General features: G+C 62.1%; 35 protein-coding genes and 1 pseudogene. 28 read left to right on the top strand and 8 right to left on the bottom strand.

All coding sequences use genetic code 11. The features are described 5' to 3' along the window. Positions 1-493 precede the first annotated feature (493 nt). From Q0K62_RS04775 to Q0K62_RS04725, 11 genes are all read left to right on the top strand, one after another. A complete protein-coding gene (locus Q0K62_RS04775; RefSeq protein ID WP_297316838.1) occupies positions 494-1,171 on the top strand; it encodes a hypothetical protein in 678 nt (225 codons plus the stop codon). After that, the gene (locus tag Q0K62_RS04770; RefSeq protein ID WP_366515886.1) at positions 1,158-1,448 is read left to right on the top strand and encodes a helix-turn-helix transcriptional regulator; all 291 of its coding nucleotides are present in this window, start codon (positions 1,158-1,160) and stop codon (positions 1,446-1,448) included. Before Q0K62_RS04775 ends, Q0K62_RS04770 begins: the two co-directional genes overlap by 14 nt. Positions 1,449-1,565: 117 nt before the next feature. Beyond that, complete coding sequence (locus Q0K62_RS04765; protein ID WP_297316837.1) at positions 1,566-4,655, top strand: bifunctional [glutamine synthetase] adenylyltransferase/[glutamine synthetase]-adenylyl-L-tyrosine phosphorylase; 3,090 nt, start codon at positions 1,566-1,568, stop codon at positions 4,653-4,655. Between the two features lie 157 nt (positions 4,656-4,812). Continuing rightward, positions 4,813-5,769 (top strand): aspartate carbamoyltransferase, encoded by a 957-nt coding sequence (gene pyrB / locus Q0K62_RS04760; RefSeq protein WP_297316836.1) that lies wholly within the window; start codon positions 4,813-4,815, stop codon positions 5,767-5,769. Further along, the gene (locus tag Q0K62_RS04755; protein WP_297316835.1) at positions 5,766-6,179 is read left to right on the top strand and encodes an aspartate carbamoyltransferase regulatory subunit; all 414 of its coding nucleotides are present in this window, start codon (positions 5,766-5,768) and stop codon (positions 6,177-6,179) included. The genes pyrB and Q0K62_RS04755 overlap by 4 nt, the downstream gene beginning before the upstream one ends. Positions 6,180-6,198: 19 nt before the next feature. Further along, on the top strand, positions 6,199-7,647 hold the full coding sequence (locus tag Q0K62_RS04750) for a dihydroorotase (RefSeq protein ID WP_297316834.1): 1,449 nt from the start codon (positions 6,199-6,201) through the stop codon (positions 7,645-7,647). Then, the gene (pyrF, locus tag Q0K62_RS04745; RefSeq protein WP_297316833.1) at positions 7,635-8,717 is read left to right on the top strand and encodes an orotidine-5'-phosphate decarboxylase; all 1,083 of its coding nucleotides are present in this window, start codon (positions 7,635-7,637) and stop codon (positions 8,715-8,717) included. Before Q0K62_RS04750 ends, pyrF begins: the two co-directional genes overlap by 13 nt. After that, complete coding sequence (locus Q0K62_RS04740; RefSeq protein ID WP_297316832.1) at positions 8,714-9,544, top strand: dihydroorotate dehydrogenase electron transfer subunit; 831 nt, start codon at positions 8,714-8,716, stop codon at positions 9,542-9,544. Before pyrF ends, Q0K62_RS04740 begins: the two co-directional genes overlap by 4 nt. 80 nt (positions 9,545-9,624) lie before the next feature. Beyond that, positions 9,625-10,554: a dihydroorotate dehydrogenase gene (locus Q0K62_RS04735; protein ID WP_297316841.1), complete on the top strand. Its 930-nt coding sequence runs from the start codon at positions 9,625-9,627 to the stop codon at positions 10,552-10,554. Continuing rightward, positions 10,551-11,270, top strand: coding sequence for an orotate phosphoribosyltransferase (pyrE, locus tag Q0K62_RS04730; RefSeq protein WP_297316840.1), 720 nt, complete (start codon positions 10,551-10,553; stop codon positions 11,268-11,270). The genes Q0K62_RS04735 and pyrE overlap by 4 nt, the downstream gene beginning before the upstream one ends. 99 nt (positions 11,271-11,369) lie before the next feature. After that, positions 11,370-12,314, top strand: coding sequence for a thioredoxin domain-containing protein (locus Q0K62_RS04725; protein WP_297316831.1), 945 nt, complete (start codon positions 11,370-11,372; stop codon positions 12,312-12,314). Positions 12,315-12,444: 130 nt separating this feature from the next. Here the strand turns inward: Q0K62_RS04725 and Q0K62_RS04720 are convergent, their stop codons facing one another. From Q0K62_RS04720 to Q0K62_RS04710, 3 genes are all read right to left on the bottom strand, one after another. Further along, positions 12,445-13,368 carry a LysR family transcriptional regulator gene (locus Q0K62_RS04720; protein WP_297316830.1) on the bottom strand — a complete coding sequence of 308 codons (924 nt, stop codon included), beginning with the start codon at positions 13,366-13,368 and terminating at the stop codon, positions 12,445-12,447. A gap of 44 nt (positions 13,369-13,412) precedes the next feature. Continuing rightward, entirely contained in the window at positions 13,413-14,207 is a 795-nt protein-coding gene (locus Q0K62_RS04715; RefSeq protein ID WP_297316829.1) for a 2,3-bisphosphoglycerate-dependent phosphoglycerate mutase, read from the bottom strand. Positions 14,208-14,268: 61 nt separating this feature from the next. Beyond that, positions 14,269-16,182, bottom strand: coding sequence for a bifunctional ADP-dependent NAD(P)H-hydrate dehydratase/NAD(P)H-hydrate epimerase (locus Q0K62_RS04710; RefSeq protein WP_297316828.1), 1,914 nt, complete (start codon positions 16,180-16,182; stop codon positions 14,269-14,271). A 205-nt stretch (positions 16,183-16,387) separates the two neighbouring features. Between Q0K62_RS04710 and Q0K62_RS04705 the strand changes: the two genes are divergently transcribed. After that, a complete protein-coding gene (locus Q0K62_RS04705) occupies positions 16,388-17,077 on the top strand; it encodes an MgtC/SapB family protein (RefSeq protein WP_297316827.1) in 690 nt (229 codons plus the stop codon). Between the two features lie 43 nt (positions 17,078-17,120). Here Q0K62_RS04705 and Q0K62_RS04700 read toward each other — a convergent pair whose 3' ends face one another. Together Q0K62_RS04700 and Q0K62_RS04695 are read right to left on the bottom strand one after the other, a co-directional pair. After that, positions 17,121-18,722, bottom strand: coding sequence for an ABC-F family ATP-binding cassette domain-containing protein (locus Q0K62_RS04700; protein WP_297316826.1), 1,602 nt, complete (start codon positions 18,720-18,722; stop codon positions 17,121-17,123). Positions 18,723-18,843: 121 nt separating this feature from the next. Continuing rightward, positions 18,844-20,031, bottom strand: coding sequence for a TspO/MBR family protein (locus tag Q0K62_RS04695; RefSeq protein WP_297316825.1), 1,188 nt, complete (start codon positions 20,029-20,031; stop codon positions 18,844-18,846). Positions 20,032-20,187: 156 nt separating this feature from the next. Here Q0K62_RS04695 and Q0K62_RS04690 point away from each other — a divergent pair, with 156 nt between their 5' ends. The 12 genes and pseudogenes from Q0K62_RS04690 to Q0K62_RS04640 all read left to right on the top strand — a co-directional run bounded on the left by Q0K62_RS04690 (position 20,188) and on the right by Q0K62_RS04640 (position 33,839). Continuing rightward, positions 20,188-20,793, top strand: coding sequence for a DNA-3-methyladenine glycosylase I (locus Q0K62_RS04690; RefSeq protein ID WP_297316824.1), 606 nt, complete (start codon positions 20,188-20,190; stop codon positions 20,791-20,793). Positions 20,794-20,952: 159 nt separating this feature from the next. Continuing rightward, positions 20,953-23,895 (top strand): excinuclease ABC subunit UvrA, encoded by a 2,943-nt coding sequence (gene uvrA / locus Q0K62_RS04685; RefSeq protein WP_297316839.1) that lies wholly within the window; start codon positions 20,953-20,955, stop codon positions 23,893-23,895. A 14-nt stretch (positions 23,896-23,909) separates the two neighbouring features. Next, the gene (gene uvrC / locus Q0K62_RS04680) at positions 23,910-26,309 is read left to right on the top strand and encodes an excinuclease ABC subunit UvrC (RefSeq protein ID WP_297316823.1); all 2,400 of its coding nucleotides are present in this window, start codon (positions 23,910-23,912) and stop codon (positions 26,307-26,309) included. Positions 26,310-26,367: 58 nt separating this feature from the next. Next, positions 26,368-27,369: a shikimate dehydrogenase gene (locus Q0K62_RS04675; protein ID WP_297316822.1), complete on the top strand. Its 1,002-nt coding sequence runs from the start codon at positions 26,368-26,370 to the stop codon at positions 27,367-27,369. 53 nt (positions 27,370-27,422) lie between these two features. Beyond that, positions 27,423-28,286 (top strand): annotated as a pseudogene (gene rapZ, locus Q0K62_RS04670) (RNase adapter RapZ); the annotation flags it as partial. A gap of 137 nt (positions 28,287-28,423) precedes the next feature. Continuing rightward, a complete protein-coding gene (gene whiA / locus Q0K62_RS04665) occupies positions 28,424-29,395 on the top strand; it encodes a DNA-binding protein WhiA (protein ID WP_297316820.1) in 972 nt (323 codons plus the stop codon). A gap of 113 nt (positions 29,396-29,508) precedes the next feature. Then, entirely contained in the window at positions 29,509-30,705 is a 1,197-nt protein-coding gene (locus tag Q0K62_RS04660; protein ID WP_297316819.1) for a phosphoglycerate kinase, read from the top strand. Between the two features lie 106 nt (positions 30,706-30,811). Continuing rightward, the gene (gene tpiA, locus Q0K62_RS04655; RefSeq protein ID WP_297316818.1) at positions 30,812-31,594 is read left to right on the top strand and encodes a triose-phosphate isomerase; all 783 of its coding nucleotides are present in this window, start codon (positions 30,812-30,814) and stop codon (positions 31,592-31,594) included. Positions 31,595-31,654: 60 nt separating this feature from the next. Continuing rightward, complete coding sequence (gene secG / locus Q0K62_RS04650; protein ID WP_297316817.1) at positions 31,655-31,903, top strand: preprotein translocase subunit SecG; 249 nt, start codon at positions 31,655-31,657, stop codon at positions 31,901-31,903. 742 nt (positions 31,904-32,645) lie between these two features. Beyond that, positions 32,646-33,203, top strand: a complete 558-nt coding sequence (locus Q0K62_RS08000; protein ID WP_366515885.1) for a chlorite dismutase family protein — start codon at positions 32,646-32,648, stop codon at positions 33,201-33,203. Continuing rightward, positions 33,130-33,360 carry a chlorite dismutase family protein gene (locus Q0K62_RS04645; protein ID WP_297316816.1) on the top strand — a complete coding sequence of 77 codons (231 nt, stop codon included), beginning with the start codon at positions 33,130-33,132 and terminating at the stop codon, positions 33,358-33,360. The genes Q0K62_RS08000 and Q0K62_RS04645 overlap by 74 nt, the downstream gene beginning before the upstream one ends. A gap of 152 nt (positions 33,361-33,512) precedes the next feature. Next, positions 33,513-33,839: a ferrochelatase gene (locus Q0K62_RS04640; protein ID WP_297316815.1), complete on the top strand. Its 327-nt coding sequence runs from the start codon at positions 33,513-33,515 to the stop codon at positions 33,837-33,839. A gap of 239 nt (positions 33,840-34,078) precedes the next feature. On the opposite strand, the gene tal is transcribed toward Q0K62_RS04640, so the two are convergent. Then, entirely contained in the window at positions 34,079-35,188 is a 1,110-nt protein-coding gene (gene tal / locus Q0K62_RS04635) for a transaldolase (RefSeq protein WP_297316814.1), read from the bottom strand. Positions 35,189-35,350: 162 nt separating this feature from the next. Then, entirely contained in the window at positions 35,351-37,453 is a 2,103-nt protein-coding gene (gene tkt / locus Q0K62_RS04630) for a transketolase (RefSeq protein ID WP_297316813.1), read from the bottom strand. A gap of 185 nt (positions 37,454-37,638) precedes the next feature. Between tkt and hrcA the strand changes: the two genes are divergently transcribed. Both hrcA and dnaJ read left to right on the top strand, forming a co-directional pair. Continuing rightward, on the top strand, positions 37,639-38,721 hold the full coding sequence (gene hrcA / locus Q0K62_RS04625; protein ID WP_297316812.1) for a heat-inducible transcriptional repressor HrcA: 1,083 nt from the start codon (positions 37,639-37,641) through the stop codon (positions 38,719-38,721). Positions 38,722-38,791: 70 nt separating this feature from the next. Beyond that, entirely contained in the window at positions 38,792-39,925 is a 1,134-nt protein-coding gene (dnaJ, locus tag Q0K62_RS04620; protein ID WP_297316811.1) for a molecular chaperone DnaJ, read from the top strand. An 88-nt stretch (positions 39,926-40,013) separates the two neighbouring features. Here dnaJ and Q0K62_RS04615 read toward each other — a convergent pair whose 3' ends face one another. Continuing rightward, positions 40,014-40,808 carry a fructosamine kinase family protein gene (locus Q0K62_RS04615; RefSeq protein WP_297316810.1) on the bottom strand — a complete coding sequence of 265 codons (795 nt, stop codon included), beginning with the start codon at positions 40,806-40,808 and terminating at the stop codon, positions 40,014-40,016. Positions 40,809-40,917: 109 nt separating this feature from the next. Here Q0K62_RS04615 and Q0K62_RS04610 point away from each other — a divergent pair, with 109 nt between their 5' ends. Together Q0K62_RS04610 and Q0K62_RS04605 are read left to right on the top strand one after the other, a co-directional pair. Further along, a complete protein-coding gene (locus tag Q0K62_RS04610; RefSeq protein ID WP_297316809.1) occupies positions 40,918-41,793 on the top strand; it encodes an undecaprenyl-diphosphate phosphatase in 876 nt (291 codons plus the stop codon). Between the two features lie 829 nt (positions 41,794-42,622). Next, the gene (locus tag Q0K62_RS04605) at positions 42,623-43,276 is read left to right on the top strand and encodes a PAS domain-containing protein (RefSeq protein WP_297316808.1); all 654 of its coding nucleotides are present in this window, start codon (positions 42,623-42,625) and stop codon (positions 43,274-43,276) included. The last annotated feature ends 21 nt before the right edge of the window (positions 43,277-43,297 follow it).

The following is a 43,297-nucleotide window of genomic DNA, read 5'->3' as shown; positions in this document are numbered from 1 at the left end:
ACGGGAATGACCGGTTCGGGCATCTTCATGGAGCTGGGGGATCACGGTCCTCGTCCAGGAGCAATCGAATGATACCCCTATGGAACACCACGATGGTGCCGCAGTGGACCCCAGCCGTGGTTCGGCGGTGTGGACGGTCCCCGGTATGTCCTGCGGTGAAATGGTCCGGCGGAGACCGGAGCGCCTGTTGAATCGTTCGCGAGGATCCCAGGGCACACATAGCCGTCTTCCCGTTTCGTCGGGTATGGATGGGTGCGGCACGGATGCCACGCCCGTTTGAACGCGGGGAGGAGGGGGGCGGGGGCCGTGGTCGTTGATCCATTTGAACGGTCACCGGGTTCGAAATGTCGCGGATTCGGGTAGGTTCGTGTCGTGAATTGATGAAGACCGCTCGCTGCATGTCTCGTATCCCAATGATCGTATATCGATAAACGATATGTTATACTGTCACTGACATTGCGTTGCTTCTATATTCGATGACGAGGAGGCCGACATGTACAAACCGCAGCCGATGGATCGTTTCCTGCACAATCTGACGCGTGGTCTGGAGTACCTGCACTGGGCAGGGGCACTTGTTGTCGTTGTGGGAACGACCGTTCTTCCCTGGTCCAATCTGCCCCTCAGGTTGCTGGGGTGTACCGATGCCCTCCTGCCCAACGTCTATAGCGTAGGGCTGAACGTTACACGGTCGAACGGGTCCGGTATCCGGATCCAGGCGGTAATCTCCTATCTTCTTGCCGCCATCATATTGGTCCTGCTGGCATCGTTCTTCCATGACCTTGCCGCCATGTCGACCTATGCACAATCCGATGATGAGGAGCACACACCCGTGACCCCCTTCAACCAGGCCAACCTGCATCACCTCCATGGCATGGGCCGCTGTCTGGTCGCTCTGGCCGTGATTTTTTCAGGCGTGCCCATGGCCATTGGATTTGCTGAAGGGTTCATGGAAGCAAATGCCGAATATATGGCCACAGGGGCCTCCGCCGATCGGTACGGGCCGATGCGGGAATCCGGCCTTGCCGGATACGAAAGCCCGATTCACATCACGATGGAAGACAACTTTACGGTCGTTGCGCTGTTGGTTTTGGCCGCTATCGTCGTCTACGCCCTGGCTCGGATTCTTGCATACGGAATCACGCTGCAGAGGGAGGATGATGGTCTCATCTGAACAGGAGAAGGCCGGACCCTCTCAGTGCACGGAACACATTCCATCGGGTCGGATCGTCCTGAGGCTGGACAGGATCATAGCGGAGCGGCGGATGACCTTAAAGGAGCTGGCCGCCAGGGTGGGCATCACTCCGGTCAACCTGTCCAAGATCAAGAACAACCGGGTCTCGGCCATTCGCTTCTCCACCCTGGCCGGTATTTGTCGGGAACTGCACTGCCAGCCGGGGGATATCCTGGAATACCGACCGGTGGAACATGGAGACGAGAGCATCAGGTAGGACATGCATCGAGGAGCAGGCCGTAGCGTCCGCCTGGCTCCTTGACTCCGGCGACCGGTTTGGATTGTCACCTATAATGACACGGGGATCTCCTTACGAATATCGGGTGGAGGCGGCATGGCGGAAGATGGGCATCAGCAGCTCAAGACATCGGACTTGATCCGGCTGGGTCTGCAGGATCTGGATCGGGCCAGGGTCGATCTGATCCGCCTGGACGGGTTGGGTCTGGACGGACGGATCAAAAATGCCCTGATCGATGCCCTGGAATCGGTCTGCGATCCGGATGTCGCCCTGTCCTCCTTGATGATGATCCTTGACCAACGCTCCTGCGGTGGACCACCGGACTTTTTGCGAGGACAGTCCGATTCAACCTGCCCTGCCATCAGGTCACTCGTTCGTGTCCTGGGGGCTTCCGAGGCCATGGGAAGATTGATGCGCTCGCGCCCCGCCCTGGTCGAGACAGCGGCCTGTGATCCCTTTCGTCTGAGCGACTGCCCTCTTCAGGTCCGAAAAGACAGGATCGCCAAGGCACTGGATGCCGAAGGGGCCGAACCGGCAGGGAAAGGGACCCTGGCCGGAGAGGTCGATGCCCTTCGTGCCGAATATCGGATGCAGCTGGTCGCGATCATGGCTCGCGACCTGGCCGCCGCGGATCCAGAAACCGTGCAACCGGAGATCAGCCTGTCCCTGTCGGATCTTGCCGAGGCCACCCTGGAGGGGGCGCTGGCCATTGCCAGGAAGCAGGTTCCATCGTCGGAGCATTGCCGTTTCTCCGTCATCGGCATGGGCAAACTGGGCGCCAGGGAGCTGAATTACGTGTCCGACGTCGACCTGATCTACGTAGTTGAACCATCCGGAGAGACTGCCGATCAGGACCTGATCGGCATCGGCACCAAGATCGCCATCCTCCTGCAGAAGATCTGCCAATCCATCATTCCCGGATCCGCCGAACCGCCTCTGTGGAAGGTTGATACCGCCCTGCGGCCCGAGGGGAAGGACGGGCCCCTGGTGCGTCGTCTGGAGGCCCATGCCGACTACTACCGGTCCTGGGCAGAAAGCTGGGAGTTCCAAGCACTGTTGAAGGCACGACCGGTCGCCGGCGATGCCGTGCTGGGATCCGCATACCACGACATGGCCCAACAGTTCGTCTGGGGGGCATCCCAACGCAGGAACTTCGTCTATGATTGCCAGGCCATGCGGGCCAGAGTGGAACGGAACATACCTGAAAAACTCAGGGATCGGGAGATCAAGCTGGGCCAGGGTGGTCTGCGAGACGTGGAGTTCACCGTCCAGATGCTCCAGCTCGTCCACGGTCCCAATGACCGGAACCTGCGGACCCCATCGACCCTTCAGGCTCTGGCCGCCCTTGCCGCAGGTGGGTACATCTCCCAGAAGCACGGTGAGGCGCTTGACGAGGACTACCGATTCGAGCGGGTCATGGAGCACCGTCTGCAGATGTGGCAACTTCGTCGCACCCATCTTTTTCCCGACATCGGCCAGGGGACGTCCAGACACCGCCAGCGCCCGGGGCTCAATGAGCTGGAGGGGAATCCCGACCTGAGACGGCTCGCCCGTGCCTTTGGTCTTCATGCCGACCAGTTGCTTGACAGGTACGAAGCCACACGGATTCAGGTTCGTCAGCTCCATCAGGCCATCTACTTCCGTCCCATGCTTCCGATCAACGCGCAGGTGGATGAGGACGAGGTCAGCCTTCGACCCGATGCGGCGCGGGAACGCTTCGTCTCCATCGGGTTTGCCGACCCCGATGCCGCGATACGTCACGTGGAGGCTCTCACCAGTGGCGTTTCACGGTCTGCCCGGATCAACAGGATCCTTATGCCGGCCGTCCTGAACTGGCTGGGGGAGGGTCAGGACCCTGATATGGGACTTCTGGGTTGGAGGACCCTGGAGGAACGCTTCGGGGGCAAGAGCACCTACCTGGGATTTCTCAGGGACTCCACCTCTGCCGCCAGACGGCTCTGCCATGTCCTGTCGAATTCGCGCTACCTTTCCGGTGCCCTGGCCAAGTCGGTCCAGTCCGTCACCTGGTTGGGGCGGGACGATGACCTGAAACCCAGAAGTCTGGACTCGCTTGATGGCCGGTGCAGGTCCTACCGGGTTCGTCACGCCGACCAGGCCTGCGATTTCGCCTCGGCAATCAGGGCCATGCGTCGTCAAGAGATCGAACGCATAGGCCTGGGTTGGATGAGTGAGGTCAACGACCAGGCCCAGTGTCTGACCGGCATGGCCGATGTCTATGATGCGGCCATCGGGACCAGCCTGGACTGGGCCGTGGAGCGTCGTCTCGAGGAATCCTCACTGGAGACGGCACCGGCCAGTCTGGCCCTCATCGCCATGGGGCGCTACGGCGGTCGTGATGTGAACTTCAACTCGGATGCCGATGCCATCCTGATCTACCGGCCTGCTCCGGGAGCAGAAGACCAGGCGGCCGGCGGCTTCGCCCAGGATGTTGTGACCGACCTTCGCTCGGTTCTGGGGGGCTCCCTGAGTCTGGAACCCAGGATCGACCTGGACCTCGACCTGCGCCCCGAGGGAAGGAACGGACCACTGGTGAGGTCACTGGAATCCTGCCGCGAGTATTACCAATCCTGGTCATCCACCTGGGAGCACCAGGCACTGATCCGGGCGCGTCCTGCGGCCGGCGACCCCGACCTGGCCAAAGAATTCCTGGAAACCATCGCCGATCCCCTGCGCTATCCCGATCAACCCCTGAGCGAGGACCAGGTGGGGGAGATTCGCAAACTCAAGGCCAGGATGGAGGCCGAGCGCCTGCCGCGGGGCGTTCGACGTGACCGTCACCTGAAACTGGGCAAGGGGGGCCTATCCGATGTGGAGTGGACGGTCCAGCTTCTCCAACTCCGTCATGCCCATGACTGCCCCGGACTCAGGGTCACCTCCACCCTGCCGGCCCTGATTGCCTTGGAGGAAGCCGACCTGATCGGCCATGATGACGCAGAGGTCCTGAGGAAAAGCTGGACCCTGTGCACGGCCGCCAGGAATGGCAACTTCCTCTGGTCGGGCAGGATCACCCAGGCCGACATCCTTCCGGATGACGGCAATGTCCTGGGAGGAATCGCCGTCTACCTGGGGTATCCGGCCCACCGCGGGCAGCGGTTCGCCAATGAGCTCCTGGCCGCCATGCGTCGCTGCCGGGAGGTCATGGAGCGTCTCTTCTACGGACATTGATCCGTCTGATGGTCCCAGGGGCGGATTATGATTGTTCAGGTCACACAAGGTGGCCACCTTTTAGGAAGGTGAGCCGTTGTCTGAACAGTTTGATCGTCATTCGGGGGAAGTCCCCTCCACGGATTCGGTTTTCCCAAATCATGTTTCCTCCAGGTCCTTGCAGGGACGCAGCCTCGTCACCCTTGACGACATCTCGCTGCCACAGATCAAGGACCTCCTGGACAGGGCGGCCTATATCGACTCCCACCGGCGTGAGGTGGCCCACACCTGCGACGGCCGGGTCCTGGCCACCCTCTTCTACGAGCCCAGCACCCGAACCCGTCTGAGCTTCGAGACGGCCATGCTCCGTCTTGGCGGCCAGGTCATCGGGTTCGCCGGGGCCCAGCTGGCCAGTGTCTCCAAGGGGGAGTCCATCAGCGACACCCTGAAGACCGTCTCCAACTACGCCGACATCGTCGCCATGCGGCATCCCAAGGAGGGGGCGGCCCTGGTGGCCTCCCGCGCCGCCTCGGTCCCGGTCATCAACGCCGGCGACGGCGGCCACATGCACCCCACCCAGACCCTGACCGACCTGGCCACCATCCGCGCCAGGAAGGGCCGGTTGACCAACCTGACCATCGGTATGTGCGGTGACCTGACCTTCGGGCGGACCGTCCACTCCTTGATCTCCACCCTGTGCCGGCTGGGCCAGGTCGACTTCGTCCTGATCAGCCCCGACGAGTTGAAGACCCCGGAGTACATCCTGGAACGCATCGACGCCTCCCCGACCTGCACCTACCGGGAGACCAGCGACCTGGGCGAGGTCATCGGCGATCTGGACATCCTCTACATGACCAGGGTCCAGAAGGAGCGCTTCTTCAATGAAGATGACTACCTCCGCCTGCGCGACACCTACATCCTCGACGAGGAGAAGCTGAAGGCAGCCAGGCCGGACATGGCCATCCTCCACCCTCTGCCCAGGGTCAACGAAATCACCGCCGGCGTGGACCAGGACCCCCGTGCCGCCTACTTCGAACAGGTCCGCAACGGGATGCTGGTCAGAATGGCCCTGGAGAGCGCCCTCCTTGGTGATGAACTGCCCGGCTACCAAGTCAGGAAGGAGGTGCAGGCATGAAGGTCACCAGCATCGTCGACGGCATCATCATCGATCATGTCCAGTCGGGTACGGCCCTGAAGGTCCTGCATTATCTGCACGTGGATCCGACCAGCACCCGTCTGGCCCTGATCATGAACACGGACAGCCACAAGTACGGCCGCAAGGACATCATCAAGATCGAGGAGAGCGATGACCTGGACCTGACGGCCCTGGGTTTCATCGCCCCCCAGGCAACGGTCGACATGGTCCGCCAGGGCCACATTGTCAGCAAGCACAAGCCCGACAGGCCCGTCCACCTGGTCAACGTCATCTCCTGCGTCAATCCCCGCTGTGTCACCTCCGTGGAGCGTGGGGCGGACCAGTGCTTCCACCTGGATGACTCCGGGGTCTACCGCTGCGACTACTGCGACGAGAAAGCCGAACTCTGAGGACCGAAGGGGCTGGGGCATGAGGATACGTTTCCAGGGTCTGCGACTGTGGCGGACCGGTCATCAGGTCGACCTGGTCCTGGACTGTGATCCCTCCCGGGAGCTGATTGACGAGACCGGTGCCCTGAAGGAATCAGGGGCCCCGTCGACCTGCACAATCGACCTGACCGGCATGGTCCTGGCTCCGGCCTTCCAGGATCCCCACGTCCACTTCCGCGATCCGGGGCAGGTCGAGAAGGAGGACATGGTCACCGGGTGCGCAGCGGCCGCTGCCGGTGGATATGGCCAGGTCCTGATCCTGCCCAACACCGAGCCGGCCATGGACGGGTGGGCCCGGATGGATGACGGGCGCACCGTCATTGAGTATCTCCAGGATTTCGAGGGGGACCTGGGTAGACCACTGCCCGTTCACTACGCCCTCTGTGTGGCCGCCTCCAAGGATCGGGCCGGGCAGGTGCCCTCCAATCCCGATGATTGGAGGATCTACCTGCCCTCCGGCCGGGCCTCCCGGACCAACCCCGGTGCAGCCGCCCATCCCGTCCTGGCCATCAGCGACGACGGGTCGGCTGTAACCGACCGGACCCTGGAGGCTGTGGCCAAGGCGGCACGGGATGCAGGTCTGCCCATCCTCGACCACTGTGAACATCACGACTCCGGCTTCATCAACGAGGGACCGGTCAGCCGACAGCTCGGCCTGCCCGGGGTCCCCGCCTCGACAGAGCTGGCCATCGTCCAGCGCGACATCGACCTGGCACGGAGGACCGGCACCAGGGTCCACCTCCAGCATGTCAGCACGGCCGGGGCCTTCCAGGCCATTCGCCAAGCCAAGGAGGAGGGCCTGCCGGTCACCTGCGAGACGGCGCCGCACTACCTGGCGCTCTGCGACGAGGACGTACTCAGGCTGGGCACCATGGCCAAGATGAACCCACCACTCAGGTCCAGAAGGGACCAGGAAGCCACCCTCCGGGCCGTTGCCGACGGTACCGTCGACATGATCGCCACCGACCATGCACCCCATACCGCCGATGACAAGGCCGGTGGGTTGGACAAGGCCCCCAACGGGATCATCGGCCTGGAAACAGCCTATGCCGTCTGCAACCAGGCCCTGGTGGAATCCGGACTGATTTCCCACCGGCGCCTGATCGAGCTCATGAGCCTGGCCCCCGCCGACCTCCTGGGTACCAGGGTCACCAGGATCGAGGATATGCCCCGGGAAGACTCCACGATCGATCTGACAGGAACGGACGATGCCGGACTGGTCATCCTGGATCCGACGGGCGAATGGACGGTGGACGCCGACCGCTTCCATTCCAAGGCCAGGAACACCCCCTTCCAGGATTGGAAGGTGAGGGGACAGGTCCGGGCCACCATAAAGGACTCCGACCTGGTCTTCTCCCGTATCAGGGCGGACCGGGTCGATTGGCGGCAAACCCACTCCAGGGAGGGGAGACAAGTGTGGACAGACTGATTGAACTCATCAAAGAGAAGGGGAACCCCACCGTGGTCGGCCTGGACCCCCGTCCTGAGCTCATCCCCGGACAGCTCATCGATCAGGCCCGTGATGGGACCAGGCAGAGCCTGGCCGCGGCCGGCATTCCGGATGACGATGCCGGCTCGAGAGACGACCAGGTCCAGGCCATATGGGCCCATCACCTGGCCCGGGCCTATCTGGAGTTCAACCTGGCCGTCATTGCCGGGGTTTCCGACCTGGTTCCTGCCGTCAAGCCACAGATCGCCATGTACGAGGCCCTGGGACCCTCGGGCGTCGAGGCCTATACCGGCACCTGCCGGGCGGCGGCCGACCGGGGACTCTACGTCATCGGTGACATCAAGCGCGGGGATATAGGATCCACGGCCTCGGCCTACGCGGCCCATCTTTCCGGACTGCCTCTCACCTGGGAGGAAGCCAGGCGGGAGGGTGGGGGCCGGTGGCAGGGCCGTACCAGATCGATGCAGGGGCATGGCTTCCCCTGGTATGAGGATGCCATCACCGTCAACCCCTATCTGGGCAGTGACGGGTTGGACCCCTTCATCCAGGCGGCCCAGGAGGCCGATGGTGACCTCTTCGTCCTGGTACACACCTCCAATCCCTCCTCCAAGCAGATCCAGGAGCTCCAGGTAAGCGGGGACAGCACTGACGGGGGTATGCTCTTCGAACACCTGGCGGGCATGGTGGAGGACTGGGGTGCGGCCTCGCGTGGCGGTTACGGATACTCCCGACTGGGCGCCGTGGTCGGCGCCACCCATCCCCAGGCCGGGTCCACCCTCCGACGGGCCATGCCCCACACCTTCTTCCTGGTACCCGGGTACGGCGCCCAGGGAGGGTCCGCCCGGGATGTGGTCCCCATGTTCGACGCCGAGGGGAGGGGGGCCATCGTCAACTCCTCCAGGGGCATCATCGCCGCCTGGAGGAAGGACCAGGCCTACACGCCGGCCCTGAGTCTGCCAGCGGCCCTACGCCTGGTGACCGATGCCGCCAGACGGGCGACACAAGCCATGAAGGACGATCTGAACCAAGCACTGAAGGAGAACAGATGAGTCAGGCAGTCTTCACGACCACGGAACCGGTGATCGACCGAGCCCGAAGGGCCGGCCGTCGACCCGGGCGGCGCACCGACATGATCACCGGGATGGAGGCCCTGGATCGGGATGTCTGGCGGATGACCATCAAGGACCCTTTCGCGGCCCAGGAGGCCCATCCGGGCTCCTTCGTCAACCTGTATCCTGCTGATTCCATGACCCTCCTTCCTCGCCCCCTGGGCATCAGCAGGGTCTTGGACGGCGGTCAGATCGAGGTCATCTTCGGGGTGGTGGGGAAGGGAACCCGTGAATTCTCCGAGCTGCGTCCCGGCGATTCCGTCGACCTTCTTGGTCCCCTCGGCAAGGGGTTCGACCTGGGCGGTGCCGCACATTACATCCTGGTCGGCGGGGGACTCGGCGTTCCACCCCTGATCAGGGCGGCACAGGCCATCCGGGGAATGGAGGGTGCCCAATCGACCGCCCTCCTCGGCTACCGCAACCTCCACTTCGCCGATCGGATCGTGGAACGCCTGGTGGACGATCTGCGGTCCATAAGCAATGACCATGGTGATGTCATCACCCTTCTTGATGGGGTCGAATCAGGCATTGACCCCTCGAATACGGTCATACTCACCTGTGGCCCCACCCCGATGATGGAGGCCGTGGCCTCCTGGGCCGGCAAGCGGTCCATCCCCACCCAGTGTTGCATGGAGTCCAGGATGGGATGCGGATACGGCACCTGTGTGGCCTGTGTGGTGGATACCGTCAATGGACGTCTCAAGGTCTGCAAGGACGGTCCGGTCTTCCGGGCCCAGGACCTGGTCTGGAAGGATGGCGGGCGCTGATGGACGAGACCATGGAGAAAGGCGGAACGGTCATGGATGGGGAGCAGGACGCATCAACCAATCAGAACCCCGCTCTGGGAATGGATCCCCTGGAGCCCCATTCCTGGAAGCATGGCACGGTCGTGGCCGGGGTTCCCTGGAAGAACCCTGTGGGCACCGCCTCCGGCACCTTCAACCTGGATGCCTGCCAGGATTACTATGATGTGGCCGATATGGGGGCCATAGGAACCAAGGGCGTATCGCCCATCCCCTGGGAGGGCAACCCCTCGCCCAGGACGGCCGAGACCCCTGCGGGGATGGTCAATTCGGTTGGTCTGCAGAACCCCGGCGTCGACCGCTACCTGGTCGATGAACTCCCCAGACTCAAATCCCTGGGTGCCACGGTGGTCACCAACGTTGCGGGGCACAGCGATGACGACTACGCCCAGGTGGTCGAGCGCCTGGCCGATTCCCCGGCTGACATGCTGGAGATCAACGTCTCCTGCCCCAACGTCTCCCACGGGGGCATGTCGGTGGGAACCGACCCGAAGGCCCTGAACCGGCTGATCCACCGCCTGCGCGGCATGACCGACAAGCCCATGGTCGTCAAACTGACCCCCAACGTCACCGACATCGTTGCCGTGGCCCAGGCCAGTGTGGAGGGCGGGGCCGACGCCCTCAGCCTGATCAACACCCTGGTCGGCATGCGCATCGACATCACCACGGGGGAGCCCATCCTGGCCCAGGAGACCGGTGGGGTCTCGGGCCCCTGCGTCTTCCCCATAGCCCTGGGATTCGTCTGGAGGGTCCGCAAGGCCCTCCCCGACATCCCCATCATCGGCATCGGCGGCATCGACTCCGGCGAGAAGGCGCTGGAGTTCCTCTACGCCGGCGCCAACGCCGTGGAGGTGGGGGCAGCCGCCCTCCTGGACCCGGTCGCCCCGGTCCGGGTGGCCCGGGAACTGGATGACCTCCTGGACTCCCGACCGGAGTTGGCCGACCTGCTCGCCCAAGGAAAGACATGGAAATGAACAAGGATTCCTCAACCAACAGTTCGAACGACCTCCAACAGGGGTTCACCCGCTTCCTCCTGGAAAGCGGGGCCTTGAAGTTCGGGGACTTCACCCTGAAGTCCGGAAGGCGCTCACCATACTTCATCAACGCCGGCGCCTTCAACGACGGGCCCGGGATCGCCCTCCTGGGGGAGTTCTACGCCAGGACCATCGTCCAGGCCGTCAGGGCGGGGACCCTCCCGCCAGACATCGACACGGTCTTCGGACCGGCCTATAAAGGGATCCCCCTGGCCGTTTCAACCGCCATAGCCCTGGGTGGCGCCCACGACATGAACCTGGGATACACCTTCGACCGCAAGGAGGTCAAGGACCATGGTGACGGCGGCCTTATGGTCGGCACCCAGCTCCACGACGGCATGCAGGTCCTCCTGGTCGACGATGTCATGACCGCCGGCACGGCTGTCCGCCAGGTGGTTCCCAAGATCCTCTCCCAAGCCAAGGTTGAGATCGTGGGTCTGGTCCTTTCCGTGGACCGGATGGAAAAGACCGGGCAGGGGAGTGGATCGGCCGTGGAATCAATCATGGAGGAATTCCACTTCCCCGTGCTGAGCATCGTCAACGTCTATCAGATCTTCCAGGCTGCAGGCACCATGAAAGACGACCGGGGCCGGCCCCTCCTGGATGATCGGGTGGCATCGGCCGCCAAGGACTACCTGGCCAGATACGGGGCCTGACCTGGTGTAGATTGGTGCAGGTCAAAACATGCCGCCGGCCGGTGGCCTGACCAGGGTGACCCCGCCCGGGCGGGGTCCCGACATACAACGAAGGACCTTATGGACACGAACCCAGTGGAACCGAACGAACAACCCGAACAGGCACAGGCCCTCGTCGGCAGGCAGAACAGGAGCATCATCATCTCCGCAATCGCCCTGGTTGCGGTCCTGGCGGTCCTGGCCGGCGGCCTCTTCTCCTGGCACCGGAAGGGTCAGGCCGACAAGGAGGCCCAGGCCCGGGCATCCCAGGCAGCACCGACCCAGGGGCCGACCGGCAGCAGGAAGGCCTACGAGGAACTCCAGGCCGTCAAGGTGAAGCCCTCCGTGGCCGACAAGGAGGGCGGTCTGACCATATCAGCCAAGGGAATGGGCAGGAAGGAGCCCGGGGTCCCCATCGTCCATGTCTTCGTGGATCCCATGTGCCCCTGGTGCGGGAAGGTGGGACGAGTCATCGACCCCAGGCTGGAGAAGATGGTCGAGGCCGGACAGATCACCGTGACCTACACCTTCCTGAACTTCCTGGACAAGGTCTCAAGCGACCACTACTCGACCCGGGTGGGGAACGCCTTGGCCACTGTGGCCGAAGAGGACCCCGACCATTTCCTGGCCTTTGAGTCCGCAATCTTCGAGGAGGGTTTCCAACCCGATGAGGAGTCCTACAAGCCGGTGACCGACCAGCAACTGGCCGATCAGGCAGGAAAGGCAGGCGTGCCGGAATCCGTCACCGCCCGGTTTGCCGATGGGCGTTACCAGGACTGGGTCAAGAAGGTCAACGATTACACCATCACCCGAAAGGACGCCAAGGACTCCAAGGGTGAATTCACCACTCCGACCATCCTGATCAATGGCCGTCATTGGGATATCAGTGCTGCCGGCAAGGCTTCCGGAGGCCTGGGGCACCTGGATTCGACCCTGGTCAAGTCCCTGGGTCTGGACGCATCCCAGGTGGGCAGGCGCGGAACGACTCCGTCCATCGGCTCCGAGGGGAAACCCCTCCCGTTCTGACCGCAATCCTCCACCTCCGGTCGTGGAGGTGGAGGGACCGGGGCGCCCGGCTGTACATGGCCGTCCCCGGTTCTGCGTTCCGGCGATTTGACCGACCGGCCAATGTCATGACGTACCGTCAGTGCTGCCCCTACTCGATGAGGGAGTACCCATGGTTGGCCACCACATCCCGCAGCTTGTCCAGGTAGAGCTCGGCCGCGTGTGATATCTTGGTCCGGCTGTTGACGATCCAGCCCAGCAGCATCGACTCGTCCGATTCCAAGGGGACACTGACGATCTTCTCGTTGTTCAGATCCTCGTTGTCGATGCCGGTGCAGACCGTGTAGGCGTTGAGGCCAACGATGAAGTTGAGCATGGTGGCCCTGTCGGTCACGTTGATCTGCTTGGGGGAATAGTCCGGCCAGACCGCCTCCTCGGCGAAGTAGAAGGATCCCTCATCCCCTTGCTCGTACTGGAGGAAGGGATAGGGGTCCAGGTCCTTCATGGTCAGGACCCTCCGGTTGGCCAGGGGGTTGGTACGCGCAAGGAAGACATGCAGATCCGCCTTGAAGAGGGGATGGAAGTCCAGGTGCTTCTCGCGCATCATCTTGGAAAGGACCTGACGGTTGAAGTCGGACTCATAGATGATGCCTATTTCGGATTGGAGGGTGGACACCTGGTCGATGATTTCCCGCGTCCTGGTCTCCCTGATCGTGAACTCATACTCCTCGGAGTCGATCGAGTTGATCATCTCCACGAAGGCCTCGACGGCGAACATGTAGTGCTGGGTGGAGACCCGGCAAAGCTGCTTGCGGGGCTTGACCTGCTTGTAGCGGGCCTCGAGGAGGTCGGTCTGATCCAGGATCTGCCGCGCATAGGTCAGGAACTCAGCCCCGTCAACGGTCAGGGCGATTCCCTGGGAGTGGCGGGTGAAGATTTCGATTCCCAGTTCGTTCTCCAGCTCCTTGACCGAAGAACTCAGGGCCGGCTGGGATATGTAGAGCTCATGGGAGGCCTCGTTCATGGAACCGCATTCGACGATTTTAACGATATAGCGCAGCTGGAGCAGTGTCATGCCACCAAATCTATACCAGGTCCGTTACGGCTGGAATACCCGACTCACCCCTTGGCACCCCGCCCCAGGTCCGCTGTCTCCTGCATGCCTTTGGTGGCCGCCTGTGGGTCCAGGTACCGGCCCTTGCCCTTCACGCGTAGCTCACCACGGACATCGGTTCCGAATTCGTAGACCATGGGAACCCCGGTGGGCACATTGATGGAGGCGATATCCTGGTCGCCGACCCCTTCCAACTCCTTGATCAGGGCCCGGACCACGGACCCATGCGTGACGACCAGGACCGTGGCACCATTCCGGAGCGCAGGGGCAATCCTGGCGCGCCAGTACGGTTCCAGCCGGATCAGGAGGTCCTTCAGGCATTCAGCCCTGATCCCCGCCGGGTCAAACGTGTCCAGGTGGTCCTGCATGGTCGGTGCATATCTGGGGTCATCCCCCTGGAAGTATGGGGAGGCGAGGTCGATGTCCGGTGGCCGAACATCGAAGGAACGTCGATAGGCCCGGAATTCTTCCTCTCCGTACCGCTCCAGCATGGCCGGTCGGGTCTCACCCTGGAAGGCCCCGTAGTGCCGTTCATTCAGTCTCCAGGTCCGTTCCACGGGAATCCAGGCCCGGTCAATCAGGTCCAGAACGATATCGGCGGTCCATATGGCCCTGGAGAGGAGGGACGTGAATATAAGATCGGGACTGAGCCCGGCCTCGGAGAGGAGCCTGCCGGCCTGTCCGGCCTGGTCACGACCACGGGCCGTCAGGGGAACATCGACCCATCCCGCGAAACGGTTGACTGACTTCTGGGTCCAAGTGCTCTCACCATGACGCATCACTATCAATCTGGCATCCATGAGCCGGCTCCTTTACCCTCGGGGATGGTCAAGCCCGACCATACTCCCACCTGACGAATCCTCAGAACCAGAGCGAGCTGTGCTCGAAGAAGAGGGAGGTCTCCCTGGTCTGGTTGTTTCCGCCACCGTCCGAACCTGAACCCTGGGTTCCCTGGCTCAGAAGCAGGCCGATGGCCTGGGGCAGGTGCTCCGCCACCTCGGAGGCACGGATGGGGTGGCCCAGGGGACCGTACCCGGTGGTTGTCCTGTGGCTGGCATCCTCCTGGATCTGGTCCAGGAAGGACTGGGGATTCCTGGGCTGGAAGACCAGGGGCACATCCCAGCCCGACTGGAGGGAATCGGCGGCAAGGGACCCTGCCAGCCCATGCAGGTAGGCTCCGGCTGCAACCAGATCGACCATGGAGGCCGGTTCATCCTGGATCAGATCGGCGTTCTGGGCAAGCAGGGCTCCGATGGTCCCCGAAAGCACATCGCCGGAGCCGGCGGTCGAAAGCCATGCCGGCCCGAACCCGCTGGTCATGACCCTGGGTTGTCCTGTCCCGTCGTCGCCGACCACCAGGGTCACCGCCCCCTTGAGAAGGATGGTGGCACCTGTCAGTTCCCAGGCGCGGATGGCCCAATGGACAGGTCTGTCCAGGACCTGGTCCACATCCACACGCTGTCCATGGGCCTGAAGGAGGGAGGCCATCTCTCCGGCATGCGGGGTCAGCGCGGCCTGGGGCCCGATCCTATCGGGCACCAGATCCAGGGCACCCGCATCGATGACCATGGCCGGGGCCGTTCCGGCACGTCCCTCCTCCTCGTCCTGGGCCTGCCTGGTCAGCAGAGAGGCGATCAGGTCACGCTGCCCATCCCCGTCGTCGGTCTTTCCCCCGCCCATCCGGTCCAGGGCGGCCTGGGTGGGAACCCCTGAGCCCAAAACCCAGGATTCCACCCGTCCCGTGCCCAGGACGGCCTCAGGTATGGAGCCAAGAATGAGTTGACCCACGCCGTCGGGGCCCTGGTAGCGAATCATGCCCACGTTGGCATTGGCGGCAGCCGTGGACGAAAGGAGTGCGGCACCATGGTACCGGTTCGATCCGGTGACCAGACCGACCACACCGCGGCTGTACTTGGTGTCGTCAATCCGGGGGGCGCGCAGGAGCCCGGCACAGTCACGGGCGGTCATGCATTCCACGGTCGGAGCCAGGGCCGAGGTGTCGAACCCGAAGTCCACCAGGACGACACGGCCGCAGACATAGGCGGAGGGGGGAAGCATCAGGCAGGGCTTGAGGGCTCCCATGGTCACGGTGACATCAGCGGGGATATAGGCCCCTGGCAGGGTTCCCCTGTCTACATCCACACCGGACGGCGTGTCTACCGCCAGAACCAGGGGGGTCTGCCGGTCCACCCCCGGGGTGAAGGCAGATCCCCGGGGGAGGGAGCCGTCTTCACCCAGGTCGGCGGCCAGTGCTTCCGGTATCCCCCGGAGGGCACCCCTGAGGCCTATGCCGGTCATGGCATCGATGACCAGATCGGCGTTTTGGCACAGTTCCACGGCCTGGGCCAGGGCCTCCGCGGCTTGGTCCGACCCCTCAGGTACGTCACAGTCGGGAATGACTGCCAGTGGGTCCAGGGCCATGACCACACCGCCTGCCCTGAGGAGGGCCTCCACGCCCCCCTGGTGCAGGCTGCGACCGGTGGCGACCACGGTCACATCGGTCCCGTGTCTGGCCAGGTCCGCCGTGGCGTAGAGTCCGTCTCCCCCGTTGTTCCCGGCCCCGGCCAGGAGGACGATCCGTGCCTCGGTGGGGTCGATATCGGCCTGGTCCAGCATGATGCCGGCCACCACGGCCAGGGATCCCGCCGCCATCCGCATCAGGGGTACCCCGTCTTCCAGGAAGGGTTCCTCCAGTGACCTGATCGTATCGGCACTGTAGGCCTTGGTGGTCAGGTCCCCATACGTCCGGTTCCTGTCTTCAAGCAACGGCTTCATGCTCGCACTCTCCTTACCGCTCCGGTGTCACCGTGGTAAATGCCCCCGGCTCTCCAGTCTATCCGATTGGTCGCTCCATCCTCTATTTTTCAGGGGCGGCATGGCGGGCCTTTCACGGGCTGGCCCTCCCCAAGGAGCCGAATCTTGTCGCGAAAAGGAACTAGGGTCGGGCACATTGTCGAAGCCCTTCCAAAGGAGTGATGATATGCAGGGATTCTCCTCGCCCGATACCGGGCAGATCATGGCACTGGTCATGACGGTTGTCCTGTGTGGATTGATCGGCTTTGAGCGTGAGTTCCTCAAGCATGATGCAGGCATCCGCACCCATATCCTGGTGGGCATCGGCAGCTGCCTCTTCACCATGGTCTCCCTCTACGGCATCCAGGCGGCGACCGGCAACTATTCCTGGGATGCCTCCAGGATCGCGGCCTCGGTGGCATCTGGCATCGGATTCATCGGGGCCGGCGTCATCTTCTTCAACCATGACTCGGTCCGGGGACTGACCACGGCCAGCGCCATCTGGGTTGCCTCCGCCGTGGGTATGGCCTGTGGGGTACAGATGTTCTCGGTGGCCATCCTCGCCGTGATCTTCTACTTCTTCGCGGTCCTGGTCGTGGCACCCATCCTGAAGTGGCTCCTGCGCAACAGGCAGAATACGATTCTGCGGATCATCTACGAAAACGGCCAGGGGTCCCTGCGCGAATCCCTGATCCAGGCCACTCGGATGGGATTCGAATCCCGCGTTCTGACCACCCATGAGGTCTCTCGCGACAACTGGCGGGGGGCGGAAGTTACCGTGAATATCCTGGGCAAGGGGGATGTGACCGAACTTGTCGAGTCCATCGGCCGCACCGGTGGGGTCAGGGCCGTGCAGGTCCTGGGTGAAGACGACTGAGGAGATCGAAAGGCCGGAATCCGCTGATTGCCTGACTACCTGATCATTCCTCGGCCACCAGGTCAAGGTACCCGTCGTTCCAGAGGTCCTCGTCCCCATCGGGCATGAGCAGGACCCGCTCGGGGTTCAGGGCCCTGACGGCACCCTCATCGTGGGTGACCAGGACGATGGCACCCTCGTACTTGGCGATGGCCTTGAGGATCTCCTCCCTGGAGGCCGGGTCCAGATTGTTGGTGGGCTCGTCCAGGAGGAGCACATTGGCCCTGCTGGTCACCAGGGTGGCCAGGGCCAGTCTGGTCTTTTCGCCGCCCGAAAGGACCTTGGTGGGCTTCATGGCATCCTCCCCGGAGAAGAGGAAGGATCCCAGGATGGTTCTGGCCTGGGTGTTGTCCAGGTCGGGGGCCACCTGTTGGAGATTCTCCAGGACCGAGACGGATTCATCCAGGGTGTCGTGTTCCTGGGCGAAGTAGCCGATCTTGGCCCCGTGTCCCAGGACCACCCGGCCCGTATCGGGCTGCTCGATTCCGGCCATGAGCCGAAGGGTGGTGGTCTTGCCGGCTCCGTTATAGCCCAGGATGACCACCCGGGACCCCTTGTCGATGGCCAGGTTGATTCCCGCGAAGACGATGTTGGACCCGTAGGCCTTGGACAGGTCCTCGGCCATGATCGGGGTCTTCCCGCAGGGCGCCGGTTCGGGGAAGCGCAGATCCGCAACCTTCTCGGCCCTCTCGGCCTCCTGGGTGGTATCCAGCAGCCGCTGTGCCCGTCGCATCATGTTCTGGGCGGCCACGGCCTTGGTGGCCTTCGCGTGCAGGCGGATACCCTGCTTCATGAGCCGGTCGGCCTTCTTCTCGGCCACCTCGCGTTCACGGCGGCGGCGTTCCTCATCCACCACCCGCTGCTTGAGATAGGCCTTCCACCCCATGGAGTACATGTCGATGCTGGCCCTCTGGGCATCAAGGTGCCAGACCCGGTTGACGGTCTCGTCCAGAAGCTCGGTGGAATGGGATATGACCAGGAATCCGCCCTCGAACTTTCGCAGATAGTCCTTGAGCCATTCGATGGAGTCGGCGTCCAAGTGGTTCGTGGGCTCATCCAGGATCAGGGTGTCTGCATCCGAGTACAGAATCCGGGCCAGCTCAATGCGTCGGCGCTGACCGCCGGAGAGGGTCCCCAGGGACTGTTTCAGGGTCTCCTGGCTCAGTCCCAGGCTTTCGCCCATGACAATGGCTTGGGACTGGGCCGCATACCCGCCGGCGTTCTCGAAGTCCTGCTGGGCCTTGTCATATCGCTTCATGGCCTTTTCCATGATCTTCGGATCTGGATTGGTCATGTCGGTCTCGGCCTTGCGCATGCGCCGGATGGTCGTGGCGATGCCGCGAGCGCTCATGACCCGGTCCAGGGCGCTCTGCGCAGGGTCTCCCGTATGGGTCGACTGGGGTAGGTAGCCCAGTTGGCCGCTCACCCTGACCTTGCCGGCCGAGGGGAGCATGTCACCGGTGATGACCCGGGTCAGTGTGGTCTTGCCCGCACCGTTGCGCCCGACCAGACCGATCCTGTCCCCCTTGCTGACATGGAAATCGGTGGCTTGCAGCAGTAGGCGGGCGCCGATACGGATCTCAAGTCCCTGTGCCTCGATAGCCATGCCGCGCCCGACCCCTCTTTCCAGATGGTTGCAATCGAATGATGGTCGGTCGATATGGTCCGACCCAAGGGACCATGGTAGCAAGTACCGGTCCCTTGGGTCGGCGGGCTTGGCTCTGGGGTCAACGTCTGGCCAGTGTGAACCTGTTCCAGGGGAAGTAGATGATCAGGGCGCCGACTGCGGTCATGGCTATCACCAGAACACCCAGGGCGGCCATGAAGGAGAAGATTCTGATGCCGATGCCCAGGCAGGCCCAGATGACCACCAGGCCGAAGACCCAGTCGCTCATCTTCTGCATCATCAGGAAGGCCAGGGCCAGGAGGAGTCCGACGACGATTACGGTGGCGAAGCCCTGCAGGATATTGGAAACCCTGGTGTCGGACCTGATGATGGCATAGGCGGCGTTGACCAGTGTGGCCACGCTCAGCCAGGAGCCGTAGAGGGAGAGGGGCGCCCAGTCCAGGGTCTTGGCCACGACCGGGGTGCCGGCCTTGGTGGCATCACGCCTGACCAGGGCGTAGAGCATCCATACCAGGAAGGTCAGAACGGCGATGACGATCAGGGAGATCAATCCCTGCTCCAGGTGCCAGAAGATCAGCCATGCGATGTTCAGGCAGCAGGTGGCCACGAAGATCAGGCCGCTCAGCGTGAAGGGGAGGAAGCCCAGTTTCTTCCTGCTGGGCCCGGCCAGGCAGAACCTCACCAGCCATATGGCCAGGGCGATGTAGATGACCCCCCAGATGGCGAAGACGTATCCGGCCGGCATGAGCCAGACATCGACGCTCTTGGCAATCGCTCCGGTCGTGGTCCCGTTGAACTTGAATACTTCCGCATACCCATTGAAGGCCACCATGACCAACCATGCGGCCCAGAGGAGCACGTCCTCGAAAAGCTTCCAGGAGCGGCCTTCCTTCTCATCATGGTCGCCCTCCCTGGTTTCCCGCTTCTCCGACTGTTCAGCACGACCCTTCCCGACGGGTCCGGACGTCTTCTTTGTGCCTGCTGAATTCCCGGACTGTCCGCCTGCGGCCTCTACGGTCGAGGCAGAACCAACCGCATTCTTGTCATCCGACGGGTTCGACTTCCTGTCGGAGGCCTCCGATGGCTTTTCGTCCCTTTTGCCGGGTTCCGGCCGACCCTGCCATCCTGAAGCACGGTCCTTCCCCGAGGACTCTGCCGCCTCCTGCTCGCGCATGGCCGGTGAGGTCCGTCGGGCCTCCTCCACCGGATCCTTCCTGCCTTCGGACCAGAGTCTGCGGGGATTGTCTGAAGCCTGATCCCCATCGCCGGTCCTGCCCTTGTCGTTCATCCTGTCTGCTCCTCTCCGGTCCGGCCAGACACGCCTGTTCGGAGTCAACCCCGGGGCCGGACCATCCCGTTCATAGCTCAACTGTATGCTGGGAGAGGGCTCCGGAGCTGTAATGAACCCACCGGAATCCGACCAGGCACAATCGGGGAGGCAGCCATGGGTGGAAATCCCGGAAGCGTCTTGAACGAACCGGAATCGTCACGGATGGCCTGTGACTGGGCCCAGGGGAATGACCCCCAGATCCGTGCCTACCACGACCAGGAGTGGGGATTGCCGACCCATGGGTCCCGGGCCCTCTTCGAGATGCTCAGCCTGGAGATCTTCCAGTGCGGACTGAGCTGGCAGCTGATACTCCACCGCAGGCAGGCCCTGCGTAGGGCCTTTGCGGACTTCGATATCCTGACCGTGGCCGGGTATGACCTGACCGACGTGGAACGGCTGGTCCAGGACTCCACCATCATCAGGAACCGACGCAAGATCGAAGCCACCATAGCCAATGCCGGGGTGATTGCGGATGCCTTTCCGGGTGAGGGGTTCGACCGGTACTGCTGGTCCTTCACCGGCGGGAAGACCATCAACCACGACTATCCGAGCGACCTTTCCACGCCGCGGTACGACCACCTGTCCGAAATCGTGAGTCAGGACATGAAGGGGTCGGGCTTCAAATTCGTCGGCCCGGTCACGGTCCATTCCTTCCTCCAGGCCACCGGAATCGTCAACGACCACCAGCGTGGGTGTTGCCTGAACGCCTGCCGGGCCTGATGACGATTCGCCGTCATCGAACACATGTTCGAATTATTCCCTCCAGGCGGTATCATGGGCAGGCTTACGGTATTAGCAGGCTAGGGAAGCGGACGGGAACAAGTGGACCAGAAGAATCAGGCATCAGCACAGGTGGAACCGGCGATCGAACAGCCGCGGATGGTCGAGGCCAGGGGCTCCCTGGTGGCGGACCTCTCACAGGTGCCCAACGACAGGAAGATCGTCATCCAGGGCGCCCGAGCCCACAACCTGAAGAACGTCAACCTCTCCATACCCCGCAACCGCATGGTGGTCTTCACGGGTCTGTCCGGGTCCGGCAAGTCCTCCCTGGCATTCGACACCCTCTTCGCCGAGGGGCAGCGCCGGTATGTGGAATCCCTCTCGGCCTACGCCCGTCAGTTTCTGGGGCAGATGGACAAGCCGGACGTGGACTTCATCGAAGGTTTGAGCCCCGCCGTCTCCATCGACCAGAAGACCACCAACCGCAACCCGCGTTCGACCGTGGGCACCATCACCGAGGTCTATGACTATCTGAGGCTCCTCTACGCCCGCACCGGCATACCGCACTGCCCGGTCTGCGGTGAGGAGGTCCGGGCACAGTCCCCCCAGCAGATCGTCGATACCCTCATGGGCAAACCCGAGGGGACCCGCTTCCAGATCCTGGCCCCCATAGCCAAGGGGCGCAAGGGTGAGTTCGTCGAGACCCTGGAACTCCTCAGATCCGACGGGTACTCCCGTGCCATCATCGACGGGGAGATGCACCAGCTCTCCGAAAAGATCAGGCTGGCCAAGCAGAAGAAGCACACCATCGAGGTGGTGGTGGACCGTCTGGTCATCAAGCCGACGGCCCGCCAGCGTCTGACCGACTCCGTGGAAACGGCACTCCGTCTGGCCAACGGCATCATCGTGGTCGACTTCGTTGACCTGGACCCCAAGGATCCCGCCCGGCGTCAGCCCTTTTCCGAGAAGCGATCCTGCCCCAACGGACACGAGCTGGAACTGGACGAGATCGAACCCCGCACCTTCTCCTTCAACGCCCCCTATGGTGCCTGCCCGGCCTGCACCGGTCTGGGCTTCAGCCTGGAGATCGACCCCGAACTTGTCGTGCCCGACCCGGACAAGAGCCTCAAGGACGGGGCGGTCGAACCCTGGAGCGGCACCAAGACCCAACAGCGGTTCTACGGTCACCTCCTGGATGCCCTCTCCAAGGAGATGGGCTTCTCCATGAAGACCCCCTGGAGGGACCTGCCCGAGGATGTTCGCCACGCGGTCATGTACGGGCATGACTTCAAGGTTGACGTGTCCTACCGGAATCGTTGGGGCCGCCTGCGTGAGTACTCAACCGGCTTCGAGGGTGTGGTCCGCACCCTGATGCGCCGCCATGACGAGACCGACTCGGAACCCATGAAGCAGTACTACGAGTCGTACATGCGCGAGGTGCCCTGTCAGGTCTGTCACGGCAAGCGCCTGAAGCCGGAGGTCCTGGCCGTGACGGTCGACGGACTCTCCATCGCCCAGGCCTGCGATATGCCCATCGCCAAAAGCCTGGAATGGGTCGACAATCTCCACCTGGAGGGGGCCCTGGCCAAGATCGCCGGGGAGGTCCTCAAGGAGATCAGGGCCCGCCTGCGCTTTCTGAATGACGTGGGTCTGAACTACCTCACCCTGTCCCGTGCCGCGGCCACACTGTCCGGCGGGGAGGCCCAGCGCATCCGTCTGGCCACCCAGATCGGCTCCGGTCTGGTCGGGGTCATGTATGTCCTGGACGAGCCCTCCATCGGTCTCCACCAGCGTGACAACGACCGCCTGATCCGCACCCTGCAGCGACTGCGTGACCTGGGCAACACCCTGATTGTGGTCGAACACGACGAGGACACGATCCGGCAGGCCGACTGGCTGGTCGACATCGGCCCCGGTGCCGGCGAACACGGGGGAGAGGTCATCTTCTCCGGCCGTTCCAAGGATCTGGTCAAGGCCGCCAGGTCCATCACCGGCGACTACATCGCAGGTCGCAGGCGAATCGAGGTGCCCAGGACCCGACGCAAGGTCCGCAAGACCAGGCAGCTGACCGTGGTCGGTGCCCGGGAGAACAACCTGAAGGATCTGAAGGTCTCCTTCCCGCTCGGTGTCATGACCCTGGTCACCGGGGTCTCGGGTTCGGGCAAGTCCACCCTGGTCAACTCCATCCTCTACCCGGTCCTTGCCGACAAGCTCAACAACGCCCGTATCGTACCCGGCAAGCACACCAGGGTGGAGGGGGTCGACCAGCTGCGCAAGGTCATTCACGTCGACCAGAATCCCATCGGCCGCACACCACGGTCCAATCCGGCCACCTACACCGGTGTCTGGGACAAGATCCGCCAGCTCTTCGCCAAGACCCCCGAGGCCCAGGTCCGCGGGTATGGGCCAGGCCGCTTCTCCTTCAATGTCAAGGGCGGGCGCTGCGAGACCTGCCACGGGGACGGGACCATCAAGATCGAGATGAACTTCCTGCCCGACGTCTATGTGCAGTGCGAGACCTGCCATGGCAAGCGCTACAACCGGGAGACACTGGAGGTCACCTACAACGGGAAGACCGTCTCGGACGTGCTCGATATGCCCATCGAGGAGGCGGCACGGTTCTTCAAGGCATACCCCTCCATCTCCCGCTACCTGGACACCCTGGTCGAGGTGGGCCTGGGCTACATCCGTCTGGGCCAGCCGGCACCGACCCTTTCAGGCGGGGAATCCCAGAGGGTCAAGCTGGCCACCGAGCTCCAGAAGCGGTCTGACGGGAAGACCATCTACATCCTGGACGAGCCCACCACCGGCCTCCACTTCGAGGATGTCCGCAAGCTCCTCAAGGTTTTGCAGGGACTGGTCAACAAGGGCAATACGGTCATCGTCATCGAACACAATCTCGATGTGATCAAAACGGCCGACTGGATCATCGACCTTGGCCCCGAGGGCGGTGACGGAGGCGGCACGGTCGTGGCCCAGGGTACCCCTGAGCAGGTGGCGGCCAACCCCGGCAGCTGGACAGGCCGCTATCTGAAGCCCCTGCTGGATGCCGACAGGGTAGCCAAGGCCTCCAAGGGATCCAAGACCACCAAGGCACAGTGAAGGATGAGGTAACCATGACGCGCAGCTGCTTCGAACGTCACACGCCACAGGTCTGGCGAAAGACCGCCCGTGCGCTCGAAGCCGATGCCCGGACCGGGTCCCTTCCGGAAGAGGACGTATCGGTCGGGCTGAACAGGAACGGCGCCCCCCTGCTCGGTGACACCCGTGACGGTTTCCGTCCCAAGACCTCAGACATCCCCGCCCAGCCCGGTGTCTACAAGTGGCGCGACGGGGATGGCCGGGTCATCTACGTGGGCAAGGCCAAGAACCTCCGCAACCGTCTGACCAACTACTTCCAGCCCCTGGCCAACCTCCACCCCCGCACCCAGACCATGGTCCTGACGGCCCGGAGCCTGGAGTGGACCGTGGTGGCCACCGAGCTGGAATCCCTGACCCTGGAATACACCTGGATCAAGGAGTTCGACCCCCGCTTCAACGTGGTCTTCCGGGACGACAAGACCTACCCCTACCTGGCCGTGTCCGTGGGGGAGAAGGTCCCCAGGGTGTGGATGACGCGTGTCCGCAAGCGGCGCGACACCAGGTATTTCGGCCCCTACGCCAAGGTCTGGGACGTCCGACATACCCTGGATGGACTACTCAAGACCTACCCGGTCCGAACCTGTTCGGCCGGTGTCTTTCATAAGGCCGAACTGAGCGGCCGACCCTGCCTCCTGGCCTCGATCGGCAAGTGCTCGGCACCCTGCGTCGGCCGGATCAGTCCCCGGGAGCACCGCAGACTCTGTGCGGAACTGACCGGAGTCATCACCGGTCGTCTGGGCAAACCCTACCGGGCCAAGCTGACCCGCCAGATGAAGAGCGCCAGCGATGACCTGGACTTCGAAAAGGCCGCCCGTCTGAGGGACCAGATTGCCATGCTGGACACGGTCATCGAACAGAACGCGGTGGCCTTCGGGTCCAACGTTGATGTAGATGTCTTCGGGGTCGCCTCCGATGAGCTCGAGGCCTCCGTCCACGCCTTCTTCGTCAGGGCCGGTGCCATCCGTGGTGAGCGGAACTGGAGTGTGGAACGGGTCGAGGACGTCTCCGATGCCGATCTGATCGGCGACCTGATCGTCCAGGTCTATTCGGACCTGATGAACGAGACCAACAGCGAGATGGCAACCACGGGTCCCCACCAGGAGGTGGCCCTGGAGTCACCGGATGAGGAGGACTCGGGCGTTACCATCAGCCAGGCCAGGGATGCCATGGGGTCCACCCAGAGGGTCACCGCCCTGGATGCCGAGGCCAGGGCCCGGGCAACCAAGAAGCGGAACACCCATCAGGAGCAGACCGGCAGGGCCGACCTCCTGGCCCCCATATCACCCGTGCCCCCGGAAGTGGTGGTTCCCATCCGGCCTTCCAGGACCGACTCCCTGGAGGAGTGGCTGCGGGGGCTCAGGGGATCCTCGGTCAGGATCCGTGTGGCCAGCCGGGGCGAGAAGAAGTCCTTGATGGACCGTGCCAACGCCAATGCCCGCCAGGCCCTCCAACGCAGCAAGATGAGTCGCATGGGCGACATCGGCGCGCGGACGGACGCCATGAACGACGTGGCCAAAGCCCTGGGGCTCGACCGGGCACCACTGCGGATTGAATGCTACGACATCTCCAACACAGTCGGCGGCCAGTTCCAGGTAGCCTCCATGGTGGTCTTCGAGGATGCCATCCCCAAGAAGGCCGAATACCGCCGCTTCGCCATCCGCGGCAAGGACGGGCGGGGGGCCGTGGACGATACGAGCGCCATCTATGAGACCCTGACCCGGCGCTTCCACCACGGCAACATCGCCGGTGACAGCGGTGACAGTCTTGAAGCGGAGCATACGGTCAAACAGAATAAGAGGTCCGATGAGACGGCGGACCGGAAGGATGGCTTGGGCGAGGACCCGGAAACCAGGGAGGCCGTCGTCCAGCAGAACACTTCGGCCCGCCACTTCGCCTACAAGCCCAACCTGATCGTCGTCGACGGCGGCAAACCCCAGGTCAGGGCAGCGGCCAAGGCCCTGCACGACTGTGACGTGGATGACGTGGCCCTGTGTGGTCTGGCCAAGCGACTTGAAGAGGTCTGGGTGCCGGATGACGACTACCCGATCATCCTCAAGCGCCAGTCCGAGGGGATGTACCTCCTGCAACGGGTCCGTGACGAATCCCATCGATTCGCCATCACCTACCACCGCCAGACCAGGCGGAAGGGTGCCCTCCGGTCCGCCCTGGACGACATTCCAGGAATCGGCCAGGCCTACCAGAAGCGCCTCCTCAACCACTTCGGATCGGTCAGGAAGATGCGTGCGGCCACCCTGGAGGATCTGGAGGGAGTCAAGGGGATCGGCCAGGCCAAGGCGGCTTCCATCTACCAGGCCCTCCACCAGGACGATGCCAGCTCCGAGCAGTCCCGGGAACAGGAGCCCGCCACCGAGTAGACTGGGCCCGGGGCAGAAGCGGTTCTGTCCGCCGCTTGAGACCAAGTAAGGAGGAGCGATGGATCAGGTGGAGCGACGCTGCGCGGTGCTGGGCGACCCCATCGACCATTCCCTCTCGCCCATTCTTCATCGGGCCGCCTATGGGGCCATGGGGCTGGACGGTTGGGAGTACGAACGCCGTCGGGTCACCCAGGAGACCCTCGACAGGTTCATCGACTCCCTCGATTCCAGCTGGGCCGGGCTCAGCCTGACCATGCCCCTGAAGAAGACCATCGGCCCCATGGGCACCTTCCGCGATCGATGGGCCCACATCCTAGGTGTGTCCAATACAGCCGTCCTCTCCTGGGACCGGTCCGGGGACCATGGCGGCCGACCGGCCATCAGCCTGACCAACACCGACGTTGAAGGGATCGTCTGCGCCTTTATGGAGGTCGCCGGATCCCTGACGGAACCCGACCAGGCCATCGACATCATCAAGGCCGTGTCGGATGGTCAACCCGTCGCCCCCTCCCGGAACCACCTGCATGGACTGATATTGGGCAACGGAAACACAGCCGAATCCGCCCTCTGCGCCCTTGGTCTCCTCGGTGTCGACCAGTTGGATCTGGTGGCCCGCCATCCCGGCAGGACCACAAGGATGATCGACCTGGCCGGTGGGTTGGGCATTACCGTCGGTACCCCTCATGGTATGGATGAAAGGAACCGTGTGGCTGACCTGCTTTGCCGGGCCGACCTGGTGGTCTCGACCCTGCCCGCCCATGCGGCAGATCCCATGGCCGATCTCCTGGACAGGCCCACCCTTGGAACCGGCAGGACAGCGCGGGATGAATCCGGTCCTGCAGATGCCGGGGCGGACCATCTCCTCCTGGACGTCGTATACCGGCCTCGCCCCACCAGACTCATCCAATCCTGGAAACGACGGACCGGAGGCCAGGCCATCAGCGGAGACCGGATGCTGCTCTACCAGGCGGTCAGACAGGTGGCCCAAATGACTTGCAACCCCCTGGATGCCGTCCCGGTGGGGGCCATGGACCGCGAACTGAAGAAGGAGACACAATGAGCACCGACGAGACCCCGTCCGAATCCAAGGGCGAACCCATTCCACCCTTCCAGGGATTCGAGGTCATGCTGATCACCGGCATGTCCGGAGCCGGACGTTCACGGGCTGCCGATTCCATGGAAGACATGGGCTGGTATGTGGTCGACAACATGCCGCCCCGTCTCCTGGTTCCCCTGGTCGACATGATGACCTCCTCAGGCAGCTCCCTGCATCGTCTGGCCACAGTGATCGACGTACGGTCCCGATCCTACTTCGACGACCTCTCGGCCGTCCTGGGCCACCTGGATGATCTGGGAGTCAAATGTCGCATTCTCTTCCTTGACGCCTCCGACCAGGTTCTTGTCAAGCGATTCGAATCCGTCCGGCGTCCCCACCCCCTCCAGGGTTCCGGTCGGCTGATCGATGGCATTCACGAGGAGCGCAAACTCCTGGCCAACCTCAAGGAACGGGCCGACATGGTCATTGACACCTCGGCCCTGAGCATCCACGACCTCTCGACCCGACTCTACGAGCTCATGCTGGGTTCCGGGCCCAGTACCGTCGGCATCCACATCATGAGTTTCGGATTCAAGTACGGAATCCCCATCGACGCCGATTTCGTGGCGGATCTGCGCTTCCTTCCCAACCCCTTCTGGGTGCCCAACCTGCGCGAGCTCAACGGTCACGACCAGGCCGTACGTGATTTCGTTCTGGCCAGCAAAGGGGCCAAGGAGTTCATCGATGCCTACACCGAGGCCATCCTGACGGCCGTCAGGGGGTATGCCCGGGAAGACAAGCACTATGTCACCATCGCCTTCGGCTGCACGGGGGGTCAGCACCGCTCAGTGGCCATGGCCGACGAGCTGGCCAGACGATTGAGAATCAAGGGAATGGACGTTACCGTATCGGCCCGTGAGCTCCCGCATAGGTCCCATTGAGGACCCTGTTCGCCACTCATAGCCAAAGGCGGAAATTGTCCAACTTATTCGATATCACAGTAATCCGGTAGTCCGTTCGACCGGCGAGTCGCGCGGACCTCAGTGTTCAACAACGGTTTTTCCTAGGAGGACGGCTCTTGGCCCTACTTGATGATGTCAAAAGCGAGCTGGCCGCAATTGACAACGAACTCCCCGCAGCCAAAAAAGCCCAATCCGCCGCGATGATTCGCTTTGGCGGTGGTCTTCACATCATCCAACGCCACATCGTGGTGGAGGCCCAGTTCGATTCCCTACCCGCTGCACAATGGTTGCAGAACACCATCAAAGACGTCTATGGACATGATTCGGATCTGATTCAGGTCAAGCGACAGACCCCTGCCGGAAACGCGATTCGGTACTCGGTCAGGGTTCTCAGGGCCGGAGGGGCCCTGGCCCTCCAAACCGGCCTGTTGGACAGACGCAAGCATCCGGTGCGCGGTCTTCCAGCCGACATCGTCTCGGGCAACATAGCACAGGTCAAGGCCGCCTGGAGGGGGGCCTTCCTGGCCCACGGGGAGCTCTCCGACCCGGGCAAGGCTTCCTACCTGGAGATTGTCTGCCCTGGTTCCGAAGCGGCCCTGGCCCTGGTGGGCGCCGCCCGCCGTCTGGGCATCAACGCCAAGGCTCGTCAGGTCCGCAGCTCGGAACGGGTGACCCTGCGTGACCCCGATGTGATCGAGCGCATGCTCAACCTGATGGGTGCGCCCAAGTCGTCCAGGGAGTGGACCGGCAAGCGCAGTGACGGCGAATCCCGCGGCAAGGCCAACCGCCTGGCCAATTTCGATGATGCCAACATGCGCCGTTCCGCCAAGGCCGCCGTCGAGGCCAGCGCCAAGGTGACCAAGGCCTTTCAGGTTCTGGGCGATGAGATCCCCGAGAACCTGCGCGCCGCCGGACAGCTTCGTCTGGACCACCGCGATGCCTCCCTGGAGGAACTGGGCCGTCTGGCCGACCCACCCGTCACCAAGGACGCCATCGCCGGTCGTATCCGTCGTCTTCTGCAGCTGGCCGCCAAGGTGGAGAAGCAGCAGACCAAGGAAGTGCACAAGGCCGAGGGCCACGAGGGCTGATTCCTGCACCAACCGTCGGCTTGCCTTAGTACCATGGGTACCAGTGCGGGGTTCATCGCCCGCAATTGCGCAGACCGACGGTTTCGTCATGTCTGCTGTAAGAAAGGAATGGCATGAAAACACTGAAGAGCCTCGGAGACCTCAAGGGGAAGCGCGTCCTGGTGCGTGCAGATTTCAATGTACCGCTGGACGGCACCACCATCAAGGATGACGGTCGCATCAAGGCCGCCCTCCCCACCATCAAGGAACTGCGCGGTCAAGGCGCCAAGGTCATTCTCATGGCCCACCTCGGCCGCCCCAAGGGCAAGGTCGTTCCCGAACTCAGCCTGGCTCCGGTCGCCGACCGTCTGGGTGAGCTCCTGGGCGTGACAGTCCCCCTGGCGGATGACACCTACGGCCCTGACGCCCAGTCCAAGGTTGCGGCTATGCAGGATGGCGATGTGCTCCTTCTGCAGAACGTCCGCTTCAACCCCGAAGAGACCAGCAAGGACGAGGCCGAGCGTGACGCCTACGCCCAGAAGATCGCCAAGCTGGGTGAAGTCTTCGTCTCCGACGGGTTCGGTGTCGTCCACCGTGCCCAGGGTTCCAACTACTCCGTGGCCAAGTTCCTGCCCTCTGCGGCGGGTCTCCTGGTCGAGAAGGAAGTCAAAGCCCTCTCCAAGGCGACCGAAAATCCCGAGCGTCCCTTCACTGTTGTCCTCGGAGGCTCCAAGGTCTCCGACAAGCTGGGTGTGATCGAGAACCTGCTCGGCAAGGCGGACCGCCTGGTCATCGGTGGCGGCATGGTCTTCACCTTCCTCAAGGCCGAGGGCCACGAAGTCGGTTCCTCCCTGCTTGAGGAGGATCAGGTCGAGACCGTCAAGGGCTATATCCAGACCGCCAAAGAGAAGGGCGTCGAGTTGGTACTGCCCACCGACATCGTCGTGGCTGACGAGTTCAAGGCCGATTCGCCCCACGAGGTGGTCGCAGCCGACTCCATGCCCGCCGACAAGATGGGTCTGGACATCGGCCCCGACTCCCAGAAGCTCTTCCACGACAAGATCGTGGACTCCAAGACCGTGGTCTGGAACGGACCCATGGGCGTCTTCGAGTTCCCGGCATTCGCCGAGGGTACCCGCGCCGTGGCCCAGGGTCTGGTAGACGCCACCAAGGCAGGAGCCTTCACCATCGTCGGCGGTGGCGACTCCGCCTCCGCTGTCCGCAACCTGGGCTTCCCGGAGGATGGCTTCTCGCACATCTCCACCGGTGGCGGCGCCTCCCTGGAGTTCCTTGAGGGCAAGGAGCTGCCGGGTCTGAAAGTACTGGAGTAAAGTCGGCTCATAGACAATGCCGGGCCGCCGGGTCTTGCATCCGGTGGTCCGGCATTGGCGTCTGTCCCGCAGTCCCGTCGCGATCAAGAGGTTGGAAAGGTCTGGTATGGCACGCATTCCCCTGGTGGCCGGTAATTGGAAGATGAATTTCGACCACCTCGAAGCCACCTACTTTGTGCAGAAGCTGGCCTGGCTCCTGCGAGATGCCCACTTCGACCACAAGCGCTGCCAGGTGGCTCTGATGCCCGCCTTCACGGCCCTGCGCTCGGTCCAGGTCCTGGTCGAGGCCGACAACCTCCCGATCGGTTATGGGGCCCAGTCCGTCTCGGTCACCTCCCAAGGCGCCTTCACCGGTGACGTCTCCGCCGACATGCTGGCCCAGCTGGGATGCACCTATGTCATCGTCGGGCACTCCGAGCGACGCAAGTACCACCCGGAGGATGATGCCAACATCGTGGATCAGATCCGTGCCGTTCTTGCCGCGGGGATGAAGCCCATCCTCTGTGTGGGGGAGAGCTACGAGGAACGTCGCCAAGGCATCGAACTGGAATTCGCCGTCGGCCAGGTCAATGATGTGACCCGTGACCTGTCACAGGACGACATGGAGAACCTGATTGTGGCCTATGAGCCGGTCTGGGCCATCGGCACCGGCATGGTGGCCACCCCTCGGACCGCCCAGGACGCCGCCCAGGCCATACGAGAGCACATAGGTCGTCAGTTCGGAGACCGCGCTGGCCAGACGGTGAGGATACTCTATGGCGGGTCCGTCACATCCAAGAATGCATCCCAGATGATTCAGCAGCCCGATGTGGACGGGTTCCTGGTGGGGGGCGCCTCTTTGGATGTACAGGAGTTCGCGCGGATCGTCCGTCTTGCCGCCAAGGGTTGATTGGGGTTCATCCCCGGGTGTCTGTACAATATGGAGTAATCTATTGTTCTGGAGGTTGCCGTGGCCGCTGTCAAAATTGCCTTGGAAGTCGTTGTCGTTATCGCCAGTATCCTGCTCACACTGCTGATTCTGATGCACAAGGGGAAGGGCGGCGGGCTGTCTGACATGTTCGGCGGCGGCATTGGCTCCAACGCCGGCACCTCGGGCGTAGCGGAAAAGAACCTGAACCGCCTGACCATCATCGTCGCCCTGATCTGGGTGGCCATCATCATCGCGCTGAGCCTGATGGCCAAGTACAAGATCGCCTGATCCGATTCAGTTGTCGCTCCGGCCGGCGGTCGGGGCTTTTTCATGCCCGTGGAAGCAGTCCCCAAGTCCTGGGAGGTACCGCTTGAACCCTGTGCGGAAGCGTGACCTGTGCCGATCTGAATCATGAGGTTCGATATGGTCGGGGAGCCGTCACAGCGTATCCCTGTAAGAGGGGGTTCCGCAGTCGATTCGAAGAGGGCGTGGTCGGACGATTGGTTCCGTCCCTGGTTGTATCCACACAGAAACATCAGCCTCGACATCCATTCCCGAAACCGTGGACAGTCAGAAGTCCGTTTTGCGGACCAAAACCTGAGAGGGCAGGACGGGCGGTCACGCGTCGTGAATCTGTGGCATTGAGAGCCGGGGGAGGGGATGGACCGAATCTTCAATTCGATCGACCCAATCTGATTCCCTCCGGAGGACATACGCGATTTGACATAGGCAATGTCGGAGGATCTCCGCCTCCGACAGGGTCGTGAGATGGTCCGGTGATCCCCAGCCCTTCCAGGGAGGGTTGCACGGTGTGAAAGCACTTGTAAAACAAGAACAAGCAATCGATGCCGTTGTTCGGTTGCAGGCAGGATGGCCCCCTCATACCTCCGGTATTTCTTCATTTCCTGTTATGTCCCACATGGAGGGTGAGCACCCTGACAGAATTTCCCGGGTGGGATTCGCACATCAATGAGACGGTCTCTGCGCACAAACCCCATACTCGCTAGATTGGTCTTCAATCGCGTTGTACATGGGTGCAGCCATCACACTGTGCAAGCGAAGGAACATGCCCATGGCCGAGCAAGTCGCACCGAGTCCTGAAGGTTGGTTCTGCTTCCACCTCTTCCGGAAAATCGATCGATCCAATTGCCGGCAGGTGCCGTCACGGGAACGGCAGGACTGTCTGGATGAATTCGCGGTCCTGGTCTCCGTTTCTTGTATCAGGCTTCAATACGAGGGAAAGGGAGGCCGTTACTGGTGCCGGGTCAACGGACAGGAGGCGGACCTTGGTCTTATGATTCTCAGGGAGATGCCGGATGGACTTCAGGAGATCGAGACCTCATTGGAGAAGCTGCACCTCTTCGACCATCTGGTCCCCACGATCTCCTATGTCTCCGTCACCGAGGTCTGTCTCTATTCCGGCGAACCGACGACCGACCGTGGCTGGTTCTCTATATCAACGCCAGTCTTCACCCCCTCGCGCCGGACAAGCCCTATATATCTGCATCTACCCCATGTCGAAAACCCGCCTACCGGGTGCCAACTGGTACACAATTCCCTTCGACCACCGCTGGACCCAGATGCATGATCATGGGAGGATAAGACGCTCATACTCCGGCAAGGTCTATGAGGGATTGAAGTACATTGCCCCATTCATCAGTGCCTCGATCGACACCATAGTGACGGACGGCATCACCCGGGTAATCGGTCTGCCCCTGGCCCCAGTATTCCGTCTGTCCGAGTGAGGGCTACTATGTGCCCGCCAGGCCCCGTTGAAGCCCATTCGGGCATGACCCAGCTGCCAATGCGGTCCTGGCGGAACCACCGGGATCTGCTCCATTTCCGAAAGGACCAGCTGATTGCATGAAGAAACTGACCGGCAGGTCCGATACCCAGGGTGATTTTCAGCGCCCACTCCCTTCCTCGGCATGTCATCGAGGGAGGGATAACCCCTACAACGTATGAGGTGGTCGGTCTGACCAAGGCCGTGGCCCGGGAGGAGGGGATCGTCAGGACCGGTACATCCCGGCCTGGCAGTCTGCCGGACGTACCGAGGAACCATGGATCGCCCCGGTTTGCTTCGTTCACCATGAATCTGATCGCCGATGGCAACGTCAAAACCACCGTTTCCGCCCCCAGCGGCTTCGTCGCAGACAACCCGGAGGTCTGCGACGACGTTGACCTGGAGCTGTCTCGGGCCGTTCAGTCCACAGGAATAACCTGATCAGACTCAACATGCCCGACGATAGCCCGGTCCTGATCAGCACCCTCGAACAGATGGTCGAATAAATGCCGAACCGGTGGGTTCGATAGCGGCGAACAGACCGATCAGGTTCCGGTTTACCAGGATTTCTGACAGAGGGAACGACGAGCACCCCATCCGGATCCGTACCGGGTGGGGTGCTCGTCTGCGTCCTTGGTCAAGAATGATGGCCGATGGTTGTAAGACCCGCGGCCAGATTCTCAGCCGTTGACTCGATCAATACCCTTCTGGACGTCGGAGAGGACCGAATCCCACGAATCGATGAAGGCTGCGACACCGTCGGCTTCGAGCTTGTCGGTCACATCCTTGATGCTGATGCCCAAGTCTGCCAGCTTCTGCATGACCTGGTGGCTCTCCTCGTAGGTGCCCTTGATGGAGGGTGAGCCGTTGCCGTGGGCCGCCAGGGCCTCAAGGGTCTTTTCGGGCATGGTGTTCACGATGTGTGGGGCAACCAGCTCATCCACATACTTGCAGTCCGAATAGGCAGGGTTCTTGGTTCCTGTCGAGGCGAAGAGCGGGCGTTGACGCTTGGCGCCCTTGGCCTCCAGGCCAGCCCAGCGGGAGTCCTTGTCGAAGGCCGACTCGAAGAGCTCGTAGGCCAGGCGTGCATTGGCGACGGCAGCCTTGCCCTCCAGAGACTTGGCCTCATCGGATCCGTTGGCCTCCAGAAGCTTGTCCACGGCGGTATCCACGCGGGAGACGAAGAATGAAGCCACGGAACCCATGTGCTTCAGGTCATGGCCGTTCTTGTCGGCCTGGACCATGCCTTCGATAAAGGCATCGATGACCTGCTGGTAACGCTCCAGGGAGAAGATCAGCGTCACGTTGACCGAAATGCCCTTGGCCAGGGTTGCGGTGATGGCGGGCAGACCCTCCAGGGTGGCGGGAATCTTGATCATGGCATTGGGCCGGTCCACCTTGGCCCAGAGCTGCTCGGCCTGCTTCTCGGTCTCTTCGGTGTTGTGGGCAAGACGGGGATCCACCTCGATGGAGACGCGACCATCCACGTAATCGGTCTTCTCTGCGACCTCACGGAAGATATCGGTGGCGTTGCGCACATCAGTGGTGGTCAGTTCACGTACGGCATCCTCGACATCGATGCGCCCCAGCTGTTTGAGCTGCTCATCATAGGGACCAACCTGACTCAGGGCTTTTTGGAAGATCGAGGGATTGGTGGTCACGCCCACCACGTTGCGTTCGGCGATCAGCTGCTGCAGATTGCCGGACTCGATACGGGTACGGCTGAGATCATCCAGCCAGATTGAAACACCCGAGTCGCTCGTACGTTGTGTATTTGCATTTTCTGCCATCTTGTAACTCCTTTTTGGGTTCTTGACGGTAACACATTCAGTATGCTTCACCACGAAGCCATATTCGGTATTCCCTTCCGGCCGGCGACATATTGCCGACCGGAAGGGGGAGATGGATCAGTCCCTGCGCGCGGGTGCATGCGGAGGCTGATCCGGGTCGAATCAGAAGGCCTTGCGGACTTCCTCCATGGAGGCCTTGGCGGCTTCGACCACATGCTCCGGGGTGATGCCCAGGTCACGCATGTTCTCGTCACCACTGCCCTGCAGACCGAACCGTTCGATGGATACGGGCTTGCCATAGGAACCAAGGTACTTGTACCAGGGCATGGACAAACCTGCCTCGACCGAGACGCGGGCCTTGACGGATGCCGGGAGAATCTCCTCCTTGTAGTCGTCGTCCTGCTCCTCGAACCACTCCATGGAGGGCATGGAGATGACTCGGGCCTTGACGTCCTGCTCACCGAGGGTCTTGGCGGCGGCCACGGCGTGCTGGACCTCGGACCCGGTGGCCATGATCAACACGTCGGGCCGACCCTCGGTATCGACCAAAACATAGGCTCCCTTGCGAACACCATCGCGTGCCCTGGTCCTGGTCTCCTCCAGGGTAGGTACACCCTGGCGGGTCAGAATCATTGCCGTGGGATGGGTGTTGTCCTTCTCAAAGAAGGCACGGTAGGCCTCGGCGGTCTCGAACTGATCGGCCGGACGCACAACCTCCATCTGGGGGATGGCGCGCATGGCGGACAGATGCTCAATCGGCTGGTGGGTAGGACCATCCTCACCCAGGGCTACTGAATCGTGGGTCCAGATGTAGAGATTGGGGATGTCCATCAGCGCGGCCAGCCGCACCGAAGGACGCTCATAGTCGCAGAACTGGAAGAAGGTCCCGTTGAAGGGCCGGGTATCCGACCCGAGCAGGATGCCATTGGTGATTGCACCCATGCCAAACTCACGCACGCCAAAGTGGAGCTGACGACCGTACTTGTTCGCCTTGGGCCACTGCACCGTCTCATCGCACTCCGGCGCAAAGGACACGGCGCCGTTGATATTGGTGTTGTTGGACCCACCCAGATCGGCGGAGCCTCCCCAGAGCTCGGGCATGATCGGAGCCACGGCATTGATGACCGCACCGGACGCCTTACGCGTTGCCACCTTGGAACCGGCCTCGAAGCTCATCTCCAGATCATCGATGGCCTTGTCGAAACCATCGGGCAGCTTGCCGGCATGAATCCTGTCGTGCAGAGCGGCCTTATCGGGGTTGGCCTGGCGCCAGGCCTGGTAGCTCCGGTCCCATTCCCTGTGGGCCGCGAGTCCACGCTGGGCGACCTCACGAGCGTGGGCCAAAGCCTCCTCGTCAACCTGGAAGGACTGCTGGGGATCATATCCCAAGGTGGTCTTCAAGGCGGCGACCGCCTCGGCGCCCAGGGCGGAACCATGGGCGGAGGGGTCATTGGTCTTGCCGGGGGTGGGCCAGGCCATCAGGGTATCGACCTTGATGAACTTCGGCCGATCGGTTACCTGCCGGGCCTTCTCGAGCACGGCTGCAAGGCCTTCGGTATCCTCCTTGTAGGACCCATCGGGCTGGATGAAGCTGAACTCATCGGTATACCAGCCGTAGGCCTGATAGCGCTCGAGGATATCCTCGCCCAGAGCGATCTTGGTGTCACCCTCGATCTGGATGTGATTGGCATCAAAGATAACGGTCAGATTGCCCAACTGCTGGTCACCGGCCAACGAGCTGGCCTCCGATGAGACACCCTCCTCAACATCACCTTCGCCGCAGATGACCCAGATGTTGTGGTCGAAGGGGGACTGCCCGGCGGGAGCATCGGGATCCAGCAGGCCGCGCTCGTAACGCTGGCCATAGGCGAAACCGACGGCCGAGGCGAGCCCCTGCCCCAGTGGGCCGGTGGTCATCTCGATGCCGGGGGTGAGACCATACTCGGGATGGCCCGGAGTCCGGGTTCCTGCTGTACGGAACCGCTTCAGATCGTCCAGGGTGAGACCGTATCCGGAGAAGTAGAGCTGCACATACTGGGTCAGAGAGGCATGACCACCCGAAAGGATGAAGCGGTCGCGGCCTTCCCAGTCCGGATCGTTGGGATCATGCTTGAGGAAGTGCTGATAGAGCGTGTAGGCGATGGGCGCCAGGGAGATGGGTGAGCCGGGATGACCGCTGCCGGCCTTCTCGACGGCATCGGCTGAGAGGACCTTGGCCATCTTGACCGCCCGCTCGTCGAGTTCAGACCATGTGAAATTGGACATATGGTATCTACTTTCCTTCCAATTGAGAGGTCTCCATGTTCGACTTGTGTCGAAAATGTTCGATTACCTTCACATTGCACTCCCATGATATCGGTGCGAGCCGACACGATTCGGCTCTTCGCGCTATCTTTTGGCACTCTCGCAATCAGAGTGCTAAGACTTGAGTCATGACGGAAGGAGCATCATTGGCCAATACCAGACGCATGTTGGTCCTGCGCGCCGTCGTAGAGGACTATATCCGCTCTCAGGAACCAGTAGGTTCCGGATCCCTGACCAGAAACCACCACCTGGGGGTCAGCTCCGCAACCGTCCGCAACGATATGGCCGCCTTGGAGGAAGAGGGCTATCTGATTCAGCCCCATACCTCGGCAGGACGCGTCCCCACCCAGAAGGGGTACCGGTACTTTGTCGATCGTCTGGCCACGGTGGTTCCTCTCTCCGCTGCCCAGCGCAGGGGCATAGACGTCTTCCTGTCGGGGTCTGTCAACCTTGAGGACACCCTTCAACACGCCGCACGCCTCCTTGCGCAGATCACCGGGCAGATAGCCGTGGTGGCCTCACCCTCGCTGGCCCATTCGAACCTGAGACGATCCGAACTGATCAGACTGGGGAGGGGGTCCGTCCTGGTGGTTGTCATCACGGATACCGGCAGGGTCGTGCAACGCACCCTCCACGGCTCCCACCAACCAGCCCCGGATGCCCTTGCAGGTCTTTCGGACATGATCAACGAGCAGTGCCACGACCTGCCGCTGACCCAGGCGGCCGAACGATGCCAGCTCATGGCTGATTTCAACCCCGAATCCGACGCCAAGTCCATGCTTCGCATCCTGGCCGCCGTCTTCGACGAGATGGCCACCAAGGAGCAGACCAGCGGAATATACATGGCTGGCACCTCACAGCTGACCCACAGCCAGGCCGTGTCCATTGGAGACCTTGCCCCCCTTCTGGATGCCCTTGAGGAACAGGTGGTCCTGATGAGGCTGATGAAGGCACAGAGCGAGCTTTCCCGCGAGAACAACGGGGTCAGCGTGGCCATCGGGACCGAAACCCAGACTCCGGAGCTGGTTCATGCGTCGGTGGTGACATCCGGTTATGGTCATGCCCATCAGCAACGATCGGGTGAGGACGATGCGGATCTGACCGATGAACCGATCGCCTTCGTCGGGTCGATCGGACCCACCCATATGGACTATGCAGTGACCATGAGCGCGGTCCGGGCCGTGGCATCCTACCTGACCGGTTTTCTGGCCGGGGCGGAAGAACAGTAAGCCCGTTGGGACCTAGCTGACTCGGGTCTGTGGAAGAATAGGCCAGCACAGAAACACAGAAGGAATATCGGTGGCAGATTACTACGAGGTTTTGGGCGTCGAGCGCACGGCGAGCGACGATGAGATCAAGAGGGCCTATCGGAAGATGAGCCGCAAGTACCACCCGGACATCGCCGGGCCGGAGTACGAGGATAGATTCAAGGAGGTCAACAGCGCCTACGAGGTGCTTTCGGACCCCCAGAAGCGACGCATGTACGACCAGGGTGTGGACCCCAATGATCCGCAGGCGTCCGCTGCGGGTGGATTCGACATGGGCGATGTGTTCAGCCAATTCTTCGGCGGCGGTTTCGGAGCGGATTCACGGGGTCCCATACCGCGCACACAGCCGGGACGTGATGCCCTGGCCGGGGTCGACATCGACCTGAAGACCGCCATTTTCGGCGGCACGGTTCACACGCAGATCCACACTTTCGGTCTCTGCCAGGAGTGCGGCGGCTCCGGCGCCCAGAAAGGAACCTCGCCGGTCACCTGCCCGGTCTGCCAGGGGAGGGGGTATGCCCAGAAAGTGGTACGCACCCTCCTTGGCCAGATGATGAGTCAGGCACCTTGCGAACGCTGCGAGGGTCACGGAACGATCATCGAGCATCCCTGCCCGCAGTGCCAGGGACACGGCAGGGTCAGGGTCAGGCGGGATGTGGGCATCAACGTCCCGGCAGGCGTCGCTGACGGATCGCGTCTGCGTCTGGCCTCCCAGGGCGAGGTGGGCGAAGGGGGCGGCACCGCCGGCGACCTCTATATCGATATCAGCATCAAGGCCGACAAACGATACACACGCAGTGGTCAGGACCTCCACTGCTGGATTTCCATCCCCATGACCTGGGCCGTCCTGGGCCATGCCGTCGACCTGGATACCTTCGACGGCCCCCGCCAGATTCAGATACCGGCCGGAAGCCAGCCCGACGATGAAGTGACGATGAAGGGTCTGGGGGTGACCAGGCTGGGGAGCAAGGAGGACCGAGGCGACATCGTCGTCCATGTTCTGGTTCAGATCCCCACCAAGCTTGACGATCGGGAGCGCGGCCTGATCGAGGACTTCGCCAAGAGCCATGACTCGGGTGCCAGGGAGATCCCACAGGATTCCAAGCCCACAGGAGCCGGTGCCAGGAAGGGTCTCTTCGACAGGCTCAAGGACATCTTCAACTAGCGAGACCCCCGAGTATACGGATAGGCCCCGGGCCCTGGAGGATTACCTCCACAACCGGGGCCTATCCATATGCTCGGTTCCTTCCCGTTCAGCCAAGCAGGGATCGACACATGGACCGGTATTCACTCACGTACCCGCCTCCGAAGAAGGCACAGTGCCCGGCGATTGCATAAAGCTGCCAGAGGGTCAACCTATTCTCATACCCCCTTGCCAGCGGGTGGACCGACTGATAGCCATCCATGATCTGACTCAGATAGGGGATGCCGAAAAGATGAAGCATGGCCAGATCCTCTTCACGATGTCCACCATGCGCCGCCGGATCGATCAGGACCGCCTCGGTCTGACCATCGTTCCTGGTCCACATCACATTGCCGCTCCACAGATCGCCATGGACCCTGGCGGGCCTGTCATCGGCCGCGGCACCCAGCATCTCCGGCAAGGCCTGGATGATCTGACGGGTCATATCCATATCGCCCTGGTTCAGAGCCCGCCTGTCCACGGCCATCCGGACCATGGGCTCAAGTCGAGCCTGCCCCCAGTAGGTCGCCGGATCGTCCCAATCTCCCGTTGCCATGGGGAGGGGGTCCTGGAGGGGGCCGAAGTAGCAGGTTCCATGATATCCCTCCGGGGCGGAGCCGTAATGATCGGCTCCTGCATCGTGCATTCGGGCCAGCTGGGCGCCGAACCTATATGCCGCACCACCGCTGGGCGAGGTTGAATCCACCTCTTCGATATCGAGATGGTCCTTGCCCCAGTCATAGACATCGACCACCCTGGGACCACCCACCGCCTGTGCCTGACCCAGCCAACGCAGACCGAGCCCTTCACACTCGAAGAACCCGGCGGGTGCTCCTCCGCGTGACTTCCTGTATGTTCCGACCATGTCCGTACCTCCCTTGCGCGATAGCCCGACGATTCCATTGTGGGCATTCTGCGAGACATGCCACCTTCACGCGCCACAAGCCCATGGTTGAAGGCTAAGCTCTCATATCATGAACTTCTTTGAATCCATGCTTTTCGGCCTGGTGCAGGCCCTGACCGAATACTTCCCGGTTTCATCGAGCGCCCACATCCGCATCCTGGGAGGGCTTCTGGGACAGGATCCGGGAGCGGCCTTCACCGCGATCATCCAATTCGGCACGGAGTTTGCGGTCCTCCTGTATTTCCGCCATGACATTGCGCGGATTCTTACCCACTGGTTCCGTTGCCTCCTGGGCAAGGACGGAACCTCCTGGCGCAAACGCCTGGGTACCGACGACCACGATGCCGCCATGGGTTGGTATATCATCATCGGCACCATCCCCATTGTTCTGGCCGGAATGATCTTCCAGAAGATGATTGAGACCAAACTGCGCAATCTTTGGATCACCGTAGTGGTCCTCATCGTCTTCGGTCTCCTCCTGGACTATTTCGACAGGCATGGACGCCAGACCAAGGAAATCAAGCAGATGAACGTCAGGGACGCCATCCTTTTCGGCGTGGGGCAGATGCTCGCCCTGATTCCCGGTGTCTCTCGTTCCGGGGGTACCATCACCTTCGGCCGAGGACTCGGATACACTCGAGAGTCCGCCACCCGTGTCAGTTTCCTGATGGCCATCCCGGCCGTATTCGGTGCCGGCATCCTGGAGACCTACAAGTCGGTCAGGAACATCGATGCCGATGCTGCCTTCCCCGGATGGGGTGCCACCATCTGCGCCACCCTGGTCAGTTTCCTGGTCGGTTATTTCGTCATCATCGCCTTCCTGAAAATCGTTTCACGGTTCTCCTACCGGGGTTTTGTCATCTACCGAATCTGTCTTGCCCTCATCGTGGCCCTGCTCCTGATCTTCCATGTCATACCGGCCGTCGGGGGTGTTGCCGCCGCATGACGCGGGAACCGGCCAGGTTCGGTTGCACACTCCGTCCGGCGGCCGAACCTGCTCGTTAGGAGCGTTCAGCCTGAAGTGATGGCGAACGAGGCAGCTGCGGTTGTCGGACAATCGGTGCTTGCTGCCGGTCACACCCCCGTGACCAGACTTTTCACCATGCTCGTAAAGAGGGTAGGACGGTCGGCAGATCTCCCTGTCGGAGGCCGCGCCGCAGCCTATGCCTCTATCTGGTCACATATCTGGTTTCCCGCCGAATCGGGACAAGGTCGTATGCATAGGCAGGTGCGAAATACAGCAACACGGGGATCATACCAGGACAAGACCGAGATCGGTGTGGTTACGGCGGTCGTCAGCAAATATATGGGATAGACCCGATTCATGACGGCTGGCCCGTGGAGATCGGGGACGATTGTGGGCATGGCAGTGAAGACGATGGTTCTCTCGATGGCCATCATGAACGAGTCCGCGAAACGGCAAGGGTGACCAAAGTAACATTTGTCCTGTTGCCTACGGATTGCGTTGTACTTGACATTTCCTGTACTTTCTCCATTATATTTTTCAGGCAGAACCACATATCTCACAACCCGCCCGAACGACACGACAGGCCGGATCCAACAGATGCAAAACATCACGTAGCCATGCGATAATGTGGATGCTTTCTCGAATACCGTTGCGGTAGGACGAAGGTCATGCACGCAATCGGCTCGGGTGGTAGATGACGAGTTCGAGAATCACAACAGAACAGGAAGCTCATACGGATGGACACGTCCGCTTCCGATGACATCAACCGGTAGAGTAATCTGCCCTGTTAGGATGTTGAGGACCAGCAATGCACTTTACAGTTGCAAACATCATGGAGGTTTCCCCTCTGGCCGAGTTCTTGTCCGATGCTTTCGGACCTATGGCCGAAATCGCCGTGCACGATCTGCACAGGCCGCATGCCTCCATCGTCTTCATTCGCAACGGTCACCTGTCCGGCCGCAAGAAGGGCGACGCCATGACCAAGGAGACGCTGGAGCTGGCCCGAAAAGCCGAAGATAGCGGTATCGACTTTATTTCCGACTACCGAGGCCGCGATTTGAACAACCATCAGTTCAGGGTGTCCTCATTGTTCATTCGCAACCAGGAGGAGCATATCATCGGCGTCCTCTGCATCAATATCAACATCACTGAGCTTCAGAGGGCCGCACATCTACTGCAGACCATCAGTACAACGGATTCGGTCAATGGTATGGTCTCTTCCGGCATACCAAGCCAGGTATTGGACGAGGACCCCGAGGAGAATATCCGCAGGATCGCCCAAGACGTAATAAAACAGATTCAGGTCCCCATTGACAAGCTGAGCAGGATCGAACGTCTCAGGATCATCAAAGACATCAAGGATCGCGGCATCTTCCTGATCAAGGGTGCCGTAAATATTGTGGCAACAGAGCTCAAGATCTCCGTGCCCACCCTCTACAGGTACCTGCAGGCGCTGAAGTAGCTTCCACCCGCTTTCACCCCC

Origin of the sequence: uncultured Bifidobacterium sp. (assembly GCF_945269915.1) — a bacterium.
Classification (GTDB): Bacteria; Actinomycetota; Actinomycetes; order Actinomycetales; family Bifidobacteriaceae; genus Bombiscardovia; species Bombiscardovia indica.
The sequence above is the reverse complement of the archived record's forward strand: the minus strand, read 5'-3'. Positions and strand labels throughout refer to the sequence as shown.

Excerpts from the sequence above, each read along its gene's own strand:
- Q0K62_RS04775 (WP_297316838.1), top strand. The coding sequence starts at position 494 with ATGTACAAACCGCAGCCGATGGATCGTTTCCTGCACAATCTGACGCGT.
- Q0K62_RS04770 (WP_366515886.1), top strand. The coding sequence starts at position 1,158 with ATGGTCTCATCTGAACAGGAGAAGGCCGGACCCTCTCAGTGCACGGAA.
- Q0K62_RS04765 (WP_297316837.1), top strand. The coding sequence starts at position 1,566 with ATGGCGGAAGATGGGCATCAGCAGCTCAAGACATCGGACTTGATCCGG.
- Q0K62_RS04755 (WP_297316835.1), top strand. The coding sequence starts at position 5,766 with ATGAAGGTCACCAGCATCGTCGACGGCATCATCATCGATCATGTCCAG.
- Q0K62_RS04750 (WP_297316834.1), top strand. The coding sequence starts at position 6,199 with ATGAGGATACGTTTCCAGGGTCTGCGACTGTGGCGGACCGGTCATCAG.
- Q0K62_RS04740 (WP_297316832.1), top strand. The coding sequence starts at position 8,714 with ATGAGTCAGGCAGTCTTCACGACCACGGAACCGGTGATCGACCGAGCC.
- Q0K62_RS04735 (WP_297316841.1), top strand. The coding sequence starts at position 9,625 with ATGGATCCCCTGGAGCCCCATTCCTGGAAGCATGGCACGGTCGTGGCC.
- pyrE (WP_297316840.1), top strand. The coding sequence starts at position 10,551 with ATGAACAAGGATTCCTCAACCAACAGTTCGAACGACCTCCAACAGGGG.
- Q0K62_RS04725 (WP_297316831.1), top strand. The coding sequence starts at position 11,370 with ATGGACACGAACCCAGTGGAACCGAACGAACAACCCGAACAGGCACAG.
- Q0K62_RS04720 (WP_297316830.1), bottom strand. The coding sequence starts at position 13,368 with ATGACACTGCTCCAGCTGCGCTATATCGTTAAAATCGTCGAATGCGGT.
- Q0K62_RS04715 (WP_297316829.1), bottom strand. The coding sequence starts at position 14,207 with ATGGATGCCAGATTGATAGTGATGCGTCATGGTGAGAGCACTTGGACC.
- Q0K62_RS04710 (WP_297316828.1), bottom strand. The coding sequence starts at position 16,182 with ATGAAGCCGTTGCTTGAAGACAGGAACCGGACGTATGGGGACCTGACC.
- Q0K62_RS04705 (WP_297316827.1), top strand. The coding sequence starts at position 16,388 with ATGCAGGGATTCTCCTCGCCCGATACCGGGCAGATCATGGCACTGGTC.
- Q0K62_RS04700 (WP_297316826.1), bottom strand. The coding sequence starts at position 18,722 with ATGGCTATCGAGGCACAGGGACTTGAGATCCGTATCGGCGCCCGCCTA.
- Q0K62_RS04695 (WP_297316825.1), bottom strand. The coding sequence starts at position 20,031 with ATGAACGACAAGGGCAGGACCGGCGATGGGGATCAGGCTTCAGACAAT.
- Q0K62_RS04690 (WP_297316824.1), top strand. The coding sequence starts at position 20,188 with ATGGGTGGAAATCCCGGAAGCGTCTTGAACGAACCGGAATCGTCACGG.
- uvrA (WP_297316839.1), top strand. The coding sequence starts at position 20,953 with ATGGTCGAGGCCAGGGGCTCCCTGGTGGCGGACCTCTCACAGGTGCCC.
- uvrC (WP_297316823.1), top strand. The coding sequence starts at position 23,910 with ATGACGCGCAGCTGCTTCGAACGTCACACGCCACAGGTCTGGCGAAAG.
- Q0K62_RS04675 (WP_297316822.1), top strand. The coding sequence starts at position 26,368 with ATGGATCAGGTGGAGCGACGCTGCGCGGTGCTGGGCGACCCCATCGAC.
- Q0K62_RS04660 (WP_297316819.1), top strand. The coding sequence starts at position 29,509 with ATGAAAACACTGAAGAGCCTCGGAGACCTCAAGGGGAAGCGCGTCCTG.
- tpiA (WP_297316818.1), top strand. The coding sequence starts at position 30,812 with ATGGCACGCATTCCCCTGGTGGCCGGTAATTGGAAGATGAATTTCGAC.
- Q0K62_RS08000 (WP_366515885.1), top strand. The coding sequence starts at position 32,646 with ATGGGTGCAGCCATCACACTGTGCAAGCGAAGGAACATGCCCATGGCC.
- Q0K62_RS04645 (WP_297316816.1), top strand. The coding sequence starts at position 33,130 with ATGTCGAAAACCCGCCTACCGGGTGCCAACTGGTACACAATTCCCTTC.
- tal (WP_297316814.1), bottom strand. The coding sequence starts at position 35,188 with ATGGCAGAAAATGCAAATACACAACGTACGAGCGACTCGGGTGTTTCA.
- tkt (WP_297316813.1), bottom strand. The coding sequence starts at position 37,453 with ATGTCCAATTTCACATGGTCTGAACTCGACGAGCGGGCGGTCAAGATG.
- Q0K62_RS04615 (WP_297316810.1), bottom strand. The coding sequence starts at position 40,808 with ATGGTCGGAACATACAGGAAGTCACGCGGAGGAGCACCCGCCGGGTTC.
- Q0K62_RS04610 (WP_297316809.1), top strand. The coding sequence starts at position 40,918 with ATGAACTTCTTTGAATCCATGCTTTTCGGCCTGGTGCAGGCCCTGACC.
- Q0K62_RS04605 (WP_297316808.1), top strand. The coding sequence starts at position 42,623 with ATGCACTTTACAGTTGCAAACATCATGGAGGTTTCCCCTCTGGCCGAG.